At 67.2% G+C, this 56,868-nt stretch carries 51 protein-coding genes (2 of these 51 running past the window's edge); 27 read left to right on the top strand and 24 right to left on the bottom strand.

The window, feature by feature from the left end; genetic code table 11:
• Positions 1-1,417, bottom strand: the 5' portion of a protein-coding gene (locus ABE464_RS16795) for a DEAD/DEAH box helicase (RefSeq protein ID WP_346472854.1). The gene continues 536 nt to the left of window position 1, outside the view; the window shows 1,417 of its 1,953 coding nt (coding positions 1-1,417); its start codon is at positions 1,415-1,417; its stop codon lies beyond the left edge, outside the window.
• Positions 1,418-1,684: 267 nt separating this feature from the next.
• Between ABE464_RS16795 and ABE464_RS16790 the strand changes: the two genes are divergently transcribed.
• Positions 1,685-1,915, top strand: a complete 231-nt coding sequence (locus ABE464_RS16790) for an RNA-binding S4 domain-containing protein (RefSeq protein WP_019184435.1) — start codon at positions 1,685-1,687, stop codon at positions 1,913-1,915.
• A 15-nt stretch (positions 1,916-1,930) separates the two neighbouring features.
• Here ABE464_RS16790 and ubiM read toward each other — a convergent pair whose 3' ends face one another.
• The 4 genes from ubiM to ABE464_RS16770 all read right to left on the bottom strand — a co-directional run bounded on the left by ubiM (position 1,931) and on the right by ABE464_RS16770 (position 5,363).
• Positions 1,931-3,115, bottom strand: a complete 1,185-nt coding sequence (gene ubiM / locus ABE464_RS16785) for a 5-demethoxyubiquinol-8 5-hydroxylase UbiM (RefSeq protein WP_346472853.1) — start codon at positions 3,113-3,115, stop codon at positions 1,931-1,933.
• Between the two features lie 89 nt (positions 3,116-3,204).
• Positions 3,205-3,594: an MAPEG family protein gene (locus tag ABE464_RS16780; protein ID WP_346472852.1), complete on the bottom strand. Its 390-nt coding sequence runs from the start codon at positions 3,592-3,594 to the stop codon at positions 3,205-3,207.
• An 18-nt stretch (positions 3,595-3,612) separates the two neighbouring features.
• The gene (locus ABE464_RS16775; RefSeq protein WP_346472851.1) at positions 3,613-4,158 is read right to left on the bottom strand and encodes a DUF4019 domain-containing protein; all 546 of its coding nucleotides are present in this window, start codon (positions 4,156-4,158) and stop codon (positions 3,613-3,615) included.
• 62 nt (positions 4,159-4,220) lie between these two features.
• Complete coding sequence (locus ABE464_RS16770) at positions 4,221-5,363, bottom strand: hypothetical protein (RefSeq protein WP_346472870.1); 1,143 nt, start codon at positions 5,361-5,363, stop codon at positions 4,221-4,223.
• Positions 5,364-5,539: 176 nt separating this feature from the next.
• Here ABE464_RS16770 and ABE464_RS16765 point away from each other — a divergent pair, with 176 nt between their 5' ends.
• From ABE464_RS16765 to ABE464_RS16755, 3 genes are all read left to right on the top strand, one after another.
• Positions 5,540-7,006, top strand: coding sequence for an AlkA N-terminal domain-containing protein (locus ABE464_RS16765; RefSeq protein ID WP_346472850.1), 1,467 nt, complete (start codon positions 5,540-5,542; stop codon positions 7,004-7,006).
• Positions 7,003-7,494, top strand: a complete 492-nt coding sequence (locus ABE464_RS16760; RefSeq protein ID WP_346472849.1) for a methylated-DNA--[protein]-cysteine S-methyltransferase — start codon at positions 7,003-7,005, stop codon at positions 7,492-7,494. The genes ABE464_RS16765 and ABE464_RS16760 overlap by 4 nt, the downstream gene beginning before the upstream one ends.
• A gap of 88 nt (positions 7,495-7,582) precedes the next feature.
• On the top strand, positions 7,583-8,845 hold the full coding sequence (locus ABE464_RS16755; RefSeq protein WP_346472848.1) for an ectonucleotide pyrophosphatase/phosphodiesterase: 1,263 nt from the start codon (positions 7,583-7,585) through the stop codon (positions 8,843-8,845).
• An 81-nt stretch (positions 8,846-8,926) separates the two neighbouring features.
• Here the strand turns inward: ABE464_RS16755 and ABE464_RS16750 are convergent, their stop codons facing one another.
• Positions 8,927-9,109 (bottom strand): 30S ribosomal protein THX, encoded by a 183-nt coding sequence (locus ABE464_RS16750; protein ID WP_019184443.1) that lies wholly within the window; start codon positions 9,107-9,109, stop codon positions 8,927-8,929.
• A gap of 118 nt (positions 9,110-9,227) precedes the next feature.
• Positions 9,228-9,641 carry a MerC domain-containing protein gene (locus ABE464_RS16745; protein WP_123728724.1) on the bottom strand — a complete coding sequence of 138 codons (414 nt, stop codon included), beginning with the start codon at positions 9,639-9,641 and terminating at the stop codon, positions 9,228-9,230.
• Positions 9,642-9,798: 157 nt separating this feature from the next.
• Between ABE464_RS16745 and ABE464_RS16740 the strand changes: the two genes are divergently transcribed.
• From ABE464_RS16740 to ABE464_RS16715, 6 genes are all read left to right on the top strand, one after another.
• Positions 9,799-12,000 (top strand): TonB-dependent receptor, encoded by a 2,202-nt coding sequence (locus ABE464_RS16740; protein ID WP_346472847.1) that lies wholly within the window; start codon positions 9,799-9,801, stop codon positions 11,998-12,000.
• Between the two features lie 176 nt (positions 12,001-12,176).
• On the top strand, positions 12,177-12,611 hold the full coding sequence (locus ABE464_RS16735; protein WP_346472846.1) for a MarR family winged helix-turn-helix transcriptional regulator: 435 nt from the start codon (positions 12,177-12,179) through the stop codon (positions 12,609-12,611).
• A complete protein-coding gene (locus tag ABE464_RS16730; protein ID WP_346472845.1) occupies positions 12,608-13,849 on the top strand; it encodes an MFS transporter in 1,242 nt (413 codons plus the stop codon). The genes ABE464_RS16735 and ABE464_RS16730 overlap by 4 nt, the downstream gene beginning before the upstream one ends.
• A gap of 99 nt (positions 13,850-13,948) precedes the next feature.
• A complete protein-coding gene (locus tag ABE464_RS16725) occupies positions 13,949-14,515 on the top strand; it encodes a TetR/AcrR family transcriptional regulator (RefSeq protein WP_346472844.1) in 567 nt (188 codons plus the stop codon).
• Positions 14,512-16,197 (top strand): MFS transporter, encoded by a 1,686-nt coding sequence (locus tag ABE464_RS16720; protein ID WP_346472843.1) that lies wholly within the window; start codon positions 14,512-14,514, stop codon positions 16,195-16,197. The genes ABE464_RS16725 and ABE464_RS16720 overlap by 4 nt, the downstream gene beginning before the upstream one ends.
• A gap of 8 nt (positions 16,198-16,205) precedes the next feature.
• On the top strand, positions 16,206-17,390 hold the full coding sequence (locus ABE464_RS16715; RefSeq protein WP_346472842.1) for an HlyD family secretion protein: 1,185 nt from the start codon (positions 16,206-16,208) through the stop codon (positions 17,388-17,390).
• A 148-nt stretch (positions 17,391-17,538) separates the two neighbouring features.
• Here the strand turns inward: ABE464_RS16715 and ABE464_RS16710 are convergent, their stop codons facing one another.
• Positions 17,539-18,024, bottom strand: coding sequence for a Fur family transcriptional regulator (locus tag ABE464_RS16710; protein ID WP_019184450.1), 486 nt, complete (start codon positions 18,022-18,024; stop codon positions 17,539-17,541).
• A gap of 16 nt (positions 18,025-18,040) precedes the next feature.
• Positions 18,041-19,444: a glutamate--tRNA ligase gene (gene gltX / locus ABE464_RS16705; protein WP_346472841.1), complete on the bottom strand. Its 1,404-nt coding sequence runs from the start codon at positions 19,442-19,444 to the stop codon at positions 18,041-18,043.
• Between the two features lie 139 nt (positions 19,445-19,583).
• On the opposite strand from gltX, the gene ABE464_RS16700 reads away from it, so the two are divergent.
• On the top strand, positions 19,584-20,282 hold the full coding sequence (locus ABE464_RS16700) for a hypothetical protein (RefSeq protein WP_346472840.1): 699 nt from the start codon (positions 19,584-19,586) through the stop codon (positions 20,280-20,282).
• Positions 20,283-20,290: 8 nt separating this feature from the next.
• Here ABE464_RS16700 and ABE464_RS16695 read toward each other — a convergent pair whose 3' ends face one another.
• The 5 genes from ABE464_RS16695 to creB all read right to left on the bottom strand — a co-directional run bounded on the left by ABE464_RS16695 (position 20,291) and on the right by creB (position 25,980).
• Positions 20,291-21,877, bottom strand: coding sequence for a M20/M25/M40 family metallo-hydrolase (locus ABE464_RS16695; RefSeq protein ID WP_346472869.1), 1,587 nt, complete (start codon positions 21,875-21,877; stop codon positions 20,291-20,293).
• Between the two features lie 100 nt (positions 21,878-21,977).
• On the bottom strand, positions 21,978-22,409 hold the full coding sequence (locus ABE464_RS16690; protein WP_346472839.1) for a hypothetical protein: 432 nt from the start codon (positions 22,407-22,409) through the stop codon (positions 21,978-21,980).
• A gap of 9 nt (positions 22,410-22,418) precedes the next feature.
• Positions 22,419-23,738 carry a cell envelope integrity protein CreD gene (creD, locus tag ABE464_RS16685; protein ID WP_346472838.1) on the bottom strand — a complete coding sequence of 440 codons (1,320 nt, stop codon included), beginning with the start codon at positions 23,736-23,738 and terminating at the stop codon, positions 22,419-22,421.
• Between the two features lie 92 nt (positions 23,739-23,830).
• On the bottom strand, positions 23,831-25,288 hold the full coding sequence (gene creC / locus ABE464_RS16680) for a two-component system sensor histidine kinase CreC (protein ID WP_346472837.1): 1,458 nt from the start codon (positions 25,286-25,288) through the stop codon (positions 23,831-23,833).
• Between the two features lie 2 nt (positions 25,289-25,290).
• A complete protein-coding gene (gene creB, locus ABE464_RS16675) occupies positions 25,291-25,980 on the bottom strand; it encodes a two-component system response regulator CreB (RefSeq protein ID WP_346472836.1) in 690 nt (229 codons plus the stop codon).
• A gap of 45 nt (positions 25,981-26,025) precedes the next feature.
• Between creB and rlmJ the strand changes: the two genes are divergently transcribed.
• From rlmJ to ABE464_RS16655, 4 genes are all read left to right on the top strand, one after another.
• Positions 26,026-26,883, top strand: coding sequence for a 23S rRNA (adenine(2030)-N(6))-methyltransferase RlmJ (gene rlmJ / locus ABE464_RS16670; protein ID WP_088435146.1), 858 nt, complete (start codon positions 26,026-26,028; stop codon positions 26,881-26,883).
• Between the two features lie 127 nt (positions 26,884-27,010).
• Entirely contained in the window at positions 27,011-27,556 is a 546-nt protein-coding gene (locus ABE464_RS16665; protein WP_019184458.1) for a GNAT family N-acetyltransferase, read from the top strand.
• A 79-nt stretch (positions 27,557-27,635) separates the two neighbouring features.
• Positions 27,636-31,103 carry a transcription-repair coupling factor gene (mfd, locus tag ABE464_RS16660; protein WP_346472835.1) on the top strand — a complete coding sequence of 1,156 codons (3,468 nt, stop codon included), beginning with the start codon at positions 27,636-27,638 and terminating at the stop codon, positions 31,101-31,103.
• 114 nt (positions 31,104-31,217) lie between these two features.
• On the top strand, positions 31,218-31,799 hold the full coding sequence (locus ABE464_RS16655; RefSeq protein WP_346468810.1) for an HD domain-containing phosphohydrolase: 582 nt from the start codon (positions 31,218-31,220) through the stop codon (positions 31,797-31,799).
• 86 nt (positions 31,800-31,885) lie between these two features.
• On the opposite strand, the gene ABE464_RS16650 is transcribed toward ABE464_RS16655, so the two are convergent.
• The 3 genes from ABE464_RS16650 to ABE464_RS16640 form a co-directional block, all read right to left on the bottom strand.
• The gene (locus ABE464_RS16650; protein ID WP_346472834.1) at positions 31,886-33,979 is read right to left on the bottom strand and encodes a M13 family metallopeptidase; all 2,094 of its coding nucleotides are present in this window, start codon (positions 33,977-33,979) and stop codon (positions 31,886-31,888) included.
• 221 nt (positions 33,980-34,200) lie between these two features.
• A complete protein-coding gene (gene gpmA, locus ABE464_RS16645; RefSeq protein ID WP_070426899.1) occupies positions 34,201-34,950 on the bottom strand; it encodes a 2,3-diphosphoglycerate-dependent phosphoglycerate mutase in 750 nt (249 codons plus the stop codon).
• 87 nt (positions 34,951-35,037) lie between these two features.
• Positions 35,038-36,084: a cation diffusion facilitator family transporter gene (locus ABE464_RS16640; RefSeq protein WP_346472833.1), complete on the bottom strand. Its 1,047-nt coding sequence runs from the start codon at positions 36,082-36,084 to the stop codon at positions 35,038-35,040.
• 143 nt (positions 36,085-36,227) lie between these two features.
• Here ABE464_RS16640 and ABE464_RS16635 point away from each other — a divergent pair, with 143 nt between their 5' ends.
• Complete coding sequence (locus ABE464_RS16635) at positions 36,228-37,652, top strand: diguanylate cyclase (protein ID WP_346472832.1); 1,425 nt, start codon at positions 36,228-36,230, stop codon at positions 37,650-37,652.
• Positions 37,653-37,783: 131 nt separating this feature from the next.
• On the top strand, positions 37,784-38,914 hold the full coding sequence (locus tag ABE464_RS16630; protein WP_346472831.1) for a metallophosphoesterase: 1,131 nt from the start codon (positions 37,784-37,786) through the stop codon (positions 38,912-38,914).
• 33 nt (positions 38,915-38,947) lie between these two features.
• Here ABE464_RS16630 and ABE464_RS16625 read toward each other — a convergent pair whose 3' ends face one another.
• The 3 genes from ABE464_RS16625 to ABE464_RS16615 form a co-directional block, all read right to left on the bottom strand.
• Positions 38,948-39,202, bottom strand: a complete 255-nt coding sequence (locus ABE464_RS16625; RefSeq protein ID WP_346472830.1) for a hypothetical protein — start codon at positions 39,200-39,202, stop codon at positions 38,948-38,950.
• A 69-nt stretch (positions 39,203-39,271) separates the two neighbouring features.
• Positions 39,272-41,968 carry a tetratricopeptide repeat protein gene (locus ABE464_RS16620; RefSeq protein WP_346472829.1) on the bottom strand — a complete coding sequence of 899 codons (2,697 nt, stop codon included), beginning with the start codon at positions 41,966-41,968 and terminating at the stop codon, positions 39,272-39,274.
• Positions 41,965-42,567, bottom strand: a complete 603-nt coding sequence (locus ABE464_RS16615) for an ECF-type sigma factor (RefSeq protein WP_346472828.1) — start codon at positions 42,565-42,567, stop codon at positions 41,965-41,967. Before ABE464_RS16615 ends, ABE464_RS16620 begins: the two co-directional genes overlap by 4 nt.
• 117 nt (positions 42,568-42,684) lie before the next feature.
• Between ABE464_RS16615 and ABE464_RS16610 the strand changes: the two genes are divergently transcribed.
• The 3 genes from ABE464_RS16610 to ABE464_RS16600 all read left to right on the top strand — a co-directional run bounded on the left by ABE464_RS16610 (position 42,685) and on the right by ABE464_RS16600 (position 46,854).
• Positions 42,685-43,071, top strand: coding sequence for a BlaI/MecI/CopY family transcriptional regulator (locus ABE464_RS16610; protein WP_346472827.1), 387 nt, complete (start codon positions 42,685-42,687; stop codon positions 43,069-43,071).
• A complete protein-coding gene (locus ABE464_RS16605) occupies positions 43,068-44,573 on the top strand; it encodes a M23/M56 family metallopeptidase (RefSeq protein ID WP_346472826.1) in 1,506 nt (501 codons plus the stop codon). The genes ABE464_RS16610 and ABE464_RS16605 overlap by 4 nt, the downstream gene beginning before the upstream one ends.
• A gap of 109 nt (positions 44,574-44,682) precedes the next feature.
• On the top strand, positions 44,683-46,854 hold the full coding sequence (locus tag ABE464_RS16600) for a TonB-dependent receptor (RefSeq protein ID WP_346472825.1): 2,172 nt from the start codon (positions 44,683-44,685) through the stop codon (positions 46,852-46,854).
• Here ABE464_RS16600 and ABE464_RS16595 read toward each other — a convergent pair whose 3' ends face one another.
• Complete coding sequence (locus ABE464_RS16595; protein ID WP_346472824.1) at positions 46,855-47,988, bottom strand: acyl-CoA desaturase; 1,134 nt, start codon at positions 47,986-47,988, stop codon at positions 46,855-46,857.
• A 2-nt stretch (positions 47,989-47,990) separates the two neighbouring features.
• The gene (locus ABE464_RS16590; RefSeq protein ID WP_346472823.1) at positions 47,991-49,064 is read right to left on the bottom strand and encodes a ferredoxin reductase; all 1,074 of its coding nucleotides are present in this window, start codon (positions 49,062-49,064) and stop codon (positions 47,991-47,993) included.
• Between the two features lie 93 nt (positions 49,065-49,157).
• Here ABE464_RS16590 and fabR point away from each other — a divergent pair, with 93 nt between their 5' ends.
• From fabR to ABE464_RS16560, 6 genes are all read left to right on the top strand, one after another.
• Positions 49,158-49,820 carry an HTH-type transcriptional repressor FabR gene (fabR, locus tag ABE464_RS16585; protein WP_259260425.1) on the top strand — a complete coding sequence of 221 codons (663 nt, stop codon included), beginning with the start codon at positions 49,158-49,160 and terminating at the stop codon, positions 49,818-49,820.
• A gap of 287 nt (positions 49,821-50,107) precedes the next feature.
• Complete coding sequence (locus ABE464_RS16580) at positions 50,108-50,539, top strand: type IV pilin protein (RefSeq protein ID WP_346472822.1); 432 nt, start codon at positions 50,108-50,110, stop codon at positions 50,537-50,539.
• A gap of 5 nt (positions 50,540-50,544) precedes the next feature.
• Positions 50,545-51,054, top strand: a complete 510-nt coding sequence (locus ABE464_RS16575) for a prepilin-type N-terminal cleavage/methylation domain-containing protein (protein ID WP_346472821.1) — start codon at positions 50,545-50,547, stop codon at positions 51,052-51,054.
• Complete coding sequence (locus ABE464_RS16570; RefSeq protein WP_346472820.1) at positions 51,038-51,475, top strand: hypothetical protein; 438 nt, start codon at positions 51,038-51,040, stop codon at positions 51,473-51,475. The genes ABE464_RS16575 and ABE464_RS16570 overlap by 17 nt, the downstream gene beginning before the upstream one ends.
• 8 nt (positions 51,476-51,483) lie before the next feature.
• Positions 51,484-52,182, top strand: coding sequence for a prepilin-type N-terminal cleavage/methylation domain-containing protein (locus ABE464_RS16565; protein ID WP_346472819.1), 699 nt, complete (start codon positions 51,484-51,486; stop codon positions 52,180-52,182).
• An 83-nt stretch (positions 52,183-52,265) separates the two neighbouring features.
• On the top strand, positions 52,266-54,533 hold the full coding sequence (locus ABE464_RS16560) for a hypothetical protein (RefSeq protein WP_346472818.1): 2,268 nt from the start codon (positions 52,266-52,268) through the stop codon (positions 54,531-54,533).
• 2 nt (positions 54,534-54,535) lie between these two features.
• Here ABE464_RS16560 and ABE464_RS16555 read toward each other — a convergent pair whose 3' ends face one another.
• The gene (locus ABE464_RS16555) at positions 54,536-54,898 is read right to left on the bottom strand and encodes a glycine zipper 2TM domain-containing protein (protein ID WP_346472817.1); all 363 of its coding nucleotides are present in this window, start codon (positions 54,896-54,898) and stop codon (positions 54,536-54,538) included.
• A gap of 181 nt (positions 54,899-55,079) precedes the next feature.
• A complete protein-coding gene (locus tag ABE464_RS16550; RefSeq protein ID WP_346472816.1) occupies positions 55,080-55,886 on the bottom strand; it encodes a DUF6491 family protein in 807 nt (268 codons plus the stop codon).
• Between the two features lie 151 nt (positions 55,887-56,037).
• On the opposite strand from ABE464_RS16550, the gene mutS reads away from it, so the two are divergent.
• Positions 56,038-56,868: the start of a DNA mismatch repair protein MutS gene (gene mutS / locus ABE464_RS16545; protein ID WP_346472868.1), read on the top strand. Its footprint extends 1,725 nt past the window's final position; the window shows 831 of its 2,556 coding nt (coding positions 1-831); the start codon lies at positions 56,038-56,040; its stop codon lies off the right edge, out of view.

Here is a 56,868-nt window from a genome sequence, read left to right as displayed (position 1 = left end):
GCGGCTCGAAACGGGCCGGGCGCTCGCCGCGGTCGTTGCTGCGCTCGTTGCGCTGATGCGGGGCCCGCTCTTCACGGGCACCACGGACCGGCGGGGTCAGCAGGAACGGCGAATCGCCCTGCAGCAGCTTGGCCAGCGCGGCGGCGATCTCGATCGCCGGCACGTTCTTCTCGCCTTCCAGCTTCTGCAGCATGTCGCGGTAGAACTCGGTGCCACCGGCATCGAGGGCGTCGCTGATGCGGCTCATGAACTTGGTGATGCGGGTGTCGTTGACCGCGTCCACGCTCGGCAGCTGCATTTCTTCGATCGGCTGGCGGGTGGCGCGCTCGATCGCCCGCAGCATGCCCTTCTCGCGCGGGGTGGCGAACAGGATCGCGTCACCGGTGCGGCCGGCACGGCCGGTACGGCCGATGCGGTGCACGTAGCTTTCGGTGTCGTACGGGATGTCGTAGTTCAGCACGTGGCTGATGCGCTCCACGTCCAGACCACGGGCAGCCACGTCGGTGGCAACGAGGATGTCCAGCTTGCCTTCCTTCAGCATGCCGATGGTGCGCTCGCGCTGGGCCTGCTGCATGTCACCGTTGATGGCGGCCGCGGCCAGGCCGCGTGCCTGCAGCTTCTCGGCCAGCTCTTCAGTGGCGGCCTTGGTGCGCGAGAAGATGATCATCGCGTCGAACGGTTCCACTTCCAGGATGCGGGTCAGCGCGTCCAGCTTGTGCATGCCGCTCACCCACCAGTAACGCTGGCGGATGTTGGCCGAGGTCGTCGTCTTGCTGACGATGGTGACTTCAGCCGGGTTCTTCAGGTAGGTCTGCGCGATGCGGCGGATCTGCGACGGCATGGTGGCCGAGAACAGGGCGACCTGGCGGGTCTCCGGCAGCTTCTTCAGCACGGCTTCGACGTCGTCGATGAAGCCCATGCGCAGCATTTCATCGGCTTCGTCCAGCACCAGCGTCTTCAGCTCGGACAGGTCCAGGGTGCCGCGCTCGAGGTGATCGATCACACGGCCCGGGGTACCGACGATGACGTGCACGCCACGGCGCAGGGCCTGCAGCTGCTGGCCATACGGTTGACCGCCGTACACCGGCAGCACGCGGAAGCCGGGGATGCCGGAGGAATAGGTCTGGAACGCCTCGGCGACCTGGATGGCCAGTTCGCGGGTCGGTGCCAGCACCAGCACCTGCGGCTTGGTCTGGTTGAAATCGAGGTTGGACAGCACCGGCAGCGCGAAGGCGGCGGTCTTGCCGGTACCGGTCTGGGCCTGGCCCAGCACGTCACGGCCTTCCAGCATCGCCGGAATGGTGGCGGCCTGGATCGGCGAGGGGGTTTCGTAACCGACGGTGGCGACGGCCTGCATCACAGCGTCGGACAGGCCGAGATCTGCGAACAGCAGCGGCGTGGTGGAATCTTGGGACATGGGAAACTCCGAAACACCGCCGTTTTACGCGGCAGTGAGATAAAAAAGGGGGATGGTCCGCGCTTTGGGCGCCCTTTCTTATCGCGTGCCCTGGCGCTGCTCGGTCGGAGGAGAATTCACTCACTCAGGGGGCGATGATACCGCATCGTTCCTGAACAACGCATACAGATTCCGGGATGGATCCCGTTGCGACGCCTGCTGGCGCACAATACGCGCCCTTTTCCGGCCCGGCCCAACCGCTGCGCCCCTTCCCAGGATACCCGCTCCATGCAGACCCTCGAATTTGAACTGGACCGCGACTACGTCGAGCTCAAGCAGCTGCTCAAGCTGGCCGACCTGGTCACCAGCGGGGGCGAAGCCAAAACCGTGATCGGCGACGGCCAGGTCCTGGTCGACGGCGAGGTCGAGCTGCGCAAAGCCTGCAAGATCCGCGCAGGCCAGCAGGTGCAGTTCGCCGATACGGTCATCCACGTGATCGCCGACAGCGACGCGCCCTGACCGCTCCGGCGGTGCTCAGCGCAGTGTATCGCGCTGGGTCAGATGGGCCGTGATCAACTGGCGGAACGGGGCCACCCCGTGCGCCAACCGCAGGCCGGCCCGGCGCAGCAACCGCGCCGGCAGGCGGTCATCGGTGTACAGCGAGGCGATCGCATTGGTGGCTTCGTAGAGCGGGCGCGAGGCGAGCCGATGGCCGCGCTGGTAAGTGGCCAAGTCGGCCGGTGCAGCGATATCCCGCCCCTGCCCCGCCGCCTGGCGCAGAATCCCGGCCAGTCGATGCTGGCTCTGCAGCCCCAGATTGAAGCCATGTGCGGTGACGGGATGCATGCCGACAGCGGCATCGCCGATCAACGCGCAGCGATCGCCAGCGAACGCGTCGGCATACACCCCCACCAGGGGGTACGCCACCGGGGTGGCTACCGGCCGCATGGCGCCCAGCCGATGCTCGAAGAAGGTGCTGATGCTGCGGCCGAAGTCCGTGTCGTCCTGGGCCATCAAGGCCGCGATCTGCCGCGGCGGCAGGGTGATCACCGCCGAAGCCTGGTCGCCATTGAGCGGTAACAGGGCCATGGTACGGCCGTAGCCGAACCACTCCCAGGCGGTGTGCTGGTGCGGCACTTCGATCTGCATCCGGCAGACCAGCATGGATTTGCCGAAGTCGCGCAGCTGCGCGCCGATCCCGAGCAGGCGGCGGGTGGAGGAGAAGCGGCTGTCAGCCGCGACCACCAGCCGCGCCGCCAGCTGGCGGCCGTCGGCCAGGGTAACGGTGCTGTGGGTGGCACCGGGGGCCACGGCGGTCACGCTGGCCTGGTCCAGGATCTCCAGCCCGGCCTGGCTTTGCACGCTCTGCCAGGCAGCGCGTCGGATCAGATGGTTGGGCACCAGCCAGCCCAGGTCGTCACCGGTGCGCTGGTGCGCGGCGAAGGTCAGGGCGAACGGCGAGCCGCCGTCCATCACCTTGGCATCGCGCAGCGGGGAAATCTCGGCCGGGTCCAGCTGCGCCCACAGGCCCAGCGATTCAAGGATCTGGCGCGAGGCATGGGTCAGCGCGATCTCACGGCCGTCGAACGCGGCCTCAGCCAACGCCGCACGCGGCTGCTGTTCGATCAGGGTGACGCTCAGGCCCGTATCGGCCAGCGCGCGTGCGAAACACAGCCCGGTCGGGCCGGCGCCTACCACCACCACATCCACTGACTGCATGATTCGATCCTGCCGTTGCGTGTCCGCTGCAGCTTAGCGCCGCAGCGCCGGCACCGTCCTTGATCTGGATCAGGCGTGCCAGCGGCGGTTCACAGCAGCGCCCACAGCAGCATGACGATTCCGAGCAGGGAGACCAGCCAGACCAGGCTGCGCACGTAAGGCACGCCCGCGGCATACAGCGGCAGATAGATCAGGCGCGCCCAGAAATACAGCTGCACCGCCACAGCGGTCATCCCGTCCTGGCGCTGGGTCAGCACCACCGCCAGCACCGCCGCGGCGAAGAACGGGAAGGTTTCCATGAAGTTGCTCTGCGCACGCTGCAGGCGCCCGGCCAACGGGCTCGGCGGCGGCATCGGCTGATCGCGCGCCGACGCATTCCAGCCCACCCCGCGTTCACGGGTGATCAGGGTGGACGGGGCGAACACATGCACGATGCCCAGCAGCATCGACCACACCAGCATCTGGATTTCGATACTCATCTGCGCAGTCTCCGGCAATCAGGGGGTGGCGGCACGCACGCTGTAACCGGCCAGCCGCCAGATACGGTCTTCATCGAACCGGAAGGAGACCAGTTCACGCACCGGCTGGGCACTGTTGGCAAAGCGCGTGGGGAAGCTGACGTTGATGTACAGGCCTTCCGGCACAGTCGCGCCGGCGGCGTACTTGACCCGGGTCACCACCGGCTGGCCACGCGAGGCCAAGGCCCCCAGGCGCTGGCGATCGGCCGTGAGCTGGCTGACGAAGGCCTGCTCGGTCACCGATTTCTTCGCCACGGCGGAGGCGCCTTTCCAGGCCTCGCCCGCGCGGTTGGCATCGATCAGATGGGCGACCTGCAGTGCGGCCGCGCTCATCTCCGCATCCTGCTTCTGTACCTGCGCCTGCTGCGCCGGGCTCAGTGCCGGGCGTGCCGCAGGGGCGGTGGCGGGCACGGCAGCAGGCGCGGGGCGCGCCGGGGCCGGGGCAGGCGTGGCAGGCGGCGGAGGCGTCTGGGCCAGCGCGGCGAAAGGCAGCAGAGCGGACAACAGCAGCAGCGGAACACGCATCAGGGACACCGTTGGCTGGAAGGAACTGCGTTCCAGTCTACGGGAAGCACGTGAGTCCTCCGTCAGTTGCGCTCGGCCGCCTCGGCCGGTGCCGGGCGCGCATCGCCCAGCGTCTGCTCCACGGCGTCCGGCTGACCCGGCGCTGTCGTATCCGGCAGCAGCGTGGAGACATCGATCTCCGACAGCGGGCTCTCGTCCGGGCAGGTTTCATCCGGGAAACCGAAGCGTTGCTTCAGCGCCTGGCCACAGCTGTTGACGGCCTCCAGTTCACTGCCTTCGCGCTTGCACTCCTGATCGAATGCGACCAGGAAAGCATCCTTACGGCGCACGAACGCATCGCCACATTTACGCATCTGCTTGATCCGCTCCAGATCGTCCTGCACCGCGTTGGTGCCATCCAGCCCGAACTGGCGCAGTTCCTCGGCCGTGAGCAGGCGCAGGCTGCGGTTGGGCACCGTCATCATCAGATCCGCCACGCCCACGGCCACGCCGTTGCGCTGCAGGTAATCCTTGACGTTGTCGTAGACCTCGTGGAGCTCGCGGTTGAGCTCGGCGCGCGAGGTCGCCTTGGAGCTGATCCGCATCATGCGGTGGATGCCGACCTTGCCCGACACCAACCGGTTGTCGCCGGCAGCGAGCACGAACACGCAGGCGCTATGGCAGACCGAGCCTTCGCGTACCCAGATCGTCCAGTTGGATTCGCCGATGCGGTCACCGGCCACGATGGCGGCTTCGACCTGGCCACCACTGGAATCCAGATCCAGAATGCGGCGGGAGATGCGCTGCGCATCGGCGACCACGGCCAGCCGCGCAACCAGTTCGGAGAAACCCGGATTGATCTTGCCGACATAGCGCACGCGCAGCAGGCCACGTTCGGCGCAGGGCTGCAGTGCGGCATCGATACTGGCCCTGTCCAATGCCTCCAGCGGCGCACCATCGCCCGCGTCGCCGGCATAGTCGGTATCGCAGCTGATCCACGCCTTGCCGTTTTCCAGGGCTGCTTCGGGCCAGTTCATATCACCGCGCTTGGGCGCGGGCGGCGGCGGTGGCGGCGCATCGGCGGCGTTGATCGAGACCATGTGGTCGCCATCGGCGGTCTGTGCCCGCACGGCCTTGTCGGCGGCAGTGACATTGCCCGGGTTTTCCAGCTGGCTGCAACCGGCCAGACCCAGGCACAACAACGGCAACCACCACGACTTGAGCAACATGGACAACCCGGAATCCTTGCGAGGGGGAATACGCGGCAAAAGCAGCGCAGATGCACAGTCTAGTGCGCGACCGGCGCGGCGCGGCAACCTGTCCTGAACCGGGCGACCCAGGCTTGGCATTGGCGTCCGAAAATGGCGAGCCAGGCCCGCTTGCCGGGCATAGACTGGCCCCCATGGAGACCGCCCTGCCCCTGGACCACGCCGCCTGCGAAAGCGCCCGCCTTGCCCGCGATGCGCGTTTTGACGGGGTGTTCTTCACCGCCGTGCGCAGCACCGGCATCTACTGCCGGCCGGTCTGCCCGGCGCCGGCACCGAAACCCTCCAACGTGACCTACTACCCCACCGCAGCCGCCGCCGCGGCCGCGGGTTTTCGTCCCTGTCTGCGCTGCCGCCCCGAGTTGGCCCCCGAGGCGCAGGACGCACTCAACAATGAAACGCTGCAGCGCGCGCTCGCCCTGATCCACGATGGCTATCTACAGGACCAGCCGGTGGCTGATCTGGCCACGCATGTCGGCTTGAGCGCCCGCCAACTGCAGCGCCTGTTCGTGGCCCGGCTCGGTGCGGCACCGGCGCAGATCCACGCTACCCGCCGGCTGCTGCTGGCCAAGCAATTGCTGACCGAAACCGCCTTGCCCGTCACCGATGTCGCCATGGCCTCCGGCTACAACAGCCTGCGCCGTTTCAATGCGGCCTTTCTGGCGGGCTGCGGCATGCCCCCGACCGCGATCCGCCGCCAGCGCGGCACGCTGACCGAGGGCACGCTGACCCTGCGCCTGGGCTACCGGCCGCCGCTGGATTTCACCGTGATGCTCGGCTTCCTGCGCCGCCGTGCGATTCCCGGCATCGAACAGATCGACGCGGACAGCTACCAGCGCGTGATCGGACCGACCGAGCGCCCCTCGCTGCTACGGGTGACCGCCGATCCACGGCGCCCGGAGCTGCTGCTGCAACTGGGCCAGGTCGATCCGCGTGCGATTCCCGGCATCGTGCGCCGCGTGCGGCGCATCTTCGATCTCGATGCGGACCTGCGCATGGTGCACGCGACGCTGGCCCAGGAGCCGCTGCTCGCCGAAGGCATCGCACAACGCCCGGGACTGCGCGTGCCCGGCGGCTGGGATGGGTTTGAAGTGGCCGTGCGCGCGGTGCTGGGCCAACAGGTCAGCGTGGCAGCCGCCGCCACACTTGCGCGCCGCGTGGTGGATCGCTTCGGTGCGACCCTGGAGGGGATGCCCGACGGCCTGGATCGCCAGTTCCCCTCGCCGGAGGTGCTGGCGCAGGCACCACTGGAAACCATCGGGCTGCCGCGCACCCGTGCCGCCACCGTGCGTGCCGTCGCGCAGGCCGTGGTGGACGGCCGGCTCGATTTCCGCGCCGGGCAGTCGCTGACGGGTTTCGTCGAACGCTGCGTGGCACTGCCCGGCATCGGCCCGTGGACCGCGCATTACATGGCGCTGCGCGCCTTGGCGCTGCCCGATGCCTTTCCAGCCGGCGACCTGGTCCTGCAACAGGTCCTGGGCGGTGACACCCGCTTGAGCGAACGCGCCACCGAGGCCCGCTCGCAACCGTGGCGCCCTTGGCGGGCGTACGCCGTTCTCCACCTGTGGCATCTGGCCACACCGTCTTCGGGAGTTACCGCATGAGCCTGCTCTACGACACCTTCGACAGCCCGATCGGCGCGCTCACCGTGGCCGGTGACAGCCAGGGCGTCCACCACATCCTGTTCGAGACCAACCGGTACGACGCGAAAGGCCGCGAGCACTGGCAGCGCGATGCGCATGCATTGCGCGGGGCACGCGGCCAACTGCTGGAGTACCTGCGCGGGGAACGCGTGCACTTCGATCTTCCGCTCGCACCACACGGCACGCCGTTCCAGCTGCGCGTGTGGAAGGCCTTGGCCGACATTCCGTTCGGCCAGACGTGGAGCTATGTCGCGCTGGCGCGGCATATCGACCATCCGACGGCCAGCCGCGCGGTCGGTGCCGCCAATGGCCGCAATCCGTTGCCGATCGTGCTGCCCTGCCACCGCGTGATCGGCAGCAGTGGTGCGCTCACCGGCTTCGGCGGCGGACTGGAGACCAAGGCCGCCCTGCTGCAGCTGGAAGCACGGCGAGATTCGCTGTTCGCGTAGCCGGTCATGCGCAGGACCCGGGCGGTGTCGAGCAGCACGTGCCATTGGTTGTCTTCGACGCGTCACCGCCACGCACTATCATGTCGCGATGATTTCCGTCCGCCTTCCGCTGGCACTTGCCGCCGCCCTCTCGCTGGCCGCCTGCGCCACCGCACCGTCTTCCCCGCCCGTCACGTCTGCTGCGACCGTAGCCCGGAGCGTCCCGGCGCAGCAGCAGAAGCTGCTGCTGATCTCCATCGACGGGCTGCGGGCGGACATGCTTGATCGTGGCATCACGCCGAACATCACCCGGCTCGTGCACGAGGGGGTGCGGGCGCAGTGGATGACACCGTCCTATCCGGCACTGACCTTCCCCAACCACTACACGCTCGTGACCGGCCTGCGTCCGGACCACCACGGCATCATCCACAACAGCATGCACGAGGAGGCACTGGGTCAGTTCCAGCTGCACATGCGCGAGTCGGTCGCCGATTCACGCTGGTGGGGCGGTGAGCCGATCTGGGTCGGTGCGGAAAAGGCCGGCGTGCGCACGGCCGTATGGTCCTGGCCGGGCAGCGAAGCGGCCATCCAAGGCATCCGGCCGAGCCAGATCCATGGCTACGATGAGACGGTGTCCCTGCCTGATCGCGTGGATCAGGTGTTGGGTTGGCTGGACCAGCACGGCCCGCAGGCGCCGCGCCTGGTGACGTTGTACATGGAGCAGGTGGACAAGGCCGGCCACAATCACGGCCCGGAATCCCAGGACTACGCCGCGGCTGTGGCACTGGCCGACAGTGCCATCGGTCGCCTGCTCGACGGCCTGCAGGCACGAGGGCTGGCCGAGGCCACCAATGTGATCCTGGTGTCCGATCACGGCATGGCCAGCGTGCCGGAAGGCCAGGTGGTGGCGACCGAAGACATGATCTCCCCGGCCATTGCCAGGGAGATATCGGTCGGCCAGTCGATCGGGTTCGCCCCCTTGCCGGGCAAGCAGGCACAGGCCGAGCAGATCCTGCTGGGCGCGCATGCCCACTATGACTGCTGGACCCGCCAGACCCTGCCGGCGCGCTGGAAGTACGGCAGCAACCCGCGCATTCCGCCGATCATCTGCCAGATGCACGAAGGCTGGGATGCCCTGACCCGCGATCGCATCGCCAAACGCGGGCCGGGCGATCGCGGCTCGCACGGGTATGACAATGCGCTGCCGTCCATGCGCGCGGTGTTCGTGGCACGTGGCCCGGCGTTCAAACAGGGGCAGACCGTTCCTGCGTTCGACAACGTGGATGTCTACCCGCTGCTGACCCGCCTGCTGGGGATTCCAACTGCGGCCAACGATGGCGACGCCGAGCGACTGCTGCCTGCGCTGCGCTGAGCGCGCGCTGGCGTCGGCCGGAACGCGGACGAAAAAAAACGCGGCGCAAGCGCCGCGTTTTTCATGACCCGCCTGGCTGGATCAGCCGGCCTTGGCCACCGCTTTCTTGGCAACGGCCTTCTTGGCCGGCGCCTTCGTCACGGTCTTCTTGGCAACCGGCGCAGCTGCGCCCACGGCCGCCTTGCTCACGACGTGCGAACGCGAATTGCCGTAGCTGGCATTGAAGCGCTTGCCCTTGGCGGTCTTGCGGTCACCCTTACCCATGTCGTAACTCCTTAGTCTGAATGCTGCGAAATCTGATTACCCCGTACTGACACGGGTTCGGCGGGGCCGCCCTCTCAGGCGCCCCCGCGCACGATCGGAAAGCCTACCATGCGCGCTCTCAATGAGCACAGCTGGCGTCATGGACGTGGCCATGGTTCAGCCGCAGATTCACCAGATGGGCCACGCCGACCAGCACGCCGCCCAGGGTCATCACCACGGCATGCGGCACCGGGGAGTGGTGCAGCGGGCCGTACAGCAGGCCGGCCCACAACGCGGTCAGGCCTGGAATGAGGAAGCCCAGCGCGCGCAAAGCGCCATGGCGGCGCCAGCCCCAGACCAGGCTGAACAGGCCCAGCAGCGTGACGAAGCTCACCAGCGCCAGCTCCACCCCGTCGCCCATCCAGACCGACAGACCCAGCGACGGCGCAGCGGCCAGCAGCACCGGGAGTACAGCGCAGTGCACGGCGCACAACAATGAGCCGGTGGCACCGAAACGATCGATCAGATGGCGGAGGCGAGGGAACAAGGGCATGACTTCCAGCAGGGTCGGCGAAGCGTTATGGAATAATATAACATCAATCCTGACGCGCACTCCTGCCTCCCCCTGACTTGCCCTCCCCCGTTCCGCTACGGGATTCGCGCGCCCTACCATTGATATATTGTAACAATTGACCGAAGGCCCTTGCCCTATGCGCTCCAGCTCCCTCCTGCTCAAACCCCACGCCCTGTCATTGGCACTTGCCGCCGCGATGCTGCCCTCGCTGGCGATCGCTGCTGACACCACCGGCACTCATCGCGACGGCCACCTGACCGAACTCTCCACCGTGAAGGTCACCGCCTCGCCGCTGCAGGGCGACGCGGAATCGCTGGCGCGCCCGGTCGACGTGCTGGCCGGTGAACGCCTGGACGAGCAGAAGGCCGGCACGCTCGGCGACACCGTGGCCAAGCTGCCCGGTGTGCAGAGCACCTTCTTCGGCCCCGGTGTGGGCCGCCCGATCATCCGCGGCCAGGAAGGCCCGCGCGTGGCAGTGCTGTCCAACGGCATGGGCAACATGGATGCCTCCACCGTCAGCGCCGACCATGCCACCAGCATCGAGCCGTTCCTGGCAGACCAGATCGAGGTCCTCAAGGGCCCTGCCACCCTGCTGTTCGGCAGCGGCGCGATCGGCGGGGCCGTCAACGTGGTCGATGGCCGCATCGCCCGCGAACTGCCGGACCGTCCGCTCAGCGGCCGTGCCGAACTGCGCGGCAATTCGGTCAACGACGAGCGCAGCGGCATGTTCCGCTTGGACGGCGTCAGCGGCAATGTAGTGCTGCATGTCGACGGCCTGGTCCGCAACGGTGATGACTACCGCATCCCCGGCTACGCAGTGATCGATGGCCTGGAAGACCACAGCGGTCACGATCATGAGGAAGGTGATACCGACGAACCGCGCCGCGGCCGTCTGGACAACAGTTCGATCCGCACCCGCGCCGGCGGCGTCGGTGCCACCTGGCTGGGCGATGAGGGCTACTTCGGTGTGTCCGCCAGCACCTACCGCACCAACTACGGCATTCCCAACGGCGCGCACGTGCATGCCGATGACGACCATGATCATGACCACGATCACGACCACGACCATGGCGACGAAGAAGAAGGCGATGAGCATGACGTCCGCATCGACATGGTGCAGAACCGCTTCGAAGCCAAGGGCGGCATCTACCATCCGACCTCGTTCCTGAAGAACATCAACCTGCGCACCGCCTACACCGATTACGAGCACACCGAACTGGAAGCCGGCACCCCGGCGACCCGTTTCACCAACCGCGGCATCGAAGGCCGCCTGGAAGCCGTGCAGGAACAGATCGGCGGCTGGGACGGCGCCTTCGGCCTGCAGTTCGGCAACAGCGATTTCGGTGCCAAGGGCGAGGAAGCCTTCGTGCCGGATACCGCGACGAAGAACATCGGCGTGTTCGTGCTGCAGGAAAAGCAGTTCGGCCCGTTCAAGTTGGAACTCGGTGGCCGCCACGACCAGGTCAAGCTGGACCCGACCGGCGATTACCGCGACCGCAAGTTCGACGCCACCAACCTCTCCGCCGCCGGCATCTGGACGCTCAACGACGCCGTCGACCTGCGTTTCGGCATCGACAGCTCCGAGCGCGCGCCGACCAACGAAGAGCTCTACGCCGCCGGTGCGCACATCGCCACGCGCTCGCTGGAAATCGGTGATGCCAACCTGAAGACCGAGCGTGGCCAGCGCATCGAACTGGGCATCCATACCCACAGCGACCGCGTCGACTTCTCCGCCTCGATCTACCAGACCAAGTTCAAGGACTTCATCTACCTGGCCGACACCGGCGTGGTCGAATCGCTGCCGGTGCGCCTGTGGACCCAGCAGGACGCCACGTTCAAGGGTGCCGAAGCCGAAGCCCTGTTCCATCTCTTCGAAGGCAACGCCGGCGATTGGGATCTGCGCGTGTTCGGCGATTACGTCAAAGCCGAACTGGATGGCAGTGGCAGCCGCAGCGTCGATATCGCCGTGCCGCACGGTGATCACAACCACAACTACACCGTGGATCTGGCCAACACCGGCTATCTCCCGCGCATCGCCCCGGGCCGTGTCGGCGCGGACCTGCGCTGGTCCAAGGATGGCTGGCGCGCCTCGGTGGGGGCCGTGCGCTACAGCAGCCAGAAGGACGTCGCGCAGAACGAGGCGCCGAGCAACGGCTACACCCTGGTCGATGCCCACTTCGCTTACCGCTGGGACCGTACCGACAGCAACAGCTATGAGGTCTTCCTGGACGGCAACAACCTGACCAACCGTGAAGTCCGTCCGCACACCTCCCTGCTGCGCGATTACTCCCCGCTGCCGGGCCGTGGCGTCGCCTTTGGCATCCGCGCGTACTTCTGATCGATTCACTGGGTGGTTGCATTACCCGAGGGGGCCGAAAGGCCCCCTTTTTTGCGTCTTCGCCGCTCTGTCGCGAGCGTTGCGTCCCGCAGCGAGCGGGCACGTTATGCCGGATTGCTTGACCAGCTACGTGCATATGCACATATCATCCAGCCATTACACTCCGGCGCACCCCCATGGACCCGCTCAGCCAGAGCCCGTGTACCTGTTTCCGCCTGCGCCGCGCCGCCCGTCGGCTCTCGCAGATCTACGATGCCCACCTTGCCCCTGCAGGCCTCAGCCTCAACGCTTACTCCATCCTGCGGCGCGCCCCCGAACCGCGGCAGCTGGGCGAGCTTGCAGAGGCGCTCGGCATGGACCGCACCACGCTCACCCGCAACCTCAAACCGCTGCTCGCCGCCGGCTGGCTTGAACAACGCCGCGGTGATGACGCCCGGCAACGCCTGATCGTCATCACTCCTGCCGGCAAAGCCTGCCTGCGCCGCGCGCGCCCCCTGTGGCAACGGGCGCAGAACGACGTCGAAACCACCTTCGGGCCCATGCCCACCGCCCGGCTCAACGACCTGCTCGACCAACTCGATCACGCCCTGCCCGCCGGAGCCGACACATGAGCACGTCCACCACCGCTGCGCGCGCCCCCACCCTGCACTGGGGCCTGCTGGTCGCCGCCTCGGCCATTCTCATGGTCACCATGGGCGTGCGCCAGACCTCCGGCCTCTATGTCGACCCGATCCATCGCGGCACCGGCGTGAGCATCGTCGAGATCAGCTTCGCGCTGGCCATCGGCCAATTCGTCTGGGGGGCGGTGCAACCCGTGTTCGGTGCCGTGGCCGACCAGCGCGGCGCGTTGCCCGTGCTGATCTTCGGCGCCCTGCTGCTGGCCGCCGGCCTGCTGCTCGCACCGCTGCTGACCAGCCCGCTCGGCATGACCTTCACCCTCGGCCTGCTCATGGCTGCCGGTGCCGGGGCCGGCAGTTTCTCCGTGCTGATCGGCGCTACCGCACACCGCCTGCCGGCCGAAAAACGCTCGTTCGCCGCTGGCCTCATCAATGCCGGCGGCTCGCTGGGCCAGTTCGTGTTCGCGCCGCTGGTCCAATGGATCATCGGCACCGCCGGCTGGGCCCGCGCCATGATCACGATGGCCGTCATCACCCTGCTCTCAGTACCCTTGGCCTGGCCGCTGCGGCGTCGCGCCGGTGACCATGCGCCTGCTGCCGGTGCCACCGATGACGGGGGCCTGCGCGCACAACTGCGCATCGCCCTGCGCGACCGCAGCTACTGGTACCTGCACCTGGGCTTTTTCACCTGTGGCCTGCACATCGCGTCCCTGGTCACCCATCTGCCCGGCGAAATCGCGCTGTGCGGCCTCTCGCCCACCGTCGCCTCGTCCTCCATCGCCCTGATCGGCCTGTTCAACGTCGCCGGCAGCCTGATCATTGGCGCGCTCGGTCAGCGCTACCGCATGAAGTACCTGCTGTTCTGGATGTACGCCAGCCGGGCCGTGATGATCGGGGTCTACCTCGTTGCGCCGCCCACCCCGCTCACCTTCTACGTCTTCTCCGCCGCGCTCGGCTTCACCTGGCTGGCCACCGTTCCGCCCACCGCCGGCCTGGTCGGCAAACTGTTCGGCCCGCGCTACCTCGGCACCCTGTTCGGCCTGACCTTGCTCTCGCACCAGCTCGGCGGCTTCTTCGGTGCCTGGCTCGGCGGTCTCGCCTTGGCGCATACCGGCAACTACCTGTGGATGTGGTACGCCGACATGGGCCTGGCCGTCCTTGCTGCGCTCATCAACCTGCCGATCCGTGAAGCCCGGATGGGCGGCTGTCACGGCGTGCCCGCCCCGCGCTGAGCTCACCTGCCGTCCACATTGTCAAGCGCGGGCCAACCAAGGCGCGCGGTAAGCGACATCTCCCCTTCCGCCCCGGACAGTTCTGTCCGATGATGCCGCATGCCTACCCAACGTGCCGACGCGGCCGCCCGCCGCGCCCAGATTCTCGACGCTGCCGATACGGTCTTCGGCCAGCACGGTGTTACCGCCCCGCTGGACCTGGTGGTCGAGCGCGCACAGGTGGGCCGCGCCACGCTGTACCGCAACTTCCCTGACCGCACCGCGCTCGTCGAGGCCCTGCTTCAACGTACCGTCAACCGCATCGCGCGCCAGGTGCAGACCCTGGGTGACCGCGACGACGCACTGTTCGACGTCCTCGAAGGCATGGCCAACCGCATCGTCCAGTCGCCCGCGCTGTCGGACTACTGGCGCGCGGTCGATCCGGATCAGATCCCGATCCGGGCCGCGCGCGAAACCATCTTCGAACTGCTGCGCGAACCGATCGCCCGCGCGATCGCCGCCGGCCTGTGTCGGCCGGATCTGGAAACGACGGACATTTCACTCATCTCGGGCATGCTGGGAGCCGCGCTGCGTGGCAAGACGCGTGACGAACGCGCCCGGCTGGCCACGCGCGCCCTGCAATTGCTGCGTGGCGGATTGCGGGGGCCTGCCGACGGGGAGGGATGATGCCGCAGTACCTCAAGCCGGTTCCGGACTGGGAGGAGCACGAAAAACCGACCCTGCCGGGCTCGGCCTCGATGCCGTGGCATCCCCCGCACCGCCGCCTCGCCTATGCGCTGGTCGCCCTGCTGGTCGGCATCACCGGCGGCCTGGGCAATGCGCTGGTCAGCGCCAACCTGCCGTTCCTGCAGGGCCAGCTCGGGCTCACCCCGGCGCAGGGCAGCTGGCTGGTGGCCGCCTATGCGATGGTCAACGTCACCGCCAATCTGCTCGCCTTCAAGTTCCGCCAGCAGTACGGCATCCGCCTGTTCGCCGAGATCGGCCTGGGCCTGTATGCCGCACTGGCGGTGCTGCACCTGTTCGTGGGCACGTTTGAAACCACCGTGCTGATGCGCGCGGCCAGCGGCTTTGCCGGTGCGGCCTGCACCACGCTGGGCACGCTGTACATGCTGCAGTCGCTGCCACGCAAATACACCGGCAACCTGCTGGTGATCGGCGTAGGTATCTCGCAGCTCGCGGTGCCGATCGCCTGGCTGGTCTCGCCCGGTCTTGTCGACACCGGCCAGTGGCACAACCTGTATCTGTTCGAAGCCGGTCTGGCGCTGTGTGCGTTCGCTGCCGTGGTGGTGCTCAAGCTCCCGCCCGGTGCGCAGATCAAGGCGTTCGAACCGCTCGATTTCCTCACCTTTGCGCTGCTTGCTCCCGCGGTCGGCCTGCTGGTGGTCGTGCTGGCGCAGGGCTACACCCGCTGGTGGCTGGATACGCCATGGCTGGGCTGGGCGCTGATCGCCTCCATCGCACTGTCCACCACCGCCTTCATCATCGAGCACTACCGCCGCAACCCGTTGCTGCAGACGCGGTGGCTGGCCAGTCTGCCGGTGATCCATTTCATCATCGGCGCCTTCCTGATCCGCTTCCTGACCACCGAGCAGTCGTATGGCGTCGTCGGTTTGATGCGTACGCTCGGGATGGGGCCGGACCAGATGCGCCCGCTGTTCGCGGTGATCCTGGCCGGTGTGATCACCGGCATCGCGGCCAGCTCGCTGACCTTCGGGCCGAAGCGGCTGATTCCGCAGTTGTTGATGGCCATCCTGCTGCTTGGCAGCGCGGCCTTGCTCGACCAGAGCCGCACGAGCCTGGATCGCCCCCATGACTTCTTCGCCAGTCAGTTTCTGGCCTCGGTCGGTGCCGGCATGTTCATGGGGCCGCTGATCATGCTCGGCATCACCCAGGCATTGAAGCAGGGCGTGGACCACATGATCACCTTCCTGGTCACGCTTTCCATCACTCAGACGTTAGGCGGCCTGGCCGGCTCGGCCGTGCTCGGCACCTATCAACTGCACCGCGAGCAGGTGTACTCCGGCGCGCTGGTGAGCCAGCTGGATCCGGCCGACAGCGTGGTCGCCCAACGCCTGAAACAGCAACAGCAGCTGTACGCCAGGCTGATCACCGATCCGGTCCAGCGCAGCGCCCAGGGCACCGCGCAGCTGGCACAGATCACCCGCCGCGAAGCCAACGTGCGAGCGTTCAACGACGTGTTCGCACTCAGTGGCCGTGTCGCGCTGATCTTCCTTGGCTGGTTGCTGCTGCTGGCGGTCCGCACTGCCGTGCTCAGGCAATGGCGCAAACGCCACGCACCGACACCTCCCCTTTCCGCGCCGACGCCCGACGGCGTCGCACCCCGATGAGCATGCCCATGTCGACCCAACCCCCGCACGACGACGCCGCCCCGGAAAACGTCAACCCACCGCCGCCGACCGATGCCGCGCCCGCCCCTGCACCGCCACCGGCCGCTGCACCGTCTGGCGTGCCCAAATACCTCAAGCCGAGCCTGCGAGCCGTGATCATCATGATCGTGATCGCGCTGATCGGCATCGCCCTGATCCTGCGCGCGTGGTCGCTGTGGCCGTTCGAAACCTCACGCGTCACCACCGACAACGCCTACGTGCGCGGCCAGATCACCGTGCTCGCACCGCAGGTCAACGGCTATGTCACCGAGGTGCTGGTCAAGGACTTCCAGCACGTCAAACAAGGCGATCCCCTGCTGCGCATCGACGACCGCATCTATCGCGAGAAAGTCGTCCAGGCCGAAGCCGACCTGGACAGCGCCAAGGCCGCGCTGGCCAACTCCGATCAATCCCAGGCGCAGAACCGCGCGCAGATCCAGGCCGCCCAAGCCAACCTGTCTGCCGGCCAAGCCGAACTCTCGCGCTCGCGTACCGAGCTCAAGCGCTACGAAGAACTCGCCGATCAGCAACTGGTCGCCCTCAACGACCGCGACAAGTTCCGCACTACCACGCAATCGGCCCAAGCCAGCGTGCAGCAATCACAGGCACAGATCCGCATTGCCGAAGAAACCCTGACCTCCACCCAGGTCGCCCGCAAAGGCCTGGAGGCCCGTGTTGAAACCGCGCAGGCCCAACTGGAACTGGCCAGGATCGACCTCGCCAATACGGTGATCCAGGCCCCGCGCGACGGTCAGGTCAGCGAAGCGTCCGTCCGCCTCGGCCAGTACGTCACCGCCGGCTCGCAGCTGCTGTTCCTGGTGCCCGATACCCTCTGGGTGGTTGCCAACTTCAAGGAAGGCCAGACCTGGAAGATGCGCATCGGCCAACCCGCCACCTTCTCCGTGGACGCCTTCGACGGCCAGAAGCTGCATGGCCACATCGAACAGATCGCCCCGGCCACCGGCTCCGAGTTCAGTGTCCTGCGCCCGGACAACGCCAGCGGCAACTTCACCAAAGTCGTCCAGCGCCTGCCGATCCGCATTTCCATCGACCCTGATCAGCCGCTGGCGCCGCGCCTGCGTCCGGGCATGTCGGTGATCGTCAAAGTGGATACAGCTGCGGAAGGGCACGAGCCGGCCGGTGCGACGCCGTAACGCGCCCGCGCGCAGAACGCCAACGCTTTTCCCCACCCCAGTCCGAAACCGTCGGGAAACAGAGTGGCTGCTTTCGCAGCAGAAACGAAAAAGCCGCGCAGGTGCGCGGCTTTTCAACATCAACAGCGTACCGACCAACGGTCGGCACCTACCCCGCACAGCGCGCGCACAGGCCATGCACTTCCAGCGTCTGCGCCTGCGGCTGGAACCCCAGCTCCTTCGCCCGCTTCTCCAGCTGGCTGACAATCTCCTTGTCCTCCAGCTCCACCGCGCTGTGGCAGCTGTTGCAGATCAGGAACGGCACCGAATGCTGCGCACTGCTCGGATGGTGACACGCCACGAAGGCGTTCACCGACTCCAGCTTGTGCACGAAACCATTGGCCATCAGGAAATCCAGCGCGCGGTAGACGGTCGGCGGTGCGTCTGCACCGACGCCCTTGCCATTGCGCACCCACTCCAACAACTCGTAGGCCTTCACCGGCTTGCCGGCCTCGGCGATCAGGCGCAGCACGTTCGCGCGGATCGGCGTCAGCCGCAGCCCGCGTTCCGAGCACACGCGTTCGACCACCTTCACGAAGTCGGAGGCGTCGTGAACGTGATGGTGCGGAGCGGTACAAGCGGTCTTTGCGGACATGCGCGGTCTCCTGTGGTCAGGCCGTCGGTACTTTAGTGAGTGCGACCTCGATGCGTTTCAAGGCCTCTTCACGCCCGGCCAGGAAGACCGTCTGCGAGATGTCCGGGCTGACCTGGGTGCCGGTGATGGCCACGCGCAGCGGCTGCGCCACCTTGCCCATGCCGATCTCAAGCGCCGTGGCCACGTCATGCAGTGCCGCCGAAACGCTCTCCACCGTCCATTCACCGGCCGCGCCCAACAGCTCGCGGGCCTTGCCCAGCGCCAGTTCCGCGCCCGGCTTGAAGTGCTTGGCCACCGCCGCGTCGTCGTATTCGGTCAGCGGCTGATACCAGACCACCGCCTTCTCGGCCATTTCCTTCAGCGTCTGCACCCGGTCGCGCAGCGCCACCACCACGTCCGCCGGCGCCGGACCAGCGTTCAGATCCAGGCCCAGCTTGTTCAGCTGGTAGACCAGGTGCGGCGCAATGTCGGCCGGCTGTTCGGTCTTCAGGAAGTGCTGGTTGACCCAACCCAGCTTGGCCATGTCCAGGCGCGCGGCCTTGGAATTGCAGTTGGTTACATCGAACAGATCGATCAGCTCCTGGCGGCTGAACAGCTCCTGGTCACCGTGCGACCAGCCCAGGCGGGCCAGGTAGCTCAGCAGCGCGTCGGGCAGGTAGCCGGCGTCCTTGTACTGCATCACATCGGCAGCACCAGTGCGCTTGGACAGCTTGGCGCCCTGCTCGTCCAGGATCATCGGCATGTGGCCGAACTTCGGCACCGGCGCACCGATGCCCTCGTATAGATTGATCTGGCGCGGGGTGTTGTTGATGTGGTCGTCGCCGCGAATGACCTCGCTGATGCGCATGTCCCAATCGTCCACCACCACTGCGAAGTTGTAGGTGGGGAAACCATCCGGGCGGAAGATCACCATGTCATCGAGTTCGCTGTTGGCGATCTCGATACGACCCTTGATCAGGTCGTCGAACACCACCGTGCCCTCCAGCGGATTCTTGAAGCGGATCACCCGGTTCGGGTCATCCTTGTACGGCAGACCCAAGTCACGCGCAGCGCCGTTGTAACGCGGCTTTTCCTGCTTGGCCATGGCGGCCTCGCGCATCGCGTCGAGCTCTTCCCTGGTTTCGTAGGCGTAGTAGGCCTTGCCATCGGCGACCAGCTGCTCGGCCACTTCCAGATAGCGGGCCACGCGCTGGGTCTGGTAGATCGGGCCTTCGTCATAGCCCAGGCCCAGCCACTCCATCGCCTCCAGAATCGCGTCAATCGCGCCCTGGGTGCTGCGCTCGCGGTCCGTATCTTCGATGCGCAGCACGAATTCGCCGCCACGGTGACGGGCCTCCAGCCAGCAGTACAGCGCCGTGCGGGCGCCACCAATATGCAGGTAGCCGGTGGGACTGGGGGCAAAACGGGTGCGGCAGGTCATGGAGGGCTCAGGGCGGGAAACGGAATCCCGGCAATTTTACCTGTCCGGGCCAGACCCTGCCTAAATCGGATAATCCCTACTGCCTACTGGGCGTGGACATGCTCTGATGGCGGGATTGCCCGCTTTTCATCAATCGACCATGACAACTGCCCGCGTTGAGCCGCCGTCACTGCACCCTACCGCCACACGCGCCGTCACCGCCCTGATCCTGCTCACCGCACTGGGCGGGTGTTCTGCACCGGGCACCGATGGCGCGGTGGCTGCCTCAGTGGCCACGACCCCACCCGCCCAGCAAGCGGTACCGGCGGACGTGGGGTCCAGCGCGGCCACGCGGCCACCCGGCACGCCCCCTTCGGGCACGCTCGCTGGCATGCAGACGCCAGCCGTCAACGCCTCGGCGGCAGCCGGCGACGCGGAAAGGGCGCTTGGCCTGGCCGATGGCCTGGCGTCGGATGCGCTGCGGCAGTTGCTCAATGACGGCCTGCGCTTCGACCAGGCCATGGCGGCGCTGGACCGCGCCTATGCCACCGATGCGGACGCGCAGGACGTGCGCAGCAGCTACCAGCACGCCTTGCAGCAACGGCTCGGCACCGGCCCTGACGCGCCGCGGCTGAGCCGCCTGAACTGCGGCATTTCCCATTGTCTGGGCGAGGTCACCGGCACGCTGGAGAATCCGTCCGTGCTGTTTGGCGCGCCCCACGATGCGGCAGGCCGCCAGTTGCCGGTCAACGAAGCGATGGTGCGCAGCATTCTGTCCGCAGACGGCGGGCCCACAGGCTACCGCCTGGCCTTCTCGCTGGATCCCTCGCCCCGCACCGGGCCGCTGCCGGCCCGGTAAGCCGCGTCTCAGGGCGTCAGCAACGGCTTGCGCGGCAGCTTTTCGTCGCGCATGGCCGCGTTGTAGACGAACGACGCCACGATCGCAGCGGCCTGCTTCAGGTCTTCCGGCTCGGCGTGGTCCCAGGTGTCCAGGTTGCTGTGGTGGACGTTGGTGAAGTAGTCCAGCCGGTCCTGGATGAACTGGAACCCGGGCAGGCCGACGCGATCGAACGCGATGTGGTCGGTGCTGCCGGTGTTGCGGGTCGCGACGGTGGTGGCGCCCACATCATGGAACGGGGCCAGCCACGCTTCGAAGATCGGCACCGCGGCCAGGTTCTCCTGCGCGTAGATCCCGCGGAAGCGGCCCGAGCCGTTGTCCATGTTGAAGTACGCCGAGAACCTGTCGTAATCACGCTGGCGCTGCAGGGCGCCGGTCGGTTCACGCATCGAGGCCGGCAGCTTGAGCTGCGCCGGGTCGGTGGGCTCGGGGTAGCGCGCGAAATGCTTGGACACGTAGTCCTGCGAACCGATCAGCCCCTGCTCCTCGCCACTCCACAGCGCCACGCGGATGGTGCGCCTGGGCTTGGCGCCGACCGCCTTGAGGATGCGCATGGCTTCCATCATCACGGCCACGCCAGCCGCGTTGTCGGCCGCACCGGTGCCGGTGTGCCAGGAATCCATGTGCGCGCCGAGCATCACGATCTCATCGGCCTTGCCGCTGCCGCGGATCTCGGCCAGCGTGTTGTAGCCCGGCTGGTCCTGGGTATCGGTGAAGCGGGCCTCGACATTCACCCGCAGCTTGACCGCCTGCTTCTGGTCCACCGCGCGCACCAGCTGGTTGTAGTGCTCGGCCATCATCGCCAATTCGGGCACGCCGACCGGTTCGCCGGCCTTGCGCGAGCCACCGCCACCCACACGGATGATGCCATTGTCCCAGCCGCTGATGCTGATCGTGGCCAGCACGCCCTGCTCGGCGAAGAACGCATTGGTGGCGCGGGTCAGCTCCTGCTTTTCCAGATACTCCTTCGCCTTCTTGGCACGGTCGGCCTTGGCATCGGCCACATCCTTGGGCACCGCAAACACCTGCAGCTCGGCCAGGCCGGCGTCATCGTGGCGGTGCGAATCGGACTTGGTGGCCCGTTCGTAATCGCGCGCATCGTTGAGCAGCAGGATCTTGCCGGCGAGCTTGCCCTTGTACTGATCCAGGTCGGCGAGCTTCTTGATCTCGACCTTGATCACCTCACCCTCGACCGGGCCGTTGGTGCCCGGGGTCCAGGCCTTGGGCAGCGCATACAGCGGCGCCACGCGCGGGCTCAGCAGTTCCACGCTGGCGTTGCTGAACTCCCAGCCGCGGCCGAACGCATCGAATGCCTCGTCGTGCACATTGACCAGGCCCCACTCGTTGAACTTGCTGCGGGTCCAGGTGTTGGCCTCGCCCATCGCGGGCGAATTGGTCAGGCGCGGCCCGATCTGCTCGGTCAGATGGCTGAAGGTCGCCATTACCTGCGATCGGTGGAAGGCCTCCTGGCGGATGCGGCTGACCATGTCCAGGTCCACCGTTTCCTTCGTCTGTGCATCGGCGACGCCGCTCAATGCCAATGCCACGCTCAACATGCCCCACTTGAACACGATTACCCCCGCCTTGCGGCCAGACCACGAACAATCCCCGAGTCTATCGAGCGATGCCCCCCTGCCCCCGGGCCAAGAGTCATGGTCATTCCATCCAGCCGTACCAAAGCTGGCCGCGGGACGGCAGTACCAGCAGCCAGCGGCTGCGATCCTCCGAAGCGCTGGCGTAGACCGGGGCATGCACCGGCCAGTCCACCGGCAGCCCGCGGATGCCGATCTCGCGCAGCGCATGCGCACCTTCGCGCCACGGCCGATACGCGCCGCACCATCGCGGCAGGGGCAGGCGCCCGCGCGCCTGCCGTGCCTGTTCCAGAAAGCGCAGCCCATGCGCGGTGATCGCCTCACACGTCACCGGCGCCAGGCCGAAGCGGACCAGCCCCGGGGCGGCCTGCACACCCGGTAGTGCGCTCAACGGTGAAGGCCATCCCGACGCCTCGCCGTCCAGCAGCGAAGCCACCTCCAGCCGGGCGGGCAACGCCCGGCGCACACGTTCATGAAGACAACGACGCCAGCTCATGGTCGCTCCTTACTTCAGGCTTGCGCCGAGTTCGTACCAATCCACCCGGCGGGTCACCCACATCACCGCGGCCAGCACGCCGAACAGCAGCAGCGAGCCCATCAGCAACGCGTTGTTCTCCGAGATCAGCAGCCCATACAGCGCGCCATACAGGGCGCTGAGCATCACCGCGAAGCCCAGGCCGCGTTTCCAGCTCTTCAGTACACCGGACAGGTACACGGTCTGGACGCCGATGCACGCCAGTGCCGACAGCGCGTAGGCCTGCCAGAACGGGATGTGCTCGGAGAGGCTGAGCAGCAGCAGGAAGAAGATCGCCAGCGCCAGGCCAACCATCAGGTACTGCAGCGGGTGGATGCGCAGCTGCTTGATCAGCTCGAACAGGATGAAGCCGACGAAGGTGAGCAGGATGAAGAGGATGCCGTACTTGCTGGCGCGGTCGGCCTGGGTATACACATCGACCGGATTGACCAGCTCCACGCTTACCGCCTCAGCATCGATGTCCGGGCGGTTGCGCAGTTGATGCTGGGCACGCGACGCCAGCGAGGACACCGCCCACTGTGCATCGAAGCCCTGTGCATCCACCTTGCGCTCGTTGGGCAGGAAGCTGCCGCCGAACAGCGGATGCGGCCACGGCGAACGCAGCGCGATGCGGCTGTCATCGCCCACCGGCACCACCGACAGCGACCGGGTGCCATCCAGCACCAGCTCCAGCTCGACCTTGCTGCCCTTGAGCAGCCCACCCCGTGCATCCTCCAGGCCCGGCAGACCAACGTGCAGGCCAGTGCCGATACCACTGACACCGCCAGCATCGGGCAGCAGGCTCAGGGCATCACCATCCACACGCAGGTTGGGCGAGCCGACCAGACCACGCACGTCGGCGATGCCGACCGTCAGGAACGGCGTGCCATACGTACGCCCCGTCTTCACCGGGTAGTCGTCATCGGCAAATTCGGCAGTGATCATGGCCTTCCAGCTGTAGACCGGCACGCGGAACAGACCGACGCGGCGCTCATCCGGCTGCATCACGCCGTCCACCTTGAGCGTGGCCGGCATCTGCAGCCACTGGCCCTGCTCGACCTGCTTTTCCTTCTTTTTGTTGCCGGCCGCATCCACCACCTCGACCTCCCGGGTCTCGGTCCACGGCACCACGCGAATCGGGCCAGTCAGGATCTGCGCACCGGCGCGGCTCTGCGCCACGCGCTGGTAAGCCTCGTCGCGGTACGCCTCACGCTCGCGGATCACGCCTTTAATCAGGCTCAGCGGAATCAGCAGCAACAGGATCAGCCCGCCCACAATGGCGAACCGCAACAGCATCTTCAGGGATTTCATGACCCGTCCTCGGTTGGGAGGGGGCCAGCTTCCCTCGCGCCGGTGTGCGGGGTTTGTGCCGAGTTTGAAGTCTGTGTGAAGTGCGGCAGCGATCAGCGCCGCGGCGGTACGGAGGGCAGCCGCGACGGCAGCCACAACACCGCCTGCGCGCCACCGTCATCGCGGTTGCGCAGGCTCACACGGCCGCCATGCAGGCGGGCCACTTCCTGCACGAACGACAGGCCCAGGCCGGAGCTGCGCTGGCCGGTGCCCGGTCGCGCAAGGGAATAGAAGCGCTCGAACACGCGGTCAAGCGCGTAGTCCGGCACGCCACTGCCGCGATCGGCCACGGTCAGCGCGATGCCCTCGCCTTCCGCACCGGCACCGAGCGTGATGACGCTGCCGGCCGGTGAGAAGGCCACGGCATTCTCCAGCAGATTGTTCAGGGCCTGGCGCAGCAGATAGCCATCGCCCTGCACGCTCTCGGCCCGTGCCTCCACCGCGATCGTGACCCCGGCGGTCTGCGCACGCACCGCCACCGCGTCGGCGGCGGACTGCAGCAAGGGCGTCAAGGCAATCCGCTCATGCTTCTGCAGCCACCCGTACTGCTCCACCTCGGCCAGCGCCAGCAGCTTGTCGATGGTCTCGGTGAGGCGCTGCGCCTGACCTTCGATACTGCGGGCGAAATGCGCGCGATCGGCATCCGGCAACGGTTCCTGCAGCAGTTCTGCCGCGCCGCGGATCGCGGCCAGCGGGCTCTTCATTTCATGCGTCAGCGATTGAACGTACTGCTCGACGTAGGCCTTGCCTTCCAGCTTGCGGCGCATGGTTTCCAGCGCCTGGCCCAGATCTCCGATCTCATCGCGGCGCGGCTTCGGTGGCGGCACCGGCTCACCGGCGCTGACTGCCTTGGCATAGCGGTTGAGACGGTTCACGCCGTGCATCAGCCACGCGGTCATCAACAGGCCGATCAGCGCTGAAAGGCCGATCAACCACGCACCACGCTTCATGATGGCGCGCTGGCTGGCCGCGATGAAGGGATCGATGCTGCGGTTGGGCTGGGCCAGACTGAGCACACCGATCAGCGTGCGGCCGTCGGCCGGATCGAAGATCGGTGCGGCCACGTGCATCACCGAATGGGTGTCGTCGCCCGGGGTTTCCGGGCTGGAGCGCGCGCCGTACTCGCCGCGCAGGGTGCGGTAGACATCGTTCCAGCGCGAATTGTCGCGGCCGACATCGCGGCCGGTCGAGTCGTACACCACGATGCCCTTGGCATCGGTGATGGTGACCTGGTAGTCCAGCGTTCGCTTGGGAAAGCGCCACACCATCGCCTTCGGGTCGCGGCGTTTGGCGCGCGCCAAATCGGCGACGAAGCGGCCCTCGCGGATCTGCCCGGCCTTGAGATCGGCAGCCGCCATTTCCGCCAGCACGTTGGCGGCATCGACCAGGGTGGATTCCATCGCCTGGCGCACGCCCGGCTTCACTTCGTTGACGAAGATACGCATCACGAAGAACGCGGCGATGCCCACGATCAGGAAGAAGCCCAGGAACAGTTTCAGGCCCAGCCGCATGCCTACACCTCCAGTGCGTAGCCCAGGCCACGGTGGGTGCGGATCGGATCGGTCTCGGCACCGGCGGCACGCAGCTTGGCGCGCAGGGTTTTGACGTGGGTATCGACGGTGCGGTCGGCGCTGTCGGCGGCGCTGTCCCAGCCGCGGTCCATCAACTGGGCGCGGCTGAGGATCGCACCGGGGCGCTGCAGCAGGGCCGCCATCAGCGCGTATTCGTAGCGGGTCAGATCCAACGGCTGGTCACCGAAGCGGATCCGGCTGCCTTCGCGATCAATCGAGAAACGCCCGAGCTGCTGCCAGCCCGCGGTGTCGGCAGGGGCGGCGGAGCGGCGCAGACGCGCCCGTGCCCGCGCCACCAGCTCGCGCGGCGAGAACGGCTTGGCCATGTAGTCATCCGCGCCCAGTTCCAGGCCGAGTACGCGGTCGAATTCGTCATTGCGCGCGGTCAGGAAGATCACCGGCACCTCACTGAAGGTCCGCAGGGTTCGGCAGACCTCGAAGCCGCTCATGTCCGGCAGGCCTACATCCAGCACCACCACATCGAAGGCCTGCTGGCGCAGGCGGGCCAGTGCTTCACCGCCGAGCAGGCAATGCTCGGCGCCATAGCCTTCGCTGCGCAGTGCATACAGAACGGTGTCGGCGATGGCGGTTTCGTCCTCGACCACCAGGACGTTGTGCAGGGGGTGGCTCATGCGCGCAGCATAGCCGCTGGGCCCGCCGCCCCGTACACTGCGCCGATGAATTACCGCCACGCCTTCCATGCCGGCAACCATGCCGATGTGCTCAAGCACATCGTGCAGCTTGCCCTGCTCGACACCTTCAAGCGCAAGGACAGCCCGTTCTTCGTGCTGGACACCCACGGCGGCGCTGGCCGCTACCTGCTGGCCAGCGAGGAAAGCCGCAAGACGCTGGAGGCCGAAGACGGCGTGATGCGCCTGATGGCCCAGCCGCAGCTGCCCGCGGTGGTGGAGCGCTATCTCAAGGCGGTCCAGGCCGACAACCCGGTCGGGGCGATGATCAGCTACCCCGGCTCGCCGCTGCTGACCGCCCAGACCCTGCGCGAGCAGGACCGCATGGCCGTCTGCGAGGTGCAGGATGCCGAGGCCGCCGCGCTGAAGGCGCTGTTCGCCCATGACAGCCGGGTGGCCGTGTACCACGCCGATGGCTATGCCCAGAACAAGAAGCTGCTGCCGCCCAAAGCCAACGGCGTGAAGATCGGCCGTGGGCTGGTCCTCATCGACCCACCCTACGAGGGGCAGGACGCCGAGTACCAGGCCATCCTGGCCTCGGTGACCGAGATTCTGGGCCGTTGGCCGCAGGCCAGCTTTGCGATCTGGTTCCCGATCAAGCAGCGCCGGACCATCCTGCACTTCCTGCGCAAGGCCTGTGCCCTGCCGGTGAAATCGGTGCTGACCGCCGAGCTGCTGATCCGCCCGGACGACTCCCCGCTGCGGCTCAACGGCAGCGGCATGCTGCTGCTCAACCCGCCGTGGCAGTTCGACCAGGTCCTGGCCCCGGCCATGCCGGCGCTCAAGCAGCACCTGGGCGAGGCCGGCGCCTCGACCCGCCTGCAGTGGCTCAAGCAGGCCGAATGACCCCCTTCAGGCCAGACCGGAACCCCGGCCTGGCCGGCTCCTCCCGGCCGGATCGGCGTGAGTGATCCGTTCACGGAACGCTGCCCCCGGGATGCGAGAATCCAGAGACCACCAAGGAATCACCGGTATGGCTACCCGTAACCGCATGCCGCCCTGGCACGAAATTTTCAAGGCACCCAGTGGCCACGAGCTGCTGATCCGCCCCATCCGACCGGAAGACGGCCCGCCGCTGCATGCCGCGTTCAGTCTGTTCGGGCCGGAAGAGATCCGCGACCGCTTCCTGCAGTCAGTGACCGAGCTGTCGCCGGAGACCACGCAGCGCCTGACCCACCCCAATCCCAAGAGCGAAATCACCCTGGTCGCGGCCGAATCCCTGCCCGCCGGTGAAGCCGTGGTGGGTGCGGTGGCGCGCGCTTCGATCATCCCCGGCACCCGAGAAGCCGAGTACGCGATCCTGGTCAGCCGCTTCCTGGTCGGCCAGGGGCTGGGCAGGCAGTTGATGCGCAAGCTGGTCAAGTGGGCGCGCGGCAAGTATCTGGACCGTCTGTACGGCGATGTCGCCGAAGAAAACGAGCCGATGAAGCAGCTGGCCGCCTCGCTGGGCTTCCAGCCGATCCCACACCCGAACGGCACGCCGGGTCTGGTGCGCATGGTGCTTGAACTCGACAGCTGACGAAGGAGAGGCCGAGCACTGCCCGGCCGCCGCCGGATGACGCGGCCGCCACGTTGCGGTCTGCTAAAATCGGTGGTTCATGTCACGCACCTCCTATCCCGTTCCGCCGCTGCCACGTCCTGGACAGCTCCGCGCCTGGTGGCGCGCTCCCGCTTCGGCGACAGCGCTGGCGTGGTACATCGCCCGCGCGGCACAGTCGCACGACGGGCCGTTGCTGGTGGTCGCGCGCGACAACCATGGCGCGAATCAGATCGAAGCGGATCTGCACACCCTGCTGGGCAGTGCCGGCGACGTGCCGATCGTGGCCTTCCCGGATTGGGAAACCCTGCCATACGACGCTTTCAGCCCGCACCCGGACATCATTTCCCAACGTCTGGCCGCACTGCACGCCCTGCCTGCGCTGAAGCGCGGCATCGTGGTGGTGCCGGTGCAGACGCTGCTGCAGCAGTTGGCCCCGCTCAAGTACGTCATCGGCGGCAGCTTCGACCTCACCGTCGGCCAGCGCCTGGATCTGGATGCGGAAAAGCGCCGCCTGGAGTCGGCCGGCTACCGCAACGTGCCGCAGGTGATGGACCCGGGTGATTTCGCGGTGCGTGGCGGTCTGCTCGATGTCTACCCGATGGGCGCCGAGGCGCCGCTGCGGGTGGAGCTGCTCGACGAAGACATCGATTCGATCCGCGCCTTCGATCCGGAATCGCAGCGCTCGCTGGACAAGGTCGAGGCGGTGCACATGCTGCCCGGCCGTGAAGTACCGCTGGATGATCTCAGCGTTTCGCGCGTGCTCAACACACTGCGCGAACGCTTCGACGTGGATACCCGGCGCAGCGCGCTGTACCAGGATCTCAAGGCCGGTATCGCACCGGCTGGCATCGAGTACTACCTGCCGCTGTTCTTCGACAAGACCGCGACTCTGCTCGATTACCTGCAACCCAACGTGCTGCCGGTGCTGGCGCCGAACGTGTTCGATGCTGCGGCCGCCTTCTGGGCGCAGACGCAGAACCGCTACGAGCAGCGCCGCCACGATGTAGAGCGCCCGCTGCTGGCCCCGGAAGAGCTGTATGCCAGCCCCGAGCAACTGCGCGCCACGCTCAACGGCCTGGCCCGCGTCGAAGTCTGGCCACTGGATCACGACCGCATCGGCGATGCACAGCCGCTGGGCGACCAGCCCCTGCCGCCGTTGCCGGTGGCCGCCCGCGATGCCCCGGCCGCCGAGGCCCTGAAATCCTTCATCGGTCATTACCCGGGCCGGGTGTTGATCGCCGCCGATTCCGCCGGCCGCCGTGAAGCCCTGCTCGAAGTGCTGCTCGCCGCCGAGCTGAAGCCGCCGGTGGTCGCCGATCTGCCCGGCTTCCTGGCCGACGACAGCGTCCGCTTCGGTATTACCGTGGCGCCGCTGGAAGATGGTTTCGCACTGGAGAGCCCGCCGATCGCGGTGCTGACCGAGCGTCAGCTGTTCCCCGAGCGTGCCGGCCAGCAACGCCGCAGCCGCCGTGCCGGGCGTGAGCCGGAAGCCATCATCCGCGACCTCGGCGAGCTCAGCGAAGGCTCGCCGATCGTGCACGAAGACCACGGTGTCGGCCGCTACCGCGGCCTGATCGTGCTCGATGCCGGCGGCATGCCGGGAGAGTTCCTGGAAATCGAATACGCCAAGGGCGACCGCCTGTATGTGCCGGTCGCCCAGCTGCACCTGATCAGCCGTTACTCGGGCGCCTCGCCGGAAACCGCGCCGCTGCATTCGCTCGGTGGCGAGCAGTGGACCAAGGCCAAGCGCAAGGCAGCCGAGAAGGTCCGCGATGTCGCCGCCGAGCTGCTGGAAATCCAGGCGCGTCGCCGTGCCCGTGCCGGCCTTGCGCTGCACGTGGACCGCGCGATGTACGAGCCGTTCGCGGCTGGGTTCCCGTTCGAGGAAACCCCTGATCAGCTGGCCGCGATCGACGCGACCCTGCGCGATCTGGCCAGCAGCCAGCCGATGGACCGTGTGGTCTGCGGCGACGTCGGCTTCGGCAAGACCGAGGTCGCCGTGCGCGCCGCGTTCGCCGCTGCCAGCGCCGGCAAGCAGGTCGCTGTGCTGGTGCCGACCACCCTGCTGGCCGAACAGCACTACCGCAACTTCCGCGATCGCTTCGCCGATTGGCCGCTCAAGGTGGAGGTGCTGTCGCGCTTCAAATCCACCAAGGAGATCAAGGCCGAACTGGAGAAGGTCGCCGCCGGCACGATCGACGTGATCATCGGTACCCATCGCCTGCTGCAGCCAGACGTGAAGTTCAAGGACCTCGGCCTGGTCGTGGTCGATGAGGAGCAACGCTTCGGTGTGCGCCAGAAGGAAGCGCTCAAAGCGATGCGCGCCAACGTGCATCTGCTCACGCTGACCGCCACGCCGATTCCCCGCACGCTCAACATGGCCATGGCCGGGCTGCGTGATCTGTCGATCATCGCCACGCCGCCGCCGAACCGGCTGGCGGTCAAAACGTTCATCACCGCCTGGGACAACGCGCTGCTGCGCGAAGCCTTCCAGCGCGAACTGGCCCGTGGTGGCCAGCTGTACTTCCTGCACAACGACGTGGAGAGCATCGGCCGCATGCAGCGCGAGCTGGCCGAGCTCGTGCCCGAAGCCCGCATCGGCATCGCGCATGGGCAGATGCCCGAGCGCGAGCTGGAGCGGGTGATGCTGGATTTCCAGAAGCAGCGCTTCAACGTGCTGCTGTCGACCACGATCATCGAATCGGGCATCGACATCCCCAACGCCAATACCATCATCATCAACCGCGCCGACCGCTTCGGTCTGGCCCAGCTGCACCAGCTGCGCGGCCGCGTGGGTCGTTCGCACCACCGTGCGTACGCCTATCTGGTGGTACCGGACAAACGCGCGATGACGCCCGATGCCGAGAAGCGTCTGGAGGCGATCGCCTCGATGGACGAGCTCGGCGCGGGCTTCACCCTGGCCACCCACGACCTGGAAATCCGCGGTGCCGGCGAGCTGCTCGGCGAGGATCAAAGCGGTCAGATGGCTGAGGTCGGCTTCAGCCTGTACACCGAGTTGCTGGAACGTGCGGTGCGCAGCATCCGCCTGGGCAAGCTGCCCGATCTGGATGCCGGCGAAGAAGCACGCGGTGCGGAGGTCGAGCTGCATGTTCCAGCGCTGATTCCCGATGCGTACCTGCCCGACGTGCACACCCGCCTGACCCTGTACAAGCGCATCAGCAGCGCGCGCGACACCGGTGAGCTGCGCGAACTGCAGGTGGAGATGATCGACCGCTTCGGCCTGCTGCCGGATGCGGCCAAGCACCTGTTCGCGATCGCCGAGCTGAAGCTGCAGGCCAATGTGCTGGGCGTGCGCAAGCTGGAGCTGGGCGAGAACGGCGGGCGCATCGTGTTCAACGCCAAGCCGGAGATCGACCCGATGGCGGTCATCCAGCTGATCCAGAAGCAGCCCAAGCTGTATACGATGGATGGGCCGGACAAGCTGCGCATCAAGCACCCGTTGCCGCTGCCGGAAGACCGCTTCAGCGCCGCCAAGGCCCTGTTGCTGACCCTGTCCCCGCGCTGATTTCACGCCTGGCGCAAGCCGCCAGGCGCTATCGTTCGATGGGCAGGCGCCACGTGGCGGCCTGCCCGACCCCGGCACTGACGGCCGGCCATCCGACCCCACGTGACCGCCCCCATGTTCGACGACGCCCCTTCGCAGGTCTGCTCCATCGATGCGCTGTCGATGTCCCTGCAGATGCGCGACCAGTACACCCGTTTCCACTGCGACCGGGTCGGCCTGCTCGGCGATCAGCTGGGGCGCCTGTGCGATCTGGACGACACGCAGCGCGCGCATCTGGCGCTGGCCGCCCGCTTCCATGACATCGGCAAGATCGGCATTCCGGACAACGTGCTGTTGTATCCCGCGCGCCTGGATGACGCGCAGCGCGCGATCATGCGTACCCACCCCGAGCGCGGTGAGCGCATCTTCGCCACCACCGGGCGCAGCGACGCGGCCGAGGTGGCCCGGCTGATCCGCAGCCATCACGAGGCGTTCGATGGCAGTGGTTATCCGGATGGCCTGAAAGGCAGCGACATTCCACTGGGCGCACGGGTGCTCACCATTGTCGATGGCTACGATGCCATGACCACCACCCGCCCCTACCGCGGCCCGATGCCGCATGCCAAAGCGATGGGCATCCTTGCCGAGCAGCAGGGTGGCCTGGTGGATCCGGAGGTGTTCGGCCTGTTCACCCGGATGATGGCCTCCACTACGTAGTCTCCGCTCGGGTTTGCCGCGAGCGTGCTGGAAAAGAAAAACCCGGCGTTCGCCGGGTTTTTCATGCCTCACTCAACCGCGCGCGATCACCAGATCACAACGCGCTTGTCGTCGGCCCGCACCATCGCATCGCCCGCCTTGCACTCGAACGCCTGCGCGTACGCCGGCATGTTCGACGGCGCGCCGTTGGCACGGAAGTTGGCCGGGGCGTGCGGATCGGTGTTCAGACGCACGCGCAGCTCGCCTTCATTGAAGTTGCGGCGCCACACGGTGGCCCAGTTCATGAAGAAGCGCTGATCCTGCGAATAGCCGTCCACCTCGACATTGGCCTTGGGATCTTCCTTCAACGCCATCTGCAGCGCATCGTACGCCACGGTCAGACCGCCCAGATCGCCGATGTTCTCGCCTAGGGTCAGCTTGCCCTTCACGTTCACGCCCGGCAGCGACTCATAGCCGTCGAACTGCGCAACCAGCTGGTCGGTACGCTGGGTGAAGGCGGCACGATCACTGTCGGTCCACCAGTTGTCGAAGTTGCCGTTGGCCGCGAACTGGCTGCCCGAATCGTCGTAGCCGTGCATCATTTCGTGGCCGATGACCGCACCGATGCCGCCGTAGTTCAGCGCCGGATCGGCCTTGGCGTCGAAGAACGGCGCCTGCAGGATCGCCGCCGGGAACACGATCTCGTTCTTGGTGGCGTTGTAGTAGGCGTTGACGGTCTGCGGGGTCATGCCCCACTCGGTCTTGTCGACCGGCTTGCCGATCTTGTTGAGCATGAAGCGGTAGTTGAACGTGCGCGCGGCCTGCATGTTGCCCAGGTAGCTGTCGCCGTTGGTTTCCAGGCCCGACCAGTCGCGCCACTTGTCCGGGTAGCCGATCTTCGGGGTGAAGCTGGCCCACTTTTCCAGTGCCTTCTTGCGGGTGTCTTCGCTCATCCACTCCAGCTTCTCCAGGCGCGCCTTCAGCGCCACCGAGAGGTTCTCCACCAGATGCTGCATCTGCACCTTGGAGTCGGCCGGGAACACGGCGTCGACATACATCTGGCCCAGGCCTTCGCCGATGGCGCCGTTGACCGACTCCAGCACGCGCTTCCAGCGCGGCTGCATTTCCTTCTGGCCACGCAGGGTGGTGCTGTAGAAATCGAAATTGGCCTTTTCGAAGGCGCTGCTCAGGTACGGCGAGGCGTCATCGATGGTGTGGAAGCGCAGATAGGCCTGCCAGGTAGCGGCCGGCACGTCGGCCAGCATCTTGTCCACTTCGCCGAAGAAGCCCGGCTGGGCCATCGAGAACTTCTGCGCGGCCGGCACCTTCAGGGTTTCGAACAGGGCGGTCCAGCTGAAGTTCGGGGTCAGCTTGTCCGCATCTGCAGCGCTGACCGGGTTGTAACGCTTGGCCGGGTCACGCATTTCGATGCGCGACATCGAGGCCTTGGCCAGACGCGTTTCGAACTCCATCACGGCCTTGGCCTGGGTCTTGGCCTGCTCGGCATCGACGCCGGACAGGGTCAGCACCTGGGCGATGTAGGCCACGTACGCATCGCGGATCTTGGCCTGCGAATCGTCGAAGTAATAGCCCTTCTCGGGTAGACCGAGGCCGCCCTGTCCGACATAGGCGATGACATTGGCCGAATCCTTGTAATCGGCATTGGCGAACAGCGAGAACAGCACGCCCTGGCCCACCGCCTGGCTGTCGCGCAGGTACTGGGTGATGGCGGCGGTGTCGGTCAGCGCGGCGATCTTGTCCAGCTGCGGCTGCAGCGGGGTGATGCCGGCGGCTTCGATCTTTGCCTCGTCCGAACCGGTCTTCCAGATGTCGCCGATCTTGGCTTCCACCGTGCCGGCCTTGGCCTGGCTGGCGGCGGCCTGCTGGACCAACGCATGCTGCACTTCCAGCGAGCGCTCGCGCAGGATTTCGAAGCTGCCCCAGGTGGTCTGGTCGTTCGGGACCGGGTTGGCCTTGAGCCACTTGCTGTTCACGAACCCGTTGAGGTCGGTACAGGCGGCGATGGCGGTGTCCAGATCGGCATTGTTGAGCGAGATCAGCGCGGTCTTGATCTGCGACTGATCAAACGCCGGCTTGGCATCGGCGGTGGCGGCAGGCGCGGTATCGGTCTTGCCGCAGGAGGCCAGCGACACGGCGATGGCGGCGGTCAGGCCCAGCGGGACCAGCTTGGAAAACTTCATTCGACTCTCCGGCTACAGATGGATGCATCACCCGGATCACGGGCAATCGGTCAGCGTAGCGCGGGAGCGGCGGCGGGGGACCGGCCAAAGGTCACACCATCGCGCAGCGGTAGAGCCACCCCATGGGTGGCTGCAGGAAGCCGGCGTCGCGTGCAGCCACCCATGGGGTGGCCCTACCCGCGGGGGTAAAGAAAAGGCCGGCTTGCGCCGGCCTTTCGTTGTTATTTCGCCTTGCCCTGATTCGCCACAGCCTCAGCCGCCTTGCGCGCCGCTTCCGGGTCGCCCAGGTAGCGGAACGACTGCACCGTCAGGTCGTCGTTGAGTTCGAACAGGAGCGGGATGCCGGTCGGGATGTTGAGCTCCAGGATGGCCTCCTGCGAAACGTTGTTGAGGTACTTGTACAGCGCGCGCAGCGAATTGCCGTGGGCGGTGACCAGCACGGTCTTGCCGTCCTTGAGCTGCGGGGCGATGGAATCGAACCAGTACGGCAGCACGCGGTCCAGCGTGGTGGCCAGCGATTCGGTGCCCGGCAGCGCGTTGCGGTCCAGGCCGGCATAGCGGCGGTCGTGGATCGGGTGGCCCGGGTCCTCGATGTCCATCGCCGGCGGCGGGATATCGTAGGAGCGGCGCCAGATCTTGACCTGGTCCTCGCCGTGCTTGGCGGCGGTCTCGGCCTTGTCCAGGCCCTGCAGGCCGCCGTAGTGGCGCTCGTTCAAGCGCCAGCTTTTGCTGACCGGCAGCCAGTCCTGGTCCAGCTCGGCCAGGGCACCCTGCAGAGTGTGGATGGCGCGCTTGAGCACCGAGGTATGCGCGACATCGAACTGCAGGCCTTCTTCACGCATCAGGCGGCCGGCGGCGGCGGCCTCGCGGCGGCCTTGTTCGGTCAGTTCCACGTCCACCCAGCCGGTGAAGCGGTTGTCCAGGTTCCACTGGCTCTGGCCGTGGCGCAACAGTACGAGTTTCCGGGTCACTGCAGTATCTCCGACAGATGGCAAGGCAGACCCGCATTGTAGCGGCAACCCTGCCCTGCCCGTCCGCCGTGGGGCCGCGGGTGGGCCTCAGGGATGCGGATGCCCGTGATGGCCCTGCGCGTCCGGTGCAGCGCGGCGGCTGTCGTTGCTGCCGTGCGCGTGGCGGCCATGCGCATGGCCGGCATGATCATGGGCGGCGTGGTCGTGCCCGGCATGGTCATCGGCATGCCGCTCGCGCGGGCTGCCCACGCTGCAGGGATCGCCGCAGTGATCCGTCTCGATCTGCAGGGTCACGTGGTCGATGCCGTACTGCTCGTGCAACCGGGTGCCCAGCTCGCGACGCAGGCGATCGGCATCCACGCCGGTGCCCATCACCACGTGCGCGGTCAGTGCCGGCGTACTGGAGGCCAGCGCCCACACGTGCAGATCATGCACATCCACCACGCCATCGTGTGCGCACAGGGTGCCTCGCACCGCGGCGACATCCATGCCTTTGGGCACGCCCTCTAGCAGCACGTTGATCGCCTCGCGCATCAATACCCACGTGCGCGGCAGCACCCACAGGCCGATCAGCACGGCCAGGATCGGATCGATCGGCTTCCAGCCTGTCCAGCGGATCAGCAGCGCGCCCATGATCACCGCGACCGAGCCGAGCATGTCCGCCCAGACTTCCAGATACGCACCTTTGACGTTGAGGCTCTCACCGCTGCCGGCGCGCAGCAGGCGCATCGAGATCAGGTTGATGACCAGTCCGAACACCGCGATCGCCAGCATGCCGGTGGGGGCGATCTCCTGTGGTGCGCGGAAACGCTGCACCGCTTCCCACAGGATGTAGCCGGCCACCACGAACAGCATGCCGCCATTGATCATCGCGCCGAGCGCTTCAAGCCGCGCGTAGCCGTACGTGCGCTTGGCATCGGGCGGGCGCCGGCTGAGCCGGACCGCGACCAGCGCGATCATCAGCGCGAGCGTGTCGGTGGCCATGTGCGCGGCGTCGGACAACAGCGCCAGGCTGTTGGTCCAGAACGCACCGATGACCTCCACCAGCAGGAAGGTCGTGGTCAGGCCCAGCGCCCACCACAGCGGTTTCTCGTGGCGGATCTCGCTGGGCAGATGGTCGTGGTCGTGACCCATGAAAGCTCTCCTGGACAATGCCGGCAGGGTAAGCAGCGCCTCACGCGGAGACTATTACACTTGGCGCAGCGTTCAGTTTGCAATTCAATAACAACAGCGCACGGCCGCTACCTCTCGACGGCCTGTGTGGCGGGAAGACAATCGTGCATGACGTTCCAAATCTTGATGAGGCCAGCCAGCCATTGGCAGCGGCCTGGGGCCAGACCCTGGCACAGACACCCGCACCCGCTGCGGCACTGCTGTCCGGCCTCTCGGTGGGCAGCCCTCTCGCGCTGGCCCACCACTTCTATGACGTGTTGCTTGAAGACCCGCGCGCGAGCCGCTTTCTTTCCCACGACCAGGTGCAGGTGCGCCTGAAGCCGGCGATGCAGCGCTGGCTGCAGCAGATCCTCACCGCCACGCCGGACAGCATCAACGCCTTGGTGGCCGCGCAGCGTGTGATCGGCGACGTGCATGCCCGCGTGGGGATCCCGGTGGATCTGGTGGCCCGCGGTGCGCGCGTGCTCAAGCACCGCCTGTTCGACCGCATCATTGCGCAGGCCGACGACAGCGCAACCGCGTTCGCAGCGATCCACTGCCTCAGTGCCTCGATGGATATCGCGCTGGAAGGCATGACGCTCGCTTACACCCACGCACGCGAGCGCTCTTCACGCACCGATGCGGCGTATCGGCTGTTCTCGCTGGTGCAGAACGTCAGCACCGAGCGCGAACGGCAGCGGGCACTGCTGCTGGATTGGGAAAACGCGCTGCTCTACGCGATGGCCAGCCAGAATGCCGACGCCGAGCTCACCGGCCTGGCGCAGTCCGAGTTCGGCCTGTGGTTCACCCACAAGGGCATCCCCAGTTTCGGCGAAAGCAGCGAGACCGGCCAGGTGGGCGCACTGGTGTCGGCCGTGGACAAACACCTGCAGGAGGCCTTGGCGCATGCCGATTTCGCGGCACGCTTCAGCGCACTGCAGGGCATCCGCGAGCGTCTGGCGCAGATCCGCACCTTGATGGGCATGCTGTTCGAACGGATCGGTGAACTTGATGCCGGCAGCGATGCGCTGACCAACCTGCTCAACCGCCGCTTCCTTCCCACCGTGCTGCGCCGGGAGATCGAACTGGCCACGTCCACGCAGAGCCCCTTCTCACTACTGCTGCTGGATCTGGACCACTTCAAAGCGATCAACGATGCGCACGGTCACGACGGCGGCGACCGCGCCCTGCAGCACGTCGCCGCCCTGCTCGGCCAGCTCACCCGTGGCAGTGACTATCTGTTCCGCTACGGTGGAGAGGAATTTGTGGTGGTGTTGGTTGCGATCACCGCCGCCCAGGCGGAGGTGATCGCCGAGAACCTGCGCAAGCACATCGCACAGAGCCCGGTGCAACTGGCCAATGGCCAACGCTTGGCGCTGACCACCAGCATCGGTGTGGCCGCACACGACGGGCATCCCGATTACGAGCGCCTGATGGCGCGCGCGGATGCCGCGATGTACCAGGCCAAGAAGCGGGGCCGCGATCGGGTGGTGGTAGCCAGCGATGAATATCCGGACGCCCCGGGCCGCCAAGCTCTGCAGCGCGGATGAGGCGATCCGCTCGGCGGATGGCAGCACGCCATCCGCCTGTTGCGGCCTGCATGACTGACCAATGGTGCATGTCCGCAGCGGCCCGTGCGGCGTAGCATCGCGGCATTGCCGTCCGTCACAGGAATACCCCGATGTCGATCCGCCGCAAGCTGATTCTCCCTGCCCTGCTGCTCCAGTCGGCGCTGCTGATGACGCCGTTGTTGGCCATTGCGCGCGAGGTGGCTGCGCCGGCCGAGCATGTGGATGCGGATGGGCCGTACGTGTTCCGTACCACCAAGGGGCTGGAAGCGGCCTGGGTGTGCAAGGACCACGTGATCCGTCGCGAGCTGCCGGCACGCGGCGAGGCCACCGTGGTCGCCCCCGAATGCGGCTATCCGCACCCGCTGACCGTGCTGCCACCCCGCACGGCGGAGAGCGCCCGGTTCCCGACCACGCCGCGGATCGTGGCGCTGTCGGATATCCACGGGCAGTACGGCCTGCTGGTGAAGCTGCTGCGCGCCCATCATGTGATCGACAACAAGGACCGCTGGTCGCTGGGCGACGCCACGCTGGTGATCGCCGGCGATGTGTTCGACCGCGGGCCGCAGGTCACCGAGGCGTTCTGGCTGCTGTACAGCCTGCAGCAGCAGGCCGCGGCGGCCGGCGGTGCGGTGCACTTCGTGCTCGGCAACCACGAGACGATGGTGCTCTACAACGACCTGCGCTACGTCAACCCGAAGTACCTCAAAAGCGCGCAGTTGCTTGGCCGCTCCTATCCCGCGCTGTACGGCCCGGATTCAACGATCGGCCAGTGGCTGCGGACCCGGCCGGCGTTGCTGCGCATCGGCGATACCCTGTTCCTGCACGGCGGGATCGCACCGGAGAACCTGGACCTGGTGCGCGACATGGACGCCACCAACGCCGGCTACCAGGCGGCGGTCGGGCTGCCCAAGGACCAGGTCAAGGCTGCACCGGACACGGCCCGGCTGTTCGACGGCAAGACCAGCCCGATCTGGTACCGCGGCTACTTCGATGGCCGCATGGACACCGCGCAGGTCGAGGCGCTGCTCAAGCAGCTGGACCTCACCCGCATCGTGGTCGGCCACACCTCGATGCCGCATGTCAGCAGCTTCCATGGCAATCGCATCATCGCCATCGACAGCAGCATCAAAAACGGTGAGAACGGCGAGCTGCTGTTCATCGAAAACGGCGCGCTCAGCCGCGGCCTCCTCGACGGCTCGCGGGTGCCGCTGGCCGAAGGCCGGATCGGCGAGAGCGACTGACCGACCTGTGCAGACCGATCAGCGCGGCGCGGATCAGCGCGGCGTGTAGATGCGCGAGACCATCCAGCCGCCGTGGCTGCGGAAGCGGCCGCTGTCACCAGTCAGGGCGAAGCGCAGCGCGACGATCAACGCGCGCCCCCGCGAGCAGTGCCAGTCGCGCGCCTTGCGGTAGGCTTTGAGGAAGGCACGCAGCGGTCCGCGCGCGTGCCCGGTCGCCTGTTCCTCGGCAGCGGCAGGGTCATCTGGCTCGCCAAGGGGGCGGGGATCGGGATGGAGAGGGTGTGACATGGCGTCCCTTCGATCAATGAGGCCCGGAATCGGCCTCCTGATCGATAAACCGTGAAAACCATCACAAAACTATCGCCCTCCGGTGCGGCCCTGCCCGGGAGGGTCCAGGCGCACCTCCAGTGCATCGATACGGCTCAGAAACTCCGAGGAAGGGGCCAGTTCCCGCAGGTGCGGACGGGCCCGGGCAATCTGCGCGCGGGCCCCGGCGGCGTCACCGTTGTCGAGCAGTGCCTCGGCCAGCGGCACCCGCCACTTGGCGGTGGCGGTGGAATCAGCGCCATAGAACCCCGTGAACGTCTCCACCAGCTGGGCTGACAGCGGCACCGCCGCAGGGTCAGCACGGCGCTGGGCGAGCAGGGCCTGCTGCATCTGCATGCGCAGTGCCAGCCAAGGCGGCAGGCTGGGATGGGCCTGGCCGAACGCCGCCAGCGCCCGGCCGGCCTCGGCATGCTGCCCTGCCCGGGTGAGCCATTCGATCTCGACCAGCCGCAACACCAGCAACTGTGGTGAATCGGCCGGCAGATCACGCCGCCACAGGGCCGCGACCTGCTGCAGCGGCGCCTGCGCCTCGGCCGTCCGGTGGGTGCGCAGCAGCAGCCGGGCCAACACCATCTCCACGTCAAGGGTATCGGCGTGTTCGGGGCCGAGCAGACGTCGATAGCGGGTCAGCGCAGCGCGGTAGTTCTGCTCGGCCTGGGCGTAGTCGCCACGCGCTTCCTCCATGAGGCCGTGGGCATACTGCTTGACCGTATAGGCGCGGCTGTCCACGCCATCGACGGCAGCACTGGTCTGCAGGCTGTTGCGGAAGTGCTCATCGGCGGCCTGATAGCGGCCCAGATCGAGGTACTGGCCCGCCAGCCCGGCCTCGGCCGATGCGGTGTAGCTGCTGCTTGCGCCGAACATCTGCCGGGTCAGCGCGAAGCCCCGCTCGGCCAGCGCCAAGGCTTCGTCGATGCGGCCCTGGTTGAGCAGCGTGGAAGACAAGGCGCGCAGTACACGCTGGTATTCCGCACCCTGCACGCCGTGTTCGCGCGACGCGTCGGCCAGTGCCTCGCGCAGGATCGCCTCGGCCTTGTCGAGTTCTCCCTGGCTTCGGTAGAGATCGCCGAGGTTGGCCATCGCGGCCATGCCGCCCCGCTGCAGCGGGGCGCCACTGTTGCCTCGGCTCAGGGCCAGTGCGGCGCGGAACGACTGCTCGGCAGGCGCGTGTTCTTCCAGCTGCGCATAGGCCAGGCCCTGTGCGTTGAGCGCCTTCATCCTGACCGTCGGCACGTCGTCCTTATCAAGCAACGCCAAGGCGCGCTCGGCACTGATCAGCGCGTCCTTGTCACGGCCTGCGCTGAGCTGCTGGGCCGACACGCTGGCCCAGGCGTCGGCGATCTCGTGCGCCGCCGCACCCGTGCGCACCAGCCCGGCCACACTGTCGCGCAGCAGGGTCTCGGCATCCTGTGGCTGACCCAGGTTCTGGTAGGCACGCCCCAGCGCGGCCTGCATGCGCGCGCGCAGCGCGGGCGACACGGTACGGTCATGCTCGATGCGGCGTGCGCCCAGATCGAGCACCTCACGGGCGGTCATCGGGGTGCCGTTGCGCAGGCCGGGATCGGCCGCATCGAAGGCGGCCACCAGGACATCGGCAATCCCCGCGGCGGCCACCGCGTTCTGCTCGGCCTGACGGCGGGCCTCGCTCAGGCGCAGCACGAACACCACCACCATCGCCGCCACCAGCGCACCGACCAGGCCGACACGCCACTGCCGCCGCAGCAGCAGACGTGCGCGATGCCACCGGCTGGGACGACGCGCGCGCACCGGGCGATGCGCCAGATACCGCTCCAGGTCTTCGGCCAGTGCCTCGGCAGAGGCATAGCGCTCGGCCGGGTCGGCGGCGCGGGCCTTGGCCGCGATCGCGCGCAGGTCGGCTTGAACCACGCGACCATGGCCCGGGGCGGTATCGATCAGCAATGCCTCCAGCATCACGCCCAGGCTGTAGACATCGCCGGCGATGCTGGCCGGTCGCCCAGCCAGCCGTTCCGGACTGGCATAGGCCGGGGTGAGGTACTCCGCGGCATCACCGGTGTCACCGAGCAGATGGGCGATGCCGAAATCCAGCAGCACCGGTTGCCCATCGGGCCGCACCAGCACGTTGGCCGGCTTGAGGTCGCAGTGCACCACCGATTGCGAATGCGCGGCCTGCACCGCGCGGCATATCTGCGAGAACAACCGCAGGCGTGCGGGCAGAGGCAAACGGAGGGTCTCGCTGGCCACGTCCAGCGGCTCGCCCTGCACGTACTCCATCACCAGATACGGCTGGCCGCCCTCGGCCACACCAACGTCGTACAGCCGGGCGATGTGCGGGTGCTGCAGGTCGGCCAGAATCTGGCTTTCACTGGCCAGCCGCGTGGCCAGCACCGGATCGTACGTGCGGCGCATCAGCTTGATGGCGACCTCACGCCGGTACAGCGCGTCGGCACGCTCGGCCAGGAACACCACCCCCATGCCGCCGACCGCCAGCAACCGGCTCAGCCGCCACGGCCCGAGCCGCTGCCCGACCAGGGCGGACGGGTCGTCCATATCGGCCATGACTGCCGCGAGCGCCTGTTCCACCCGCCCCAGCTCCGCAGTCTGCGCGTGCAGCAGTTGCAACGTCTCGTCGATCGCAGCCGGGTCATCGCACAGCGCGTGCAGCGCCGGGCGCCAGCGCACCTCGGGCAGATCACAGACCGCATCGAACAGCCCGCGCACCGTCTGCCAGCGGGCCGCGTCGGTCATGCGTGGGTCGCGGGCCCGGCCAGGTGGCGGTTCAACCACGCCTTGGCAAAGCGCAGATCACGATCGACCGTGGGCACCGATACGTCCAGCGCCAGTGCGATCTCTTCGCGGCCCATGCCGCCGAAGTACATCCATTCCACCGTTCGCGCCGCGCGCGGATCCAACGCGGCCAGTTCCTCCAACGCGCGGTTCAAGGCCAGCACCTCGAAGGCATCGTGGTCGGGGCTGGCTTCCAGGTCGGCAGAGGACAGGGTCAGGTTGACCACACCGCCGCCGCGCTTGGAGGCCGCCATCGCACGGGCATGATCGACCAGCACGCTGCGCATCTTCAGCGCCGCCAACGACAGGAAGTGCACGCGGTCGCGGTAGCCGACCTCACCGTCGATCATCCGCATCAAGGCCTCGTGCACGAGCACCGTCGGTTGCAGCACCCCATCCCGGGGATTGCCCAGCCGGGCCACGGCCATGCCACGCAACTGCGTGTAGAGCAACGCAAGCAGCTGATCGCGGGCGGCAATGTCCTGCTGCTCGCTCCAGCGGCGCAACAGGCAGGTGACCTCCTGGCGCTCGGCAGCAGGAGGTGTCGCATCAAAAGACATGTGGGACGTTATCCGTGCGTCACAGCTGCATCGAAGCCGCAGTATCGACGACGGCCCTCTTGCGCGCAATGCGACACTTGTCGCACACTTGCGACACCTCGCCACGCCGGGATTGCCATGTCCGTGCCACCTACCCCCTCCAATGCCGAACTGGAGCTGCTCAAAGCGTTGTGGCGCCAAGGGGCGTGCAGCGCGAGAGAAGTCCATAACGGGGCCGCAGGCGCGCTCGACTGGTCCTACTCCTCCACCCGCAAGACGCTCGAGCGCATGGTCGACAAAGGCCTGGTGGCGGAAACCGTCGAGCATGGGTTGAACATGTACCGCGCGAAGGTGGGCAAAGTCGCCACGCTGGCCGCGCTGAGCACCGACTTCGCCCGCCGCGTGCTGGAGATCGATGGCGCGCTGCCCGCACAGGCGTTTGCTGACAGCCGGCTGCTCAGCGAGCAGGAGCTGCAGCAGTTGGATGCGCTGCTGCGCGCGCCCGCCGGGGACGACCCGGCATGAGCGTGCCGACGCTGGGGTTCTGGGTGGTGCACGCCGCTGGCGCCCTTGCTGGTGGCGGGTTGGCCTGGGCCGCCGGTCAGCGCCTGCATCGGTGGCTGGGCCTCTCCCACGCCGCGTATGGGTACTGGTTGGGGTTGTGGCTGTTGGCGGTGATGCCGGTGCTGCTGTCCGCGGCGTTGGCGCTGTGGGTGCCCGGGCCGCTGGTCGCGTTGCCATCGGCCTTGATCATGCCGCTGCCGGTGCCGCTGGACCTGGGGGATGCGGGTGCGGCAAGCGCTGCACACCTCGCCTCCGCGTGGGCACCTCCGTCCGCCGCCACGTGGCTGGGTGCGCTCTATGCCATCGGTGCCGGTGCTGCGCTGCTGCGCGTGCTGGTCGGTACGCGGCGTACCGGTCGGCTGTGCCGGGCGACCACCCCCATCGCAACGGCGGCATGGCCAGGCCCGCGCAGCCGTGCTTCAGCACGGCGTCTGCGGGCGGCGGGCGTCGCGTGCCGGGTCAGCGCGCTGCCGGTGAGCCCGTTCGCCGTGCGCTGGCCACTACCGTTGGTTGTGCTGCCTGCCACGGCATTGGATCAGCTGGACGATCGTGCGCTGTGCCTGATCCTCGGCCATGAAGCAGCCCATCTTGCGCGCCGCGATCCGCAGCGCGCCGGATTGATGGCGGTGTTCAATGCGCTGCTGTGGTTCAACCCGTTCCTGCTTCGGATCAGCGCACGCGTGCAGTTGGCGACCGAGCTGCGCTGTGACGCACATGCGTTGGCCGGTGACGCACAAGGCGGGCGCGAATTTGCCACAGCGTATGTGCGCACGCTTCGGCTCTCCGCAGCGACCCACACGCCATCCACTGCACTGACCCACCGCGACCTGGCCGGACATGAACTCCGCATCCGTCACATGCTGCACGGTGATGCCGCGCGCCCGCTGTCACGCTCACGGCAGGCGGCATTGCTGGGCAGCGCACTGCTGATCGGCGGCGTGTGGATGGTCGTCCAGGCAGGCGCCGCACGGCCGCTGCATGGCTCCAGCATCGGTGGCGCGGCAGCGCTGGCATCGACGACGAACGCTTCGCAGGTGCTTCCGCTTCCCCCGCCGCGCGAGGCACCCCTCGGGGTGCAGTTCCAATCCCCCCTGGCATCGCCGCGAATTACCGGCCACTTCGGTGACAGCGGTGGCGTACGCCAACGCCCGCACCGTGGCACCGACTTCGGTGCGCGCACAGGGACACCCGTTCTCGCGCCCGCAGACGGCCGTGTCATGGCGGCAACGTCCGAGTACCCCGACGGTCCCCAGTACGGCACCGTGGTGGTAATCGACCATGGTCAAGGCTGGCAGACGTTGTATGCCCACCTGCAGGGCGTGGACGTGGCGGTCGGCCAGCAGGTGCAAGCCGGCGAGCAGATCGCACGGGTCGGCAGCACCGGACGCGTGACCGGCCCGCACCTGCATCTGGAAATGCTGCGCAACGGTGAGCGCGTCGATCCGCAGGCATACCTGCCATGACCCGCTAAGCCACACCCCCGGACCACCGCTGCATTTCGTTTTCCTGGCCACAGGAGGGGCGCGTATTGCCCGGCGAAATGCCGACCCTGCCCTTCTGCACGGATTGCCCATGACTCCTTCGTTCCGCATCGTCCTGGCCATGGCCCCGCTATGCACCGCGTTCTCGAGCGCTGCGCAGTCACTGCCTGCGCCAGCGGCCCCGCCGACCACCGCGCTGGACACCGTGCAGGTGCAAGCGCAGGGCTACGACATCCGCCGCGATGACACCGCCACCCGGATCGTGGTCGGCAGCGAAACACTGCGCCAGTACGGCGACCTCGGCCTGGTCGATGCGCTCAAGCGTCTGCCTGGCATCACCGTCGGCACCGGCGCCCCCGGCCGTAGCGGCGCGCTGTCGCTGCGCGGGTTGGGCGCGGGCTACACGCAGATCCTGCTCAATGGCCAGAAGGCGCCCACCGGCTTCGATCTGGATTCACTGACCCCGGAGATGGTCGAGCGGGTGGAGATCATCCGTGCGCCGACCGCCGACCAGCGTGGCGAGGCGATCGCCGGTTCGATCAACATCGTGCTGGCCGCTGGGGCACGCAAGGATACCGAGCAGCTATCGGTGGCCTTGGCCAACAGCCAGGGACGGAACACGCCGTCGGTCAGCTGGCAGCGCAACCGGCGCGCCGGCCATCGCAGCAGCGCGATCACGGCGACTGCATCGCGCCGCGCGTTCCTCGTTGAAGAAACCGGCACCGAACGTGCGTGGGACCTGCAGGGGACGCCGACGGTGTTACGCGACACCGCCCTGCGTGCCAGCGGAACGCGCGATGTGCTGTCGCTGGCCCCCAGCCTGGAAACCACGCTGGAGAACGGCGACACCCTTGCATTGCAGGCGGTGGTCGATGGCAGCCGCTTCGACCGCGTCACCGACATCGACTGGACGACCTCGCTCGGCGCCCCGCTGCGCACGACGCGATACCAGCAACGTACGCGCATCGACGTTGCACAGGCCAACGGCAGCGCAACGTGGACACGTTCGTTCGAGCAGGGCGGCACGTTCACCACCAGACTGCGCCTGGGCGGCAACCGCGAGCGCTATGCCTACCGCGAACAGGGCCAGGCGCCGGACGGTCGACAGAACCTGGACGATCACACCGATGCGCGGCTGAGCGTGCGCGACCTCAACAGCACCGGCAAGTACACGCTGCCAGGCAGCGGGCGTCATGCACTGCAGCTGGGCTGGGAAGGCAGCGAGGACCGCCGTGACGAGTCACGGGTGCAGCGCCTGCTGCCGGTCGGCGACGAAGCGGAATGGATGAGCGACCTGGCCTTCGACGCGCGCATCCGGCGCCTGGCGCTGTATGCCCAGGATGACATCACCCTCAGCGAGCGCTGGTCGGTCTATGCCGGGGCGCGGTGGGAGCAGATCGATACACGTAGTGAAGGCAGCGGATTCAGCGGTATCCATCGGCGCGAGCAGGTCCTGTCGCCGGTGCTGCAGTCTCTCTGGAGACTCCCCGGTACCACGAACGACCAGCTGCGCATCGCGCTGACCCGCACCTACCGCTCGCCCACGCTGGCTTCCCTGATCCCGCGTCCTTACACCGCTACCAACAACCGTCCGCTCAATCCCGACGAGCGCGGCAATCCCGCGCTTCGCCCGGAGCTGGCGACCGGGGTGGACCTGTCCTATGAAACCTACGGCAAGGACGGTGCGCAGCTCAGTCTGGGCGGCTATGTCCGTCGTATCACCGATGTGATCCGGACGGAAACCCACCTGCAGGACGGGCGCTGGGTGGCCTCACCGGTGAACGGCGGCACGGCGATGACCTGGGGCGTGGAGATGGATACTGCGGTGCGCCTGCCGCAGGTGATCGCCGGCGCACCGGATGTGGCACTGCGCTTCAATGCGACCGCCAACGATTCGCGCGTGGACGACGTGCCTGGCCCGCACAACCGCCTGGATGAGCAGGTACGGTTCAGCAGCACGCTCGGAGCGGACCATCAGATTCGTAACGGGTGGACCGTGGGCGCCAGTTACACCTACCGCACCGGCGGCACGGTGCAGACCAGTCCGGGCCAATTCGAGATCGCCAGCTATGCGCGCGAGCTGGACCTCTACTCGCTGTGGACGCTGGGCACGCGCGGCAAACTGCGGCTGAGCCTCAACAATGCGCTGCACCGGGCAATGCATACCGGGCAGTCACGGGTCAGCGAAGACGGCGCCGAGCAGTTGCGACGCCAGCGCAAGGCGTCACCGCTGTGGCGCCTGCAACTGGAGCTGCCGCTCTGATCAGCCCGGCTGGCGGCTGGCCTCACCCACCGCCGGCAGTGCACGCACCCGGCCGGGCTTGCTCGGGAAGGCATGGCGCACGATCCGCCACATCACCTGGCCGAACTGGCGCGGCAGCGAACCGGTGTTGTAATGCTGGCCGTAGCGTGCGCAGATCTGCTTCACTTCGACCGCGATCGCCGCGTAGCGGTTGGCCGGAATGTCCGGATAGAAGTGGTGTTCGATCTGGTGGCTGAGGTTGCCCGACATGACGTTCATCAGCTTGCCACCGGTCAGGTTGGACGAGCCGCGCAGCTGGCGCAGATACCAGTGGCCACGGCTTTCATCGCGCACGCATTCCTTCGGGAAGGTCTCGGCCTCTGCAGTGAAATGGCCGCAGAAGATGATCACGTAGGTCCACACGTTGCGGATCAGGTTCGCGACGACATTGCCCAGCAGCACCGGCAGGAAGAACGGACCGGCCAGTGCCGGGAACAGAAGGTAGTCCTTGAACATCTGCTTGCCCATCTTGCGGCCGACCGGGCGGAACTGCGCGCCCAGCTGCTTGAGCGTCATCTTGCCGGCGAACACGCGGCCCAGGCGCAGGTCCTGGATGGCGATGCCCCATTCAAACAGCAGCGCGAAGACCACGGCGACCACCGGCTGCATCAGGTAGAACGGGCGCCAGCGCTGCTCGGGGAAAATACGCAGCAGGCCGTAGCCGATATCGTCGTCCAGCCCGCGCACGTTGGTGTAGGTGTGGTGACGGAAGTTGTGGGTTTTACGCCAGGCATCGGCGGTGCCGACGATATCCCACTCGTAGGTGCTGCCCTGCAGCTGCGGATCGCCCATCCAGTCGTACTGGCCGTGGATGACGTTGTGCGCCAGCTCCATGTTCTCCAGGATCTTGGACAGCGCCAGCATCACAACGCCGGCAATCCACGCCGGAATCAGCACGCTGTGCACGAACGCACCGAGGAACAACAGCGCGCGGCCGGTCACGCCGGTCCAGCGCACCGCGGCAACGACGCGACGGATGTAGCGCGCATCGCGCGCACCGAGCGTGGCCAGCTGGCGTGCGCGCAGTGCATCGAGTTCATCGCCGAAGGCCTGCAGTTCGGCCGGGGACAGCGCGCGGTTGTGCACGGAAGACATGGTCACAGCTCCAGGATCAGGTCGGTGCTGGCGCTGTTCACGCACAGCTTTACTTGCGTGGCCGGTTCGGCCGCGTGTTCGCCGGTCAAGGTATGGCGGGTGACACCGGACACCTTGCCGCAGACACAGGTATTGCAGATGCCCATGCGGCAGCCACTGGCCGGGCGCAGCCCTTCGGCCTCCAGCGCCTGCAGCAGCGAGGTGCCGCGCGGCAGCGAGAGCGTGCGGCCACTGCGGCGCAGTTCGACCTGCACCGTGCCCGTTTCCACCGCCGGCAGCACCGGTGGGGTGAAGGCCTCGGACTGCAGCGACGCAACCTGGCCCTGCAGCCGCACCTGCGCTGCATCGACGAAGCCACCCGGGCCGCACACCAGAGTGCGGGCGGTGCTCAGATCGCCCAGCGCCTCGAAGGCGAAGGCATCCACGCGCGACGCCGGGGCAGCGGTATCGCGGGTCAGCGCGATATGCAGGTCGAACGACGGGTGGCGTTCTGCCATCGCGGGGAGCTCCTCGGCGAAGCAGAGTTCTTCGCGGCGACGTGCCCAGTACACCAGATCCACCTTGCCCGGCATGCCGGCGCCATCGAGCTGGCGCAGCAATGCGCGCATCGGGGTGATGCCGCTGCCGGCGGCCAGCAGCAGCAGGCGCTCGGCCGAGGCTGCGGGCAGGGTCATCTCACCGAACGCCTGGCCCAGTTCGAACACCTCACCCGGTATTGCGGCACGGGCCAGGTGCTGGCTGACCGCACCGCCAGCGATCGCCTTGACGGTGATCGCCAAGCGTCCGTCGGCCAGCACGGTCGGGCTGTAACTGCGCGACAGGCGGCGGCCATCGACTTCTACACCGAGGGTGACGTGCTGGCCCGGCAGCAGACCGCGGAAATGACGGTTGGGCTTGAGGACCAGCGTCACGGCATCGGCGCTTTCGGCGGTGCGCGACACCAGGCGGGCCAACGGGCGCCGCAGCGTCCACAGCGGATGCAGGCGGGTGCCCCAGAAGTCGAACAGCTCCTCGGAGACCCAGCGGCGGGGGCTGGCGGCGTGACGGCGGGCGGCAATGCGCGGGACGGTGCTCATGCTGCGCACTATACGGCCGAGCATACGACTGTGTATACAGTTGTATATTGCTGGGACGGGCTATGATTCAGGGACTTGACTCCCCTGCCCCCGATGACCTCCCCAGACCTGCCCCTGTCCGCCTCCGACGACGCCCATCCCGCGCGCAAAGCCTCCATCTCGCGTGAGGATCTGCTGGCCGCGGCGTTGGCCCTCATCGGGCCGCACCGCAGCGTCTCCACGCTGAGCCTGCGCGAGGTCGCGCGTGAAGCCGGGATCGCCCCGAACTCGTTCTACCGCCAGTTCCGCGACATGGACGAACTCACCGTGGCGCTGATCGACCTGGCCGGACGCTCGCTGCGCACGATCATCGGCGAGGCCCGTCAGCGCGCGGCCTCCTCGGACCGCAGCGTGATCCGGCTGTCGGTGGAGACCTTCATGGAGCAGCTGCGTGCCGATGACCGCCTGCTGCACGTTCTGCTGCGTGAAGGCACGGCCGGCTCGGATGCGTTCAAGCACGCGGTCGATCGCGAACTGAATTACTTCGAAGACGAACTGCGGGTCGACCTGATCCGCTTGGCGGCCGCCGACGGCGCGCGCCTGCACGAACCGGCCCTGGCCTCCAAGGCGATCACCCGGCTGGTCTTCGCCATGGGCGCCACCGCGGTGGACCTGCCGCCGGAAAAAGACCCCGAACTGATCGATCAGCTGACACAGATGCTGCGGATGATCATCACCGGGGCGCGCACCCTGGCCGGCAGTCCTCCGCTGCGCTGAGGCCGCGCAGTCGACCAGCCCCCCGTTTACGGGGGTGCCGGAGGGCGGGAGACGCCCGTTGCGCTGCGACGCTGCGTCGCACCAATTTTGATTGACACCGGGTGTCAGGCGCTAATAAAGTGTGAAACTCCTCACAAACGTAACTCCGTCACTGTCTGCCGGCTGCTTCTCGGGAATTGGGGTCCTGAGCGCATCCAGGCGTACCGGGGACATCCGCCTGCAGGCCGTGCGCCTGTCGTGTCGCGTGTCGCAGTGACGGCTCCAGGCCCCAGGGAAGGCAGGCGTTGATGGATACCGTAGTGGCACCTCGTTCGCGGCGCGGCATGCGCGGCTTCACGCTGCTTGAGCTGATGGTGGTCGTGGCGATCATCGCCATTCTGGCCGCGATCGCGCTGCCCGCGTACTCCCGTTATGTGCTTCGGTCGAAGATCCGCCTGGCGCAGAGTGACCTGCTGGCCCTCTCGGCCAACGTGGAGAACTTCCGCCAGCGCACCCTCAGCTACCCCGACAGCGCGGAGGTCGCCCAGCGCGGCTGGATGCCGGCCGCCAGTGCCGCCAATTTCACCTTCAACTACACCTCCAAGAGCGGTGGCTACAGCCTGACGGCCGAGGCCGGCACCACCATGGGCAAGGCGAGCGGCTGTGTGCTCAGCCTGGACGATGCCAACTCCCGCAGCGTCGGCAGCGAATGCGCCGCTGTCGGCATCAGCAGCTGGTAACTGCGGTGCGCCCCTCCCGCGCGCGCGGCGTCACCCTGATCGAATTGATGATCGGGTTGTTCATCATGGCGATGCTGCTGATGGCCGCGATGCCCTTCGGCGCCCATTGGGTCAACAGCAACCGGCAGATGGAGGCCCGCAGCCTGCTGTGGGAGGGCGTTTCGCAGGCCCGCGCGATGGCGCTGCGCAATCCATCGGCCCGTCGCGCCACCGAACCGGCGGCAATGCTCCGGCTGCGCGCTGGCACGCTGGAGGTGATGGTCAGCGGCGCAAACACCCCGTCCTGGTCGGCGCCGGTACGGACCGGCGTGCACTTCAAACTCACCGATCTGGATGGCTTTGCGGATGCCGATGCGCTGGCCGACAGTGGCAATCCAGACTTTGACTGCGTCACCTTCGATGCCCGTGGTGTACGTCTGCCCGGCGCCGACGGCTGCACCGATAGCGACGTCGCACTGGGCCGGATCGCGGTCGGCCTCTCCAGCCAGGATCCGCTCTATGTCGATATGCTCTAAGCCGCCCCGCGGCCCTCGCTTCCAGCGCGGCGACATGCTGCTGGAGGCCCTGGTAGCCGTGCTGATCACCTCGCTGATCGCCGGCGGCCTGGCCCACGTCCAGTCACGGCTGATGGCCGACCAACGCGCGACCAAGGTCGAACGCCTGGTGGTCGGTCAACTGCGTGAGCAGTTGCAGAATGGCGGCACCGGTCTGTGCGGCAGCGGGACGATAGCGCTCGCGCTGTCCAGTGATATCACCCGCCAGGCCCAGGTGGAATGCGGTACCGCGCCGCAGATCAACGTGGCGTTGGCCGGCACCGTGATGCCGGTGGAAGCCCCCCGCGAAGTGGGACTGAGCGTGCGTGCGGCCGATCTGGAGCTGGAGGGCGATGATGCCGGCGAACATGGCGCCGACCTGCTGGTGTCCAGCCGCCAATGAACGGACACATGACACGGCGTCGCCAGCGCGGCCAAAGCCTGATCAGCATGATGGTCGGCCTGGTGATCTCGCTGCTGACCATCGCGGCGATGCTGGTGCTCTACAAGAACATGATCGAAGCGTCGGGCAATGCATCGCGCTCGGCGCTGCGCGATGGCCAGGTCGCCTCGGCGCTGCTGGCCGCGCAGATCGAACTGCAGGAAGCCGGCTTCGGCATTCCCGCCGAGGACACCCTTGCCAGCCGCCTGGCGATCAGCGCTGAAGGCAAGCAGATCGCGTGGCGCTTCAAGCACGAGCTGAACCAGGCCGACCAATGCGCCGGGCTGCGGCTGGTCGATACGGCGGCCGACGGCGCACCTGCGCGCGGCTTTTACCGGCTGCCGCCGAAACTCTGCAGCAGTGCAACGGCCGCGACCTGGACCGATGCAGAGTGGCAACCCGTCGCCGCCGAAGCCGCCTTCTTCGAGCCAAGTCAGAAAGACGGCAGTGCATTTGCCAGCGATGAACGCGAAATCGGCGCCTTGACACTGCGCGGTGCCAGCGGCGGTGACGGCTATCAATTTGTCGCCGTACCCGATGCCTGCCTGCCGTTCAAACAGCAGGACACCATCGAGCGCACCGGCCAGCGCGTGATCCTGCGCCAGGCCAGCGACGACGTGCTGTTCTCCGTGTGTCTGCCCAACCTCACCGTGCCCCCCGCCGCATGACCAGGACGTCCGCGATGAATCAACTCTCCCGGCGCACACGCGCCCGCAGGAGCTGTGCGCCTGGCCCTGCACGCCAGAAGGGCATGGCCACATTGTGGATCGTCCTGATGGTCGGTCTCGCCGTCTCGGTGACGGTGGCCGCATCGATCTACTCGCTGCGTGGCAACCAGCAGCGTCAGATCACCACCCACTCGGTCACCTCGGCACAGGCCGCTGCCTGGCGCGGCGTGGAAGTCGTCCGCCGCTACCTGCTGGCCGTGGATCCGGCGACGATGGCCGGTTGGGCCAGCGGCAGCGGCGGGCTCGCGATGCCGGCCACCATCAGTGGCATGGCAACCATCGGGATTCCCGACGGCAATGCACAGATCACCGCGCTCAGTGGCGCCAGCGGCAACTATCAGATCGCCGCCACGATCACCGCACTGGCCGGCAGCGGCTCCACCACCACCAGCGCCACGGTCGAAGTGCTGTATGACGTGACCCCGGGTGGAAGCAGCACGCCCAGCTCGCCGGTCTGCGCGACCATCCCCGCCGCACCGATGGTGTTCAACGGCGACCTCAACATCACCGGTGGCTCGCTCGGCGTGACCAATCCGGCGGGCTTCGAGAACATCGCCGTCGCTGGCAACATCAACTTGACCAACGCCAGCCAGGCAACGTTCTCCGGGTGCGCCAAGGGCAATGTGAGCCTCAGCGGCGGCGGCATTCTCAGCGGCGGGCATGTCTACGCAGGCGGCACGATCCAGATCAATCAGATGGCCAATCCCAGCGATACGACGCTGTGGGGGCGCAACGTCACGGTGGGCAGCGGCGTCAGCGGCGGCAACTACACGGCCATCAGGGCCGGCGCCTACACGGCCAATGTCTATGACGGGACCACACTGATCGGCACCACCGAGATCGGCGGCAAGCTGATCGGATCGACCGTGACGGGCGTGCTGCCCTGGTCGGCAGGGGTGATCGTCCCGACCAATGTCGGACGCGTCGTCTTGACGCTTTCAAGCGGCGACACCTATCTGCTCGATCTGACGTCGGTTACCACGGACGCGGCTACCGGTCTTGTTTCCGGTGCCTCGGGTGCCGAACACCTGAGTGGCAGCAGTACGTCCGCCCTCACCGATCAACTTACCTTCCGCGCGTCCAGCATCGCTGGCGGCGCCGTGAGCGTCGCAACGATCACGGTCAATCAGATGTGGGGCCATCAGGTCTCCATCACCGGCTGGGATGGCAACTACACGTCATTGCTGGCCAACGGTGACCTCGACGTGGTGTCCGGCACCATCGGAAACCTGGTCGGCGGTCGCGATGTGATCGCGACCAGGGCAGAGCTCTATCACAACTTCCCAAAACTGGGCACCGGCAACATCGCCGGCGTGCTCCGATACAGCCAATCGCGTCAGATCGTACCGGACACCGCCATGGCCATGCCCGGCCTGCGCACGCAGCAGACCGGCACCAGCCCAGGCCTGCCGGGCATCCCCTTCTGCGACACGCGTGTGGATGCGATCGATGTCAGCACCTACCGCGACGGTGCCAACTACATCTTCGAATGGCTGGAAGGCGCTCCGCATCTGACCATCCGCAATGTGCGCAATCAGGCCGGCCAGTCGATGGATGGCACCTACAACCTGGCCACCCAGGACGTCCGACGGCTGCCGGCCAATGGTGCGCAGTTCCTGACCTGCAACTGGAACCAGGCCGAGAACGGCGCCGCGCACTGCTTCCGCGACAAGACCGCGACCAGTGCATGGAGTGTTACCGGGTTGACCCACCTGCCGCGCGGCGTGTTCTGGTTCGACAACGCGCTCACCATCAATGGGACTCAGTTGCGCGATGCCGACGGCAATCGTGACCTGCTCACCACGCTGATCGCCAAGGGCTACATCACGCTGACAGAGTCCGGCCACGACAAATTGATCGCGCCGAATTTCTCTACGCCGGCGCTCGTCTGCGACGGCGACTACTACCCGAGCAACCTGTGCGACAAGACCGGGACTGCATCGCAGTTCACCGAATGGACTGATGCCGCCGGCGTATCCCATCGCGGCCTGCCGATCGGGAATGTCGCGCTGGTGACGGAAAGCGGCGCGCAGTTGTCCGGGTGGCAGATCCACGGCAACGTCATCCTCGGCTCCACATTGGCAACCGCCGCGCAGACCACCGTGATCCACGGCAGCCTGACGGTCGGCACCAACAACCCCGGCAGCGCCACCACGGTGCAGCAGGGGGGCGCCCAGGTGATCGTGCCGCAGGACCGCGACAATCACTACAACCCTGGCATCTGTGAAGCGCCGGCGGTCACGCCCGGCGGCCCGGCAGCGGCGACGGTGCGCTGGAGCCGGTACCGCTGACGTCAGCGATACTGACGCTCGCAACGACGCTCGACAACGCGATCACCGTTCTTGGATTGCTGGTTGCCCTGGATCTGGCGTCCAGCGGCGCCACCGGCCACGGCACCGGCCACCGTAGCCAGCTTCTTGCCATTGCCGCCACCGACCTGGTTACCGAGCAGACCACCCACAACCGCGCCGGTGGCGGTACCGGTGATGCGGTTGGGATCTCTGGAATTACGCTGGACCTCGACGTTGTGGCACACCACCTTGCTGCCGTCATTGAAGCGGCGCCCTTCGTCCTTCGGCCCGTAGGTCTGTGCGCCGGCAACCGCCGACACAGCGAGCAGACTGCCCAAGCACAACACGCGGAAGCTCGTCTTCATGGTCGATCCCTGTTTATGGAACATGGGCCGAGTGTCTGCCTGCCGAGGACAAGCCGGGGTGAATATGCGTCCACGCCGCGTCAACAGGCGCGCTCGGGTTCAGGGCACAGCCAGTGTGATGAGAGTGGCGTACACAGCTGGAAACAGCCACGACGGGAGCAGCTGCAGGACCGCCCGCCGTTTAGTCTTTGGGATAGACCGCCAGCACCGAACACCCGGGGCGTGCGAAGCGCGGGGTGCTGAAACGCAGATCTCCCTGGATGCCGAGCAGATCCCCTTCGATGCCGGACGGCGTCATGACGATTCGGTCACCGGGATTGCCGCAGATCAGGCCGTTCTGAAAGCCGGACTGGAAGTCGACGTCCGTCGCCCCGGCCAGGATGCTGCAACTGCTACCAAGTTCGACCCGGTAATAACGATGACCACCGTTGCGGCGCGGGTTGGTTTCCACGACGACGCCCTGCGGGTCTTCATTCCAGCTGCGCACATGACGCGTGGCGAAACAGTACTCCGGCGTTCCATGGAAGCCACGTCGCGGGCTGCTGCGCCCGTCAGACCTCCCGGTGACGGTCACCGTCGGCAGGGTGGTCGCGAAGCGACGGCTGCTTTCGCGGGCTGCCTCGGCGAAGGTGCGGTTGTCGATCTGGCTGACCGCACTGATCTGGCAGCGGCGGCCATCCACCATCACCTCTTCACTGGGGCGACCGCAGGCCCACCCGCCCGGGGCGTCCAGGCGGACCTCGGTGGCGTCGTTGATGCCAGGACAATCCGCGCTGAAGTCGACCCGATACGGTTGCCCGTTGGCATCGCGTACTGCAATGGAACCTGGCGTGGCCTGCTCCACCTGGCGCACGCCGCGCGCATCCAGGCAATGCGGCGCAGGCGGCGTGCGTACCTCGCCAGGAGTGGGCGCAGCCTGCACCTGCGCAGCGGCGGAAGCGGCCAATCCGGCCAGTACGAGTGGAGCCCACGTCGGCGATGCGATCACGATGCTTTCCTTGCACGGAGTCTGCCGCGAATCTACCACGCCCCCGGCCACAGCCCCCTCCCCTACAATGACCCACCCGGCGCTGCCCCCTGACGCCGACTCATTCGATGGACCCCGCGTGACCCAGAAGCCGCCCGAACACACCCCGCTCATGAAGCAGTTCTTCGCCGCCAAGTCCGATTACCCGGACCTGCTGCTGTTCTTCCGCATGGGCGACTTCTACGAGCTGTTCTACGACGACGCCCGCAAGGCGGCGCGGCTGCTGGACATCACCCTCACCCAGCGCGGCAGCTCGGGCGGCGCGCCGATTCCGATGGCCGGTGTGCCGGTGCATGCCTACGAAGGCTATCTGGCGCGTCTGGTCGCCCTGGGCGAGTCCGTGGCGATCTGCGAACAGATCGGCGACCCGGCACTGGCCAAGGGCCTGGTCGAGCGCAAGGTGCTGCGCATCGTCACCCCCGGCACCGTGACCGACGAGGCGCTGCTGGACGAGCGCCGCGACACCCTGCTGATGGCCCTCTCGCGGGGCAAGAATGGCTATGGGCTGGCCTGGGCCGATCTGGCCGGTGGCCGCTTCCTGGTCAACGAAGTCGATTCGGACGATGCGCTGGAAGCCGAGCTCGCGCGCCTGGAGCCGGCCGAGCTGCTGGTGCCCGATGAAGAAAATTGGCCCGCCTTCCTGCAATACCGCAATGGCATCCGTCGCCGCGCGCCGTGGCTGTTCGATGCCGACAGCGGTCGCCGCCAGCTGCTGAGTTTCTTCAAGCTGCACGATCTGACCGGTTTCGGCATCGACGACAAGCCGCGCGCCACCGCCGCCGCCGGCGCCCTGCTCGGCTATGTCGAAGAAACCCAGAAGCAACGCCTGCCGCACCTCACCGCGATCGCCACGGAAACCGCGAGCGAAGCCATCGCCATGAACGCGGCCACGCGCCGCCATCTGGAGCTGGATACGCGCGTCGATGGCGATACCCGCAACACC

This window comes from Stenotrophomonas sp. TWI587, from assembly GCF_039674145.1.
GTDB lineage: Bacteria > Pseudomonadota > Gammaproteobacteria > Xanthomonadales > Xanthomonadaceae > Stenotrophomonas > Stenotrophomonas maltophilia_AY.
Note: the sequence above shows the minus strand (reverse complement) of the source record. Positions and strands in the feature narration are given on the sequence as shown.

Coding starts and splice junctions, on each gene's coding strand:
- rlmJ (WP_088435146.1), top strand. CDS start 26,026: ATGAATTACCGCCACGCCTTCCATGCCGGCAACCATGCCGATGTGCTC.
- ABE464_RS16560 (WP_346472818.1), top strand. CDS start 52,266: ATGGCCACATTGTGGATCGTCCTGATGGTCGGTCTCGCCGTCTCGGTG.
- ABE464_RS16590 (WP_346472823.1), bottom strand. CDS start 49,064: ATGAGCACCGTCCCGCGCATTGCCGCCCGCCGTCACGCCGCCAGCCCC.
- ABE464_RS16665 (WP_019184458.1), top strand. CDS start 27,011: ATGGCTACCCGTAACCGCATGCCGCCCTGGCACGAAATTTTCAAGGCA.
- ABE464_RS16780 (WP_346472852.1), bottom strand. CDS start 3,594: ATGAGTATCGAAATCCAGATGCTGGTGTGGTCGATGCTGCTGGGCATC.
- ABE464_RS16725 (WP_346472844.1), top strand. CDS start 13,949: ATGCCTACCCAACGTGCCGACGCGGCCGCCCGCCGCGCCCAGATTCTC.
- ABE464_RS16640 (WP_346472833.1), bottom strand. CDS start 36,084: ATGGGTCACGACCACGACCATCTGCCCAGCGAGATCCGCCACGAGAAA.
- creB (WP_346472836.1), bottom strand. CDS start 25,980: ATGAGCCACCCCCTGCACAACGTCCTGGTGGTCGAGGACGAAACCGCC.
- creD (WP_346472838.1), bottom strand. CDS start 23,738: ATGAAATCCCTGAAGATGCTGTTGCGGTTCGCCATTGTGGGCGGGCTG.
- ubiM (WP_346472853.1), bottom strand. CDS start 3,115: ATGCAGTCAGTGGATGTGGTGGTGGTAGGCGCCGGCCCGACCGGGCTG.
- fabR (WP_259260425.1), top strand. CDS start 49,158: ATGACCTCCCCAGACCTGCCCCTGTCCGCCTCCGACGACGCCCATCCC.
- ABE464_RS16735 (WP_346472846.1), top strand. CDS start 12,177: ATGGACCCGCTCAGCCAGAGCCCGTGTACCTGTTTCCGCCTGCGCCGC.
- ABE464_RS16700 (WP_346472840.1), top strand. CDS start 19,584: ATGACAACTGCCCGCGTTGAGCCGCCGTCACTGCACCCTACCGCCACA.
- ABE464_RS16740 (WP_346472847.1), top strand. CDS start 9,799: ATGCGCTCCAGCTCCCTCCTGCTCAAACCCCACGCCCTGTCATTGGCA.
- ABE464_RS16580 (WP_346472822.1), top strand. CDS start 50,108: ATGGATACCGTAGTGGCACCTCGTTCGCGGCGCGGCATGCGCGGCTTC.
- ABE464_RS16555 (WP_346472817.1), bottom strand. CDS start 54,898: ATGAAGACGAGCTTCCGCGTGTTGTGCTTGGGCAGTCTGCTCGCTGTG.
- ABE464_RS16750 (WP_019184443.1), bottom strand. CDS start 9,109: ATGGGTAAGGGTGACCGCAAGACCGCCAAGGGCAAGCGCTTCAATGCC.
- creC (WP_346472837.1), bottom strand. CDS start 25,288: ATGCGGCTGGGCCTGAAACTGTTCCTGGGCTTCTTCCTGATCGTGGGC.
- ABE464_RS16625 (WP_346472830.1), bottom strand. CDS start 39,202: ATGTCACACCCTCTCCATCCCGATCCCCGCCCCCTTGGCGAGCCAGAT.
- ABE464_RS16730 (WP_346472845.1), top strand. CDS start 12,608: ATGAGCACGTCCACCACCGCTGCGCGCGCCCCCACCCTGCACTGGGGC.
- ABE464_RS16565 (WP_346472819.1), top strand. CDS start 51,484: ATGACACGGCGTCGCCAGCGCGGCCAAAGCCTGATCAGCATGATGGTC.
- ABE464_RS16630 (WP_346472831.1), top strand. CDS start 37,784: ATGTCGATCCGCCGCAAGCTGATTCTCCCTGCCCTGCTGCTCCAGTCG.
- ABE464_RS16695 (WP_346472869.1), bottom strand. CDS start 21,877: ATGTTGAGCGTGGCATTGGCATTGAGCGGCGTCGCCGATGCACAGACG.
- ABE464_RS16605 (WP_346472826.1), top strand. CDS start 43,068: ATGAGCGTGCCGACGCTGGGGTTCTGGGTGGTGCACGCCGCTGGCGCC.
- ABE464_RS16755 (WP_346472848.1), top strand. CDS start 7,583: ATGATTTCCGTCCGCCTTCCGCTGGCACTTGCCGCCGCCCTCTCGCTG.
- ABE464_RS16615 (WP_346472828.1), bottom strand. CDS start 42,567: ATGTCTTTTGATGCGACACCTCCTGCTGCCGAGCGCCAGGAGGTCACC.
- ABE464_RS16790 (WP_019184435.1), top strand. CDS start 1,685: ATGCAGACCCTCGAATTTGAACTGGACCGCGACTACGTCGAGCTCAAG.
- ABE464_RS16760 (WP_346472849.1), top strand. CDS start 7,003: ATGAGCCTGCTCTACGACACCTTCGACAGCCCGATCGGCGCGCTCACC.
- ABE464_RS16570 (WP_346472820.1), top strand. CDS start 51,038: ATGTCGATATGCTCTAAGCCGCCCCGCGGCCCTCGCTTCCAGCGCGGC.
- ABE464_RS16595 (WP_346472824.1), bottom strand. CDS start 47,988: ATGTCTTCCGTGCACAACCGCGCGCTGTCCCCGGCCGAACTGCAGGCC.
- ABE464_RS16745 (WP_123728724.1), bottom strand. CDS start 9,641: ATGCCCTTGTTCCCTCGCCTCCGCCATCTGATCGATCGTTTCGGTGCC.
- ABE464_RS16775 (WP_346472851.1), bottom strand. CDS start 4,158: ATGCGTGTTCCGCTGCTGCTGTTGTCCGCTCTGCTGCCTTTCGCCGCG.
- ABE464_RS16600 (WP_346472825.1), top strand. CDS start 44,683: ATGACTCCTTCGTTCCGCATCGTCCTGGCCATGGCCCCGCTATGCACC.
- ABE464_RS16610 (WP_346472827.1), top strand. CDS start 42,685: ATGTCCGTGCCACCTACCCCCTCCAATGCCGAACTGGAGCTGCTCAAA.
- ABE464_RS16720 (WP_346472843.1), top strand. CDS start 14,512: ATGATGCCGCAGTACCTCAAGCCGGTTCCGGACTGGGAGGAGCACGAA.
- ABE464_RS16655 (WP_346468810.1), top strand. CDS start 31,218: ATGTTCGACGACGCCCCTTCGCAGGTCTGCTCCATCGATGCGCTGTCG.
- ABE464_RS16620 (WP_346472829.1), bottom strand. CDS start 41,968: ATGACCGACGCGGCCCGCTGGCAGACGGTGCGCGGGCTGTTCGATGCG.
- ABE464_RS16650 (WP_346472834.1), bottom strand. CDS start 33,979: ATGAAGTTTTCCAAGCTGGTCCCGCTGGGCCTGACCGCCGCCATCGCC.
- gltX (WP_346472841.1), bottom strand. CDS start 19,444: ATGACCTGCCGCACCCGTTTTGCCCCCAGTCCCACCGGCTACCTGCAT.
- ABE464_RS16710 (WP_019184450.1), bottom strand. CDS start 18,024: ATGTCCGCAAAGACCGCTTGTACCGCTCCGCACCATCACGTTCACGAC.
- ABE464_RS16715 (WP_346472842.1), top strand. CDS start 16,206: ATGTCGACCCAACCCCCGCACGACGACGCCGCCCCGGAAAACGTCAAC.
- ABE464_RS16690 (WP_346472839.1), bottom strand. CDS start 22,409: ATGAGCTGGCGTCGTTGTCTTCATGAACGTGTGCGCCGGGCGTTGCCC.
- ABE464_RS16765 (WP_346472850.1), top strand. CDS start 5,540: ATGGAGACCGCCCTGCCCCTGGACCACGCCGCCTGCGAAAGCGCCCGC.
- mfd (WP_346472835.1), top strand. CDS start 27,636: ATGTCACGCACCTCCTATCCCGTTCCGCCGCTGCCACGTCCTGGACAG.